The organism is Massilia oculi (genome assembly GCF_017582745.1).
In the GTDB taxonomy this organism is placed as follows: Bacteria; Pseudomonadota; Gammaproteobacteria; order Burkholderiales; family Burkholderiaceae_D; genus Telluria; species Telluria oculi_A.
Genome location: NZ_JAFVIM010000008.1, coordinates 114,268 through 170,240 on the forward strand (window position 1 = coordinate 114,268; position 55,973 = coordinate 170,240).

Sequence of the window (55,973 nt, forward strand, 5' to 3'; positions counted from 1 at the left end):
GACGACTCCTGTGTAGACCGATGCTTACCCGTCCTGGGTAGAACATCCTCTTATTGTTCTTTTTAGCAAATAAAATTGCGTCAGAGGATGCAAATCCTGCCAGTCTAGCAGGTCGTGACTACAGGCAATAGTCTCCAGTAAAGTTATTGAACAAAGTGCGACCAGATTGCAACGCCGCGCGCTGCTTGCTGGTCGAACGGATAACGCAGGTGGCGATGTTAACTTGCGTTAAACCCATCGCCCGCATCCGGCATCAGGCCGTCAATGCCGGATGCATGGCGGGCGCCGTGCGACGCGCGGTCGCTGGCGCGGCGGCGCCGTGTTCCAGCCGGAAGGTGCCGACCACGGCCGACAGCTGCGCCGCCTGGTCGCGCATCGCATCGGCAGCAGCCGCCGCTTCTTCGACCAGCGCCGCGTTCTGCTGGGTCACGCGGTCCATCTCGACGATGGCGGTATTGACTTGCTCGATGCCGGCGCTCTGTTCTTCGCTGGCGGCGGCGATCTCGCCCATGATCACGGTGACCTGCTCGATGCTGTGGACGATCTGTTCCATCGTGGCGCCGGCGCGGGCCACCTGCTGGGTGCCTTGCTGGACCTGGCCGACCGAGTCGTCGATCAGGCCCTTGATTTCCTTGGCCGCCGCGGCCGAGCGATGGGCCAGGGTGCGCACCTCGCCGGCGACGACCGCGAAGCCGCGCCCTTGCTCGCCGGCGCGGGCCGCCTCGACAGCCGCGTTCAGGGCCAGGATATTGGTCTGGAAGGCGATGCCGTCGATCACGCCGATGATGTCGACGATGCGTTGCGAGGCGGCGTCGATGCGGCCCATGGTGCCGACCACGTCGGCCATCATGCGCCCGCCTTCGCCGGCCACGCCGGCGGCGGTGGCGGCCAGGCCGTTGGCGCGGCGGGCGTGCTCGGTGTTCTGGCGCACGGTGGAAGTGAGTTCCTCCATCGAGGCCGCGGTTTCCTCCAGCGAACCGGCCTGCTGTTCGGTGCGGCTCGACAGGTCCTGGTTGCCGCTCGCAATCTCGCCCGAGGCGGTGGCGATGGTGGCGGTGCCGTCGCGCACTTGGCCGACGATGGCCGCCAGGCTGCCGTTCATGCGCGACAGCGCCGACATCAGCTGGCCGACCTCGTCGCCGCGTTCGAGCACTTGGCGGCTGAACCCGCTGGTCAGGTCGCCGCCCGCCACGCGTTCGGCCACCTCGACCGCCTGGCGCAGCGGCGCCGTGATCGAGCGGCTGATGAACCAGGCGCAGGCGGCGCCCAGCAGCAGCGCGGCGGCGCCCAGCGTGAACAGGATCACGCGGGTGCTGGCGTAGGACGCGAGTATCGACTGGGCGACGCCATCGGTGGCGGTGATCTGCATGGTCGCGAACTTGTCGACCGTGGCCAGGTAGGACACGGTGCGCGGGCCCAGCTGGTTGCGGTAGATCTCCTCGAGCCGGGCGCGGTTGCCTTCGCGCTTGGCCTGGAACAGGGCGTCGCGCGCGGCCATGTAGCCGATGCGTTCTTCCTTGACCAGCTTGAACTGTCCGCGCACGCCGGGGTTGCGCAGCGATTCCTCGATGTTCTTCTGCAGCACGTTGGAACGGCTGGTGATCGCCTGGCGCTTCGGACCTACCACGTCGAGGATGCCGGCATCGGGGGCGTAGTAGACGGTTTCGTTGATGGCGCTGTTGATTTCGATGTTGCGGCGCCATTCGGCGACGCTGCGCTGGTTCTTGATGCTGGTATTGACCAGGCGGTCGGTCAGGTCCGCCGCCGATTGCATGCGCGTCAGGGCGGTGGCGCTCATGGCGAGCAGGAGGACGAGAACAATGGCAAAGCCGAGGCCCAGGCGGGCGCCGATATTAAGTTTTTTCACGAGGGTGGTTTCCAGTCTGCTTGGTGACTGCAGGCTGGCCGCGGACGCGGCCGGACCAGCAGGCGCCACGCATTCGTCCCCGGCGGGAACGTCGCGCGCAGCGCCATATCGAAGGCCACCAGTATAACCCGCAAAACCGGCACTTCGGTTGCCTTGCGGCAAATTTGCAACATGCGTAAAACTACGATGTTGCAATGTCAGCGGCAGGCCGCCACTATGGGCCGATCCTTCAGGCCGGCAGAGCCGGGCGTACCTGGCGTTGCTGCGGCTTCGCCACGGCGGCTTCGCCGCTCCCGAGGCGGAAGGTACCGACCACGGCGGACAGCTGCCCGGCCTGCTCGCGCATCGCATCGGCGGCTGCCGCCGCCTGTTCGACCAGGGCGGCGTTCTGCTGGGTTACCCGGTCCATCTCGGCGATGGCGGTGTTGACCTGGTCGATGCCGGCGCTCTGTTCCTCGCTGGCGGCGGCGATCTCGCCCATGATGACGGTCACCTGGCGGATGCCGTCCACGATCTGGCCCATGGTGGCGCCGGCGCGCGCTACCTGCTGGGTGCCTTGCTGGACCTGGCTCACCGAATCGTCGATCAGGCCCTTGATCTCCTTGGCCGCCGCGGCCGAGCGGTGGGCCAGGGTGCGCACTTCCCCGGCGACGACCGCGAAGCCGCGCCCTTGCTCGCCGGCGCGGGCCGCTTCGACCGCCGCATTCAGGGCCAGGATATTGGTCTGGAAGGCGATGCCGTCGATGACGCCGATGATGTCGACGATCCGCTGCGACGAGGCGTCGATGCGGCCCATGGTGCCGACCACCTCGTCGACCATCCTGCCGCCTTCGCCGGCCACGCCGGCCGCGCTGGCCGCCAGGTCGTTGGCGCGGCGCGCGTGCTCGCTGTTCTGGCGCACGGTAGAGGTGAGTTCTTCCATCGAAGCCGCGGTTTCTTCCAGCGAGCCGGCCAGCTGCTCGGTGCGGCTCGACAGGTCCTGGTTGCCGCTGGCGATTTCGCCGGACGCCTGCGCGATCGCCGCGCTGCCGTCGCGCACCTGGCCGACGATCGCCGCCAGGCCAGCGTTCATGCGGCCCAGCGCCTCCATCAGCTGCGCCACCTCGTCGCGGCCTTGCGCGTCGACCCGGCTGCCCAGGTCACCGTCGGCCACGCGCTCGGCCACCTCGACCGCCTGGCGCAGCGGCGCGGTGATCGAACGGGTAATGAACCAGGCAAAGCCGGCGCCAAGGGCGATGGCGGCCACGGAGAGCACCAGCAGGATGATGCGCGTTTCGGCGTAAGAATCCAGGATCGTGGTGCCGACGCCGGCGGTGGCGGCGCTCTGGCGGTTGGCGAATTCTTCCAGCGCAGCCTCGAAGGCGCGGGCGCGCGGCACGAACTGGGCGTTATAGGCCTGTTCGAGGCGGACCGGGTCGCCCGCCAGCTTGGCTTCGAGCACGGCTTCGCGCGCGCCGTCATAGGCGCCGCGCAGTTCCTTGGCGCGGTCCAGGAACACGCGCACCTTCTGGTTGAGCAGGTTGGCGTCGACGTCGGCCTGCAGGGCCTCGGCCTGGCGGATCGTCGCGCGCAGGCGCGGCGTGAGCTGCGCCACCACGCCAGCGTCGCCAGCATGGTAGACGGTGTCGATCATGGCGTCGGTCAGTTCGATCGCCTTGCGCCATTCAGAGGTCGTGAACTGGTTCTTGGTGCTGGTATTGACGAGACGGTAGGTCAGGTCGCCGGCCGTTTGCATGCGGGTGAGGGCGGTAGCGGCCATGGTCAAGAGCAGGACGAGGACGACGGCAAAGGCAAGCCCCAGGCGGGCGCCTATTTTCAGATTCTTCACTGGATATTCTTTCCTGGTTGGCGGCGCGACCGCCAGGCCGCTCGCGAAGGGCGAGGCGGAGGCGGGGCCGATGCATAACAGGCATCAATCGAGATGCGCACACCGATAGTGTATCGCAATAATCAAAGGTTTGTTGCTGCGCAGCAAAAATGCGTGACGAATCGTCACCGTCAGCGCCAGGCGCGCCGAGTCCTACAAGATGCGAGGTCGCCCGCCTATTTGCCGCCGCGGGCTGGGCGGCTAGGATGGGAGGCATATTATTGAACATGAGGAGATCGCCATGTCGACGCAAAACGAAGGCAAGGACGTGAAGGGACGCAGCTGGGACCAGGTCACCGACGGCACCACCAGCGCGGCGACGATGGGCGCCGGATCCACGGGAGAGGTCGGCGCCAGCGCCGAGCGCAAGGATCCGGCCCAGCGCCAGCGCCAGCGCGATGGCGCATTGCAGCAAGGCGGCCAGGGAAGCCAGGCCGGCCGCACCGACGACCTGCTGGCCGGGGGCGCGAACGACGAGCAGTCGGACCGGGGTTTCCAGGGGGGCGGCAACCGCCAGTCGGGTCCCGCAGGGAATATGGACACTGCGCGCCAGAATGAGGCAGGCGCCGCCGATGCCGACGACGACGAGTACGACCAGGGAACCGCCCGACGTCAGCCTTGATCGGCTGGGCGCGCCAGGCGGTACAGCACGTGGCGCGCCAGCCGGTGACCGGGCGCCAGGGCGGGGTGGTCGAAATCTGCTTCGGGGGCGCGCCGCATTCCCAGCCGCTCCATCACCTGGCGCGAACGCAGGTTGTCCGGCACCGTGAACGAGACGATCTCGTCCACGCCCAGCGCCTCGAAGCCGTGGCGCAGGCAGGCCGCCGCGCCCTCGGTGGCATAGCCTTTGCCCCAATGCGCGGCGCCGAGGCGCCAGCCGATGTCGGTACAGGGAGCGAACGGTAGCGTGTCATGGTGCCGCTTGAGGCCGACGAAGCCGGCCAGTTCACCGCTATCCACCACCTCGATCGCCAGGTAGCACATACCGGTGTCGCGCTGCATCGCATTGTGCATCGCCATGAAGCGCTCGACCTGCGCCATGCTCATGGGCCCGGGCAGGAATGCCTGGACGCGCGGGTCCTGGTCCAGCGCGTGGAACGGGGCGACATCGTCGTCGCGCCAGGTGCGCAGCAGCAGTCTTTCGGTACGAATTACGTCCATGGATGGTTCAGGCTGGCCACTTCCACGATGAAGCTGGCAGTCAGCGCCGGACAGTCAAAAGCGCGATGATCTCACCTCGCGCGGCAGGCGGCAAGGACCGCCGCGGGCGCTCCGAACCCTGCACGCATACCGAGACTCGTCGCTTTTTGATAACTCACGGCAAGTTTGTGTCAAAATGTGGCGATGAACCATGAGCTATCCAATACGCCCGCGCTCACGCGCTCGTACCGAGGCCAGTCGCAGGAGCAGCGCCGCGCCGAGCGCCGCAGCCGCCTGATCGCGGGCGCCATCGCCGTCTACGGCGAGCGTGGCTACCACCAGGCGACCGTGAAAGCGGTCTGCGAAGCGGCCGGCCTGACCGAACGATATTTCTACGAGTCTTTCGCCAACAGCGAGGCGCTGCTGATCGATTCCTACAATGCCGTCACCTACGCCGTGCTGGGCGAGATCCTGCGCGCAGGCGAGGCGGCCGGGCGCGGCCGGGTGGCGCGGTCGCGCGCGATGCTGCACGCGTATTTCGCGGCACTGCAGCGCGAACCGCAGTCGGCGCGCGTGTTCCTGGTCGAGATTCGGGGCGTGAGCCGCGCCGTGGACCAGGCTTTCGACGCCTCGCTGCGCGCGATCGGCCGCGAAGTCGCGCGCGTGATGGGGGCCGAGGCGGCCGACGATGAATTGCTGCAGGCGGGGGTGATCGGAGGCGTGATCCACATCGCCCTGCGCTGGATCGAGGATGGCTACCAGCCGCCGATCGAACGCGCGGTCGAGACCGCGCTGCGCCTGGGCACGGCGCTGGCCGCGCCGCCGCGCACGCGCGCCCGACCGGCGTAGGTGAACACCGCCCCGCGCGGGGCGGCAGACATGCTCAGATGTGCAGGGCGTGGCCGAGTGCGCGCAGCGCGGCCTCCTGCACCGCCTCGCCCAGGGTCGGATGGGCGTGGATCGTGCGGGCGACATCTTCCAGTTGGGCGCCCAGCTCGATCGACTGGGTGAAGCCGGCCGCCAGTTCCGACACGCCGACACCGACCGCCTGCCAGCCGAGGATCAGGTGGTTGTCCTTGCGTGCGACCACGCGCACGAAGCCGTCCGTGCCCTCGATCGTCATCGCGCGGCCGTTGGCGCTGAACGGGAAGCTGGCCTGGATGGCGTCGATGCCGGCGGCCTGCGCCTCGGATGGCGACATGCCGGCCACGACGATCTCGGGATCCGTGTAGCACACCGCCGGAATCGCCGCCGGCTGGAACCAGCGGCGCTTGCCTGCGATGATCTCGGCCACCATCTCGCCCTGTGCCATGGCGCGGTGGGCCAGCATCGGCTCGCCGGTGAGGTCGCCGATCGCCCACACATTGCGCATCGAGGTGCGGCATTGCTCGTCGACCTTGATCGCGCGTCCCGCCATGTCGAGCATCAGGTTTTCCAGGCCCCAGCCGGTGGTTGCCGGCTTGCGGCCGACGGCCACCAGCACCTTGTCGGCTTCCAGGTAGGCCTCCACTCCGGAAGCGTCACGCACTTTCACGCGCTCGCCCTCAATTCCCAGTACCGACGTCGCCAGGCGCAACTCGACGCCGAGCCGCTCGAGCGATTTGGCCACCGGCTTGACCAGGTCGGCGTCATAGGCCGGCAGGATGCGCTCCGCCGCTTCGACCACCGTCACCTGGCTGCCCAGCTTGCGGTAGGCCGTGCCCAGCTCCAGCCCGATATAGCCGGCGCCGACCACCACCAGGCGCCGCGGCACGCTGTCCTGGGACAAGGCCTCGGTGGAAGAGATCACCGGACCGCCGAAGGGCATGAACGGCAGCTCGACCGCCTGCGAACCGCTGGCCAGCAGCAGGTGTTCGCAGCGGATGCGCACCGTTTCCTGGCCGTCGGCCTCGACTTCGACGGTCTTGCCGTCCAGGACCCTGGCCCAGCCGTGCACCACCCGCACGCCCTGTTTCTTGAGGAGTAGCCCGACGCCGCCGGTGAGGCGCTTGACGATGCCGTCCTTCCAGGCCACGGTGCGCTCCAGGTCGATCTTCGGCGACTCGACGCTGATGCCGAGCGGCGATTCCTGGGCCGCGTAGGTGGCGGCCTTGTGGTACTCGTCGGCCGCGTGGATCAGCGCCTTCGATGGGATGCAGCCGATGTTCAGGCAGGTGCCGCCGGGATTCGCGCTCTCGACCACGATGGCCGGGATGCCGAGCTGGCCGGCGCGGATGCCGGCCACGTAGCCGCCCGGGCCGCCGCCGACGATGAGCAGTGTCGTATTGATCGTCTCCATCGGCTCACTCCACGAACAGGGTTGCGGGGAATTCGAGGTAGCCGCGGATCGCCTGCACGAACTGGGCCGCCACCATGCCGTCGATCACGCGGTGGTCGAACGAGGACGACAGGTTCATCATCTTGCGCGCGACCATGGCGCCGTCCTTGATCACCGGTCGGTCGACGATGCGGTTGACGCCGACGATGGCGACTTCAGGACGATTGATCACCGGCGTGGTGACGATGCCGCCCAGGGCGCCGAGGCTGGTGATCGTGATGGTGGAGCCGGTGAGTTCCTCGCGCGTGGCCTTGCCGGTGCGTGCGGCGTCGGCCAGTCGGGAAATCTCGGCCGCGCTCGACCACGGGTCGCGCGACTCGGCGTGGCGCACCACCGGCACCATCAGGCCGTTGTCGGTCTGGGCCGCGATGCCGATGTGGGCCGCGTCATAGGTGGTGAGCAGATTGCGTTCGTCGTCGTAGCGCGCGCTCATCATCGGGTAGCTGCGCAGGGCCAGCACGACGGCGCGCATCAGCAGCGGCAGCAGGGTAAGCTTGCCTCTTTCCGCTCCATACCGGGCATTGAGCTGCAGGCGCAGCGCCTCGAGTTCGGTGACGTCGACTTCTTCGACATAGGTGAAGTGCGGGATGTTGCGCTTGGCTTCCTGCATCTTCTCGGCGATCTTGCGGCGCAGGCCGATCACTTGCGTCGCATGCTCGCCATGCTGCTCGGCGTAGCGTTCGTCAAGGCCGCCATTGGCCGCGCCGCCGCGGTGGCCGGCCACGTGGGCATCCAGGTCGGCATGGGTGATGCGGCCGGCCGGGCCGCTGCCGGCCACGAATTGCAGCTCGACGCCCAGGTCCCAGGCGCGCTGGCGCACGGCCGGCGGGGCCAGGGGTTTTTCGCCTTCGGCGCGCAACTGCGGTGCGCCCTTCGACACTGGCGCCGGACGCGCGGCCGGCGCCGGCCTGGAGGCAGCGGCGGGGGCAGAGGTCGGGGCAGAGGCGGGCGCCGATGCTTCATTGGCCGCCACGGCTGCGAGCTGCGGCTCGGCCACTTCCTCGGCCGGCGCGGTGGCGGCGGCCGTCTTGACCGGTTCCTGGCTGGCCCTGGCCGCGCCATTGTCCTTCAGGTTGCCGGCGCCCTCGACTTCGAGGCGGATCAGTTCCGCACCAACGGCCAGCGACTGGCCGATCGCGCCGCCCAGGCTCGTGATGGTGCCCGCGACCGGCGACGGGATCTCCACCGTCGCCTTGTCGGTCATGACGTCGGCCAGCACCTGGTCTTCCTTGACGACGTCGCCCGGCTGGACGTGCCAGGCCACCACTTCGACTTCGGCGATGCCTTCACCGAGGTCTGGCATCTTGATGACGTGAATACCCATTGAATCAACCCTCCATCACGCGTTTCAGGGCCGCGCCGACACGGTCGGGCCCCGGGAAATAAGCCCATTCCTGCGCATGCGGATACGGGGTGTCCCAGCCGGCGACGCGCCCGATCGGCGCTTCCAGCTGATAGAAGCAGTGCTCTTGCACCAGCGCCGCCAGTTCGGCGCCGAAGCCGCTGGTCTGCGTCGCTTCGTGCACGATCACGCAGCGGCCGGTCTTCTTGACCGACTCGACGATGGTGTCGAGGTCGAGCGGCCAGATGCTGCGCAGGTCGATCACCTCGGCGTCGACGCCGGATTCGCGCGCCGCCGCCTCGGCAACCCAGACCATGGTGCCGTAGGCCAGCACGGTGACGTCGTTGCCGGGGCGGACGATGGCCGCCTTGTCGAGGTCGACGGTGTAGTAGCCCGTCGGGACGTCGCCTTTCGGATGGCCGGACCAGGGCACGACCGGACGGTCGTGGTGGCCGTCAAAAGGACCATTGTAAAGACGTTTCGGTTCCAGGAAGATCACCGGATCGTCGTTCTCGATCGAGGCGATCAGGAGGCCCTTGGCGTCGTAGGGGTTGGAGGGCATCACGGTGCGCAGGCCGCACACGTGGGTGAAGAAGGCTTCGGGGCTCTGGCTATGGGTCTGGCCGCCGTAGATGCCGCCGCCGCAGGGCATGCGGATCACCATCGACGACGTAAACTCGCCGGCCGAGCGGTAGCGCAGGCGCGCCGCCTCGGACACGATCTGGTCGGTCGCAGGATAAAAATAGTCGGCGAACTGGATCTCGACCACGGGGCGCAGGCCATAGGCGGCCATGCCGACCGCGGTGCCGACGATGCCGCCTTCCGAGATCGGCGCGTCGAACACGCGCGACTTGCCGTACTTGGCCTGCAGCCCGTCGGTGACGCGGAACACGCCGCCAAAGTAGCCGACGTCCTGGCCATACACCACGACGTTGTTGTCGCGTTCCATCATTACGTCCATGGCCGAGCGCAGGGCCTGGATCATGGTCATCGGCATCGTTGCGATGTCCTTGGGTTGATCGTCTCGTGCCATCCTCATACTCCCAACTGCTGACGCTGACGGCGCAGGTGCTCCGGCATGTCTTTATAAACGTCCTCGAACATGGTCGCGGCGCTCGGCGCGCGCTCGTCGCCCAGGGTGCCGTAGCTTTCGGCTTCCTTCTGCGCGGCCAGCACTTCGGCTTCGAGTTCGGCCTGCACGGCCTCGTGTTCGGCATCCGACCACCAGCCCAGGTTCGTCAGGTACTGGCGCAGGCGCGCGATCGGGTCGCCCAGCGGGAAGCGGGCATAGTCGTCGGCCGGGCGGTAGCGCGAAGGATCGTCCGAGGTCGAGTGCGGGCCGGCGCGGTAGGTGACCCATTCGATCAGGGTCGGACCCAGGTTGCTGCGCGCCCTTTCGGCGGCCCAGCGCGAGGCCGACAGCACGGCCAGGAAGTCATTGCCGTCCACGCGCAGCGAGGCGATGCCGCTGCCGATGCCGCGGGTGGCGAAGGTGACGCTCTCGCCGCCGGCGATCGCCTGGAAGCTCGAGATCGCCCACTGGTTGTTGACCACGTTGAGGATGACCGGCGCACGGTACACATGGGCAAAGGTGAGGGCGGTCGAGAAATCGGATTCCGCGGTGGCGCCGTCGCCGATCCAGGCCGACGCGATCTTCGTGTCGCCCTTGATCGCGGAGGCCATGGCCCAGCCCACGGCTTGCGGGTACTGGGTGGCGAGGTTGCCGGAAATGGTGAAGAAGCCGGCCTCGCGCACCGAGTACATCACCGGCAGCTGGCGGCCCTTGAGCGGATCGCGCTCATTGGACAGCAGCTGGCAGATCATGTCGACCAGGGGCACCTGGCGCGCCATCAGCAGGCTTTGCTGGCGGTAAGTCGGGAAATTCATGTCGCCGTCCTGCAGCGCGAGGGCATGGGCGGTGCCGATTGCCTCCTCGCCGAGCGAGATCATGTAGAACGACATCTTCTTCTGGCGCTGGGCGATCACCATGCGCGCGTCGAAGATGCGGGTCTTCATCATCGTGCGCAGGCCGAAGCGCAGCAGCTCGCGGTCGGGCTCCTCGGCCCAGGGGCCGACGGCATTGCCGTGCTCGTCGAGCACGCGGATCAGTTGTTGGGCGATGTCGCTTGTCTCCAATGGAGCGACATCGATCGGTGGACGCCGGACCGAACCGGCAGCGCTCACCTGGAGGAACGAAAAATCGGTCTTGCAGCCCGGGCGGCCGGTAGGCTCCGGTACGTGCAGCGACAGAGGATTGCTCTGGCTCATATATATGCTTTCCCTTTTGAGGTGTTTTGCAGCAAGAGGCATCATAGACCTTTAGTTGACGTTTACGTCAACTGCGCGAAACTATTTTCATATTGCTGTGCAGCATAGACGGCCGGCGCGTCTCGCTCGCTTCCCGGCATTCGGGGCAGGACGGCTGGATTGGCGCACTCGCAGCATTTCATGCGCCATGGGTGCGCCGCACATCGCGGACCCAATGCGGACGATAGGGCATCGGGGCAGCACGGTCCTTGGGCCGGGCTAAGCGAACGCGCGGATGGGGACGTCCAGACGGTGTTTGCCTGCATTCGTCGCACGATAATGCGTTTTGTCGCAAACATCTGGCAGTCCATCTGACCGCGCGCTAGGATTGCTTCCAGTAATGATGAGTTATCTGGCAATGTTTCGGAGCGCTTCATGCATCGAGGTTCATGGTCTTTTCTTTCCCTGGCTCGCCCGGCGCTGGCGGCGCTCTCCCTCATTTGCGCGTCGGCGGCGGCTGCGGACGGCGTTCCGGGGCATATCACGGCGGCTGAATTCGGCGGAGATGTCGCCTTCGTTCGCGCCATGATTGCCCGCATGCATCCGGATCCCGCGTTTTCGACCGACACGTCCGCCGTGCACCTCGCCCTGGACCGGATGGCGCAAGGTTTGCCGCCCACGCTCACGCGCGACGAGGCATGGCGGCGCCTGGCATCGCTCAATCCGCTGCTGGCCGACGGTCACTTCTTTATCGGCTTCCCCGATTGGCGCAAGGAGACGCGTGCCTGGCTGGCGGACGGCGGCAGCCTGTTTCCGCTCGAGGTGAACGTCGCTCCGGATGGCGCCCTGTATCGGTTCGACGGGACCGACGCGGGGCCGGTCCGCCTCGTCTCCGTCAATGGCGTGGGCGCCGGGGAACTCGTGTCCACCCTGTCGTCCATGGTGCACGGCGATACGCCGCGCTTCCGGGCGAACCTGCTGGGACAGCGCTGGTGGTTGTACTACTGGAAGACGTTCGGCGCACCCGAGACCTACGAACTGGTGCTGGAAGAGGAGGGCGTGCGGCGCACCGTCACCATGCCAGGACGACGGACGCTGCCGCGCGTCCTGGAACAGGAAGCAGGGCAGCCATTCGATCTCGCCATCGGCCGCGACGGCCGCGCGGTGCTGACGGTCGACAGCTTCAGCCTGGCCGATCCCGCGCCATTCCTGGCGTTTACGCACGACGCCTTTGCCCGGCTGCGTGAGCAGGGCGCGACCAGCCTGGTAGTCGACGTCAGCAGGAACGGTGGCGGTGACGACGCGGTGTGGCTGGACGGCCTGATGCCGTATCTGGCCACGCAACCCTACCGGACCGGCTCGACCTTCCGCGGGCTGGCGCGCGCCCCGGCGGGCGCCCCCGCCAAGCCGATGCATGGCGAGATCGGAACCTGGCGCCAACCCCAGCTGGACAATCCCCTGCGTTTCCACGGCAAGGTCGAGGTCCGGATCGGGCCGGCGACCTACTCGTCGGCCATCCTGTTCGCCAATGTGATGCGCGATTTCGGCTTCGCCACGCTGGCAGGCGCCGGCGGGGCCGCCCGCCAGACCCAGTCCGGCGGCGTGCGCGACGCCAGGCTGCCGCATTCGGGCCTCGTGATCACCTTACCTCGCTTCATCCTGGATCCGCCGGCCGGGGGCAGGCCTGGCGCACTGCTCGAGACGACAGTCAACACGGAGCGTCATTCCCGGGTAAGCAGTCGATAGAAGGTCGATGCAATGATCGAAAGGATCGCGACAATCCCGATATATCCCGACCACATCATGAACTTGCCTTCCCAGTGCCCTCCTTGGCCAGCTGCGAATAGTAGGCCCAGGCATTACCGTGCGGATAGGCGTTCTTCTTCCTGTGCTTGTAATCGATGATCGCGTTGGGAATGGCGAGCACCAGGAAGATCACTGCATAGACGATCTTCACAATGTCCATTAGCGCCCGGCCTCATTCGTCGCGGCGTGAGATGCCCGCGCCGCCGCCCGCCGCTGACGCAGCCAGTAGCCACAGCCCAGCACGGCCACCCACACCGGGATCAGGAATACCGAGATGCGTAGCCCCGGAGTCAGCAGCATCACGATCAGGAGCAGCGCGACGAAACCCAGGCACAGGTAGTTCGACAGCGGGAACCACGGACTGCGAAAGCTCGCCCGTTCGCCCAGGCTGTCCTTGTGGCGGCGGAAGCGCAGGTGGCTCCACGAGATCATCGCCCAGTTGAGCACCAGGGCGGCCGTGGCGAGGGTCATGACCATGCCCAGCGCCTCGCGCGGCAGGAAGTAGTTGATCAGGATCGCCGAACCCGTAGCCACCGCCGACACGCCCAGCGCCACCAGCGGCACGCCGCGCCGGTTGGTGTACTTCAGCGAGGCCGGCGCATTGCCCTGTTCGGCCAGGCCGAACAGCATGCGGCTGTTGGCATAGACGCAGCCGTTGTACACCGACAGCGCGGCGGTCAGCACGACCAGGTTGAGGACGTTGGCGACCCAGCCGCTGTCCAGCGCCTGGAAGATCAGCACGAAGGGGCTACCGCCGGTGACGACCTTTTGCCACGGATACAGCATCAGGAGCACGGCCAGCGCGCCGATGTAGAAGATCAGGATCCGGTACAGGGCGTTGTTGGTGGCGCGCGGGATCGTGCGCGCCGGGTCGTCCGCCTCGGCGGCGGTGATGCCGATCAGTTCCAGGCCGCCGAACGAGAACATGATCACCGCCATCGCCATCGCGAGGCCGGACACGCCGTGCGGGAAGAAACCGCCGTGCTGCCACAGATTGGCCACGCCTGCCTCGGGGCCGGCGCCGCCGCCCACCAGCAGGTAGACGCCGAACACGATCATGCCGACCACCGCGACCACCTTGATCACGGCGAACCAGAATTCCATCTCGCCGAAGGCCTTCACGTTGAGCAGGCTGATACAGTTGACCAGCACGAAGAAGCCCAGGGCCGAGACCCAGGTCGGCAGGTCGGGGAACCAGTACTGCATGTAGATGCCGAGGGCGGTCAGCTCCGCCAGGCTGACCAGGATGTACATCACCCAGTAGTTCCAGCCCGAGACGAAGCCGGCCCAGCGTCCGCAGTACTTGTCGGCGAAGTGGCTGAAGGAGCCGGCCACCGGCTCGTCGACGATCATCTCGCCGAGCTGGCGCATGATCAGGAAGGCGACCGCGCCGGCGATCGCGTAGCCCAGCAGCACCGATGGTCCTGCCATCTGGATGGTGGAAGCGATGCCGAGGAACAGGCCGGTGCCGATGGCGCCCCCGAGGGCGATCAGCTGGATGTGGCGGTTCTTCAGCCCGCGCTTGAGTTCGTTGTGCCCGTCGGCCATGGTCCGTCTCTTGGTCTTGCCAGAAAGACAGGGATTTTACTTGATCCTTTGGGCCAGGCAAACCTGGGCGCTGTTCGCGTTATTTCTGCGAACCTTCCTGGCCCAGCCCGGTCTCAGTACTGTCGAGTCATCCGAAAGAGGCGGCCATGGCTATTTTGGATTTCGGTACATTGTTTGCCGCCTTGCGCGGCACCCCGCTGGACCATCGAGAACGCTCACAGCTGCGCACCTGGCTGGCCACGGTCGACGATGCAGCCGACGCTACGGCCAATTGCATCGCGCTCATTGAACAGGCGGTCGTCGGAAAATGCTGCCCCCGCTGCGGCGGTGCACGTTTTCACCGCTGTGGGCGTGCCAGCGGCCTGCAGCGCTGGCGCTGCCTGGCTTGCGGGCGCAGCTATAACGCCCTGAGTGGGACACCGCTGGCACACCTGCGCAAGAAAGAACATTGGCTCGATTACCTGCAGTGCCTGCTGGATTCGCGTACCGTGCGCGCCAGCGCCGGCGCCGTCCAGGTGCACCGCACCACCAGTTTTCGCTGGCGGCACCGGATGGTGGCCGGGTTCACGCACGAGCGAGCGGCGCGCCTGGCGGGCATGGTCGAAGCGGACGAAACCTATCTTCTGGAATCGCAAAAGGGGGCGCGCCAGCTGACACGGCCGGCGCGGCGGCGGGGTGGCGTGGCCAGCCACCGGGGAATCGGCCGCGACCACGACTGCCTGCTGGTGGCTTGCGAGCGCGGCGGCGCAGCGCTGGATTTCCACTGCGGGCGCGGGCCGGTCACGGGCGCCGAGCTCGATCGGTGCCTGGGGCCGGCGCTGGCGCCGGACTCGCTCCTGATCAGCGACGGCGCCATCGTTTATCGCGGGTTCGCCAGGCGCCATGGCATCGCCCACGAAGCCATCAACCTGCGCGCCGGCGAACGGGCGCGCGGCGCGGTCCACCTGAACCATGTAAATGGCTGGCACAGCCGCTTCAAGCGCTGGCTGGTGCATTTTCATGGAATCGCCAGCCGTTATCTGATCCGCTACTCGGGCTGGAGGCGGGTGCTTGACGCGGGCAGTTTAGTTACGCCGAGTCAACTGCTGGTGGCAGCAGTAAAAGCAGACTGATCCGAGCCGTGTGCCGAAATAACGCGAACAGCGCCCAAACCTGCGCCGCCAACTACGGCCTCGGGCTATGCTGGCGGCAACGGCATGTCGCCGACCACCATAGAGGAGAAATGATGCGCAAGATGATCATGATGGCCTTGGCGGGCCTGATCTGGAAACAGTTTCAAACGAAGGTCATGAAGCGCCCGCCGGCGCCCAAGCGCACCTGGCGCTACTGATGCATTACACGCTGTGCGGCAGGCCGAGATTGCGGTTTGCCGGCACGGCGACATCCATCATCCGTGGGCGCGGCAGGTCGAGCGCGGCCATCAGGGCGATGAAATCCTCGCGGCTGCGGTTGGCCAGGCGCGCATTGTGGCGCCGCTCCCAGCCGATGGTCGATACCGACTGGCCCTTGTAGTCGTGGCCGGGCCATACCCGCACATGGTCGTCCAGGACGAACAGCTTGCGGGTGACGCTGTCGTACAGGCTCTCCGAACTTCCGCTCTGGAAGTCGGTGCGGCCGCAGCCGTCGATCAGCAGGGTATCGCCGGTAAACAGGTTGCCGCGCCACAGATAACACATGCTGCCGGCCGTGTGGCCGGGCGTGTGGATCACCGCGATGTGCTCGTGCAGCCCGAAGCGGATCTGGTCGCCGTCCTGCAGCTGCACTTCGGCCGGCGGGATGTCGCAGCCGCTCGGCACGCAGGCCTTGGCCCCCGTATGCTCGCGCAGGCGGCCGGCCGAGGTCACGTGGTCGGCATGGGCGTGGGTTTCCAGCACGTGGGTCAGGCGCAGGCCGAGGCGCTCGATATGCGCCAGGTCGCGCGTGAAATGGCGGTCGACCGGGTCGATGATCACGGCGTCATAGCTGCCCGGCGCGGCCAGGATATAAGTAAACGTCGACGATTCGGCGTCGAACAGCTGGATCGGATTGACTTGCATAGACATCTCCTCGGTTGCCGCGATGTTTTACCACAAGTCGCTCGTGGCGGGTAGCCGGCTCATGGCCGCAGGCTCGCCAGCTTGTCCTTTAGCGTCGCTTCCGACAGCTCGCCGACGTGACGCAGCCGCAGCTTGCCTTCGGCGTCGTAGAACAGGGTGGTCGGATAGCCGGCGGCGCCGGTGCGCGCCGCGAGCTGGCCGGCCGGATCGATCACGACGTTCTGCAGGCGCAGCTGCTGGGTAGCCAGGAAGCGCCGCACCACCGTGCCCGATTCGCCCTGGTTCACGAACACGAAGCCGATGTCCGGGTTGGCCGCCTGCGCCGCCTGCATGGCGGGCATCTCGCGCCGGCAGGGCGGACACCAGGTGGCCCATAGATTGACCACCAGCGGCCTGCCGCCCAGGCTGCGGAGCAGCACCTCGCTGCCGTCGAGCTGGCGCACCACCAGGTCGGGCAGGGGCGGCCGCGGCGGCGCCAGCGCCTGTGCGGCCAGCAGGCCGCCGATCCAGACCGCGCCGCCGGCCAGCACGCTGGCCAGCAGCGGGCGGCGCAGCTCGGCGCGGCGCCGGGTCAGTTCGGCGCCGATCACGCAGGCGACGACCAGGCCGGCCACCGGTTCGAAGCCGCCGTCGCGGATGTCCAGCGCGCTCCATGGCGCCTTGACGTAGATATCGTGGTGCTTGAGCACGAACACGGCGCGCGCGGCGACGAAGCCCGCCACGATCATCCGCCACAGCACCGTGCCGGCGTCGAAGCCGCGCCGGCGGCGCAGCCAGTCGGCCGTGGTGGTCGCCGCCAGCAGGGCGAGCACGACCAGCACGGCCGACAGCGGAATGATGAGGGGGCCAAGCCTGACGACGTCCATGCCGATCCTTGTGCTATCCAAAAGCGCAAGTATACGTGCTCGCCGGGCGCGGCGCGCTAGGCGATGTTCAGGCCGCCGTCGACCGCGAACACCTGGCCGGTGATCCACCCGCCCATCGGGCCGGCCAGGGCCACGATCGCGGCAGCGACGTCGGCGGGCTCGCCGCGCCGGCCCAGCGGAATGCGCGCCGCTTCATCGGCCTTCACGGCCTGGATCTGCTCCGGCGTGAGTCCCATCCGCTCGGCCAGGAAGTCGGTCTCTGTCGGTCCGGCGGCGATCGCGTTGACGCGGATGCCGCGCGGCGCCAGTTCGAGGGCCCAGCAGCGCGTCAGGTGTTCCACCGCGGCCTTGCTGGCGCCGTAGTGGGACAGCAGCGCGCCGGCCTTGTGGCCGAAGGTGGACGACAGGTTGAGGATGACGCCCCGCGACGCCTCCAGGTGCGGCAGCGCGGCGCGCGCCAGCAGCGACGGGCCGATGACGTTGACCTCGAAGATGTCGCGGACCTGCGCGGCATCTGCGTCTGCCAGGGGCAGGATGGCGCCGGCCCCGGCATTGTTGACCAGGACGTCGAGGCGGCCATGGCGTTCGATGACGGCGGCGATCGTGCGCGGCGCGTCCTCGGCCTTGCCGGCGTCCGCGACCACATAGCCGATGCCTGGGTGTTCGGCGGCGAGGGCCTGGAGCGGCGCCTCGCGCCGGCCGGTGACGACGACGCGCGCGCCGCCCTGTGCAAATTGAAGCGCCGCGGCGCGGCCGATGCCGGCGGCGCCGCCCGTGATCAAGACGACGATATCCTTCTTGTGCTGCATGGTGCTCTCCTGCTGTGTTGGATGCGTGACCGCCCACGATCGTTCGTGGACCTCACATCCATCCAGACGAGCCAGGAGCCGCTGGCGTGACATCGCGGCGCCGGCCTCTCTCCTCGGAAAGAGGGAAGATCAGGCCTGCTCGGCGACCGGCTGCGGCGCGGGCAAGCGGTCCACCAGAATGCGGTCGATGCGGTTGCCGTCCATGTCGACCACCTCGATCCGGTAGCCGCCCCATTCGAAGAATTCGGAGGTCTTGGGAATGTAGCCGAACTGGTACAGCACGAAGCCGGCCAGCGTGTGGTACGCCCCGGTTCCTTCGTCCGGGAAGCGCACGTCGGTATTCATCAGGTCGCGGAAGCGGTCGAGGTCCACGCCGCCGTCGAGCAGCCAGCTGCCGTCCTGGCGCTGGACCGCGTCCGGATCGTTCTCCTCGCCGATCACGGTGACGTCGCCCACCAGGGCGCTCATCACGTCGGACAGGGTGACCATGCCCTGGATGTCGCCGTACTCGTCGACGATCAGGGCCAGCTCGGCGCGGTTCTTCTTGAACAGCTCGAGCAGCACCATGGCGCTCACGGTCTCGGGCACGAACAGGATATCGGAGACCGCATGCGCGATATTGACCGCCTCCAGCGAGCCATGGCGCACCGACTGCGCCAGCAGGTCGCGCACCTTCACATAGCCCAGGATCTGGGCCCGATCGCCGCGGTACACGGGGAAGCGGCTGTAGGTGTGGCAGCTGATGAGCTCCAGGATGTCGCGCCGCTCGGCGTCGAGGTCGATCATGACCAGGTCGACCCGCGGCGTCATGAGGGCCTTCAGGTGGCGGTCGTCCAGGCGCAGCGCGCGCGAGACGATGTCGTACTCGGTCTTCTCGAACAGGCCGGCGTCGGTGCCTTCCTTGAACATGCCGGCGATGTCTTCCTCGGTCGGCGCATCTTCCTTGGCGTCGTGGATGCCGAACAGCCGCACGATCGCCTCGGTGGTCAGCGACAGCACCTTGACGAACGGCGACATGATCACCGACAGCATGTTCAGCGGCGGGGCAATGAGGGTCGCCATCGTCTCCGGATGGCGCATCGCGATGCGCTTGGGCACCAGCTCGCCCAGGATGATCGAGGCAAAGGTGATGCTCAGCACCACGACGAACAGCGCGATTTCGTAGGCGTAGGGCGCCAGGAAGCCGACGGTCTCGATCTGCGGCGCCAGGCGCGACACCAGCGAGGCTTCGCCGAAGGCGCCGGTGAAGATACCGATCAGGGTGATGCCCACCTGGACCGTGGACAGGAAATGACTGGGATTGTCGGCCAGCGCGATGGCGGTGCGGGCGCCGCGGCTGCCTTCTTCGGCGCGCCGTTCCAGGCGCATGCGCTTGGCGGAGACGAGCGCGAGTTCGCTCATCGCGAACACCCCGTTCAAGAGGATCAGAACGAGGATGATCAATATGTCTGACATGCTGGGCTCTTGCCCCATGACCGGTCGTGCCGGGCCGTGGCCGGGCAGGCCACCATGGCCTGCCCGCGAATCATGGCATAAATGACAAAATCCGGGAATACCGCAGCGTGCGCTGCGTGCCGACTACCTTATTACGGCTCGAGCCGGAAGTGCTTGCGGATGCCGGCCCAGCACTGCTGGTAATCGCCCTGCAGCTGGGGCGAGGCCAGCGCCTGCGCGGTCGGCACGAGCGCGGCGCGGGTCTCGAACATGAAGGCCATGGTGTCGCCCACCTTGTGCGGGCGGCTGGTATCAAGGCTGCTCGCCTTGTCGAAGGTGGCGGCGTCCGGGCCGTGTCCGCTCATGCAGTTGTGGATGCTGGCGCCGCCCGGCACGAAGCCCTCGGCCTTGGCGTCGTAGGCGCCGTGGATCAGGCCCATGAATTCGCTGGCCACGTTGCGGTGGAACCAGGGCGGGCGGAAGGTGTCCTCGGCCGCCAGCCAGCGCGGCGGGAAGATCACGAAGTCGATCGTGTCCACGCCCGGCGTGTCCGACGGCGACTGCAGCACCAGGAAAATCGACGGATCCGGGTGGTCGTAGCTGATCGAGCCGATCGTATTGAAATGGCGCAGGTCGTATTTATAGGGCACGTAGTTGCCGTGCCAGGCCACGACGTCCAGCGGCGAGTGGCCGATCGGGGCGCGCCACAGGCGGCCGCCGAACTTGGTCACCAGCTCGAATTCGCCTTCCAGGTCTTCGTAGCGCGCCGTCGGCGTGAGGAAATCGCGCGGATTGGCCAGGCCGTTGGAACCGAGCGGACCCAGGTCGGGCAGTCGCAGCAAGGCGCCGAAGTTCTCGCAGATATAGCCGCGCGCCTCGCCGTCGGGCAGCATCACCTGGAAGCGCAGGCCGCGCGGGATTACGGCGATTTCCTGCGGTTCCACCTCGAGCAGGCCCAGTTCGGTCGCGATCGACAGGCGACCGAGCTGCGGCACGATCAGGAGTTCGCCGTCCGAATCATAGAAATAACGGCCATCCATCGGGCGGTTGGCCGCGTACATATGGATGGCGCAGCCGCTCATTGCCTCGGCAGAGCCGTTGCCGGCCATCGTCACCCAGCCGTCGATGAAGTCGGTCGGCGCATCCGGCATCGGCAGCGGGCTCCAGCGCAGCTGGTTCGGCGGGGCAGGGGTGTCGAAGCGGCCCACCAGGCGCGGGGCGTCCAGCGGCGCGAAGCTGCCGTGCACGGCTGCCGGACGGATGCGGTACAGCCACGAGCGCCGGTTATGGCCGCGCGGGGCGGTGAAGGCGGTGCCGGACAGCTGCTCGGCATACAGGCCATAGGCCACGCGTTGCGGCGAATTGCGGTGCTTCGGCAGGGCGCCGGGCAGGGCTTCGGTGGCGAACTCATTGCCGAAACCGCTCATATAGGCTGACGGATGGCCGGGCTCGTGGCTCATGGGGTCTCCTGGACGGTAGATAGTATCTTTGATGGCGCCACTCTAGAATAATCCGCCATGTTTTACGAGATGAATAGAAAAATGTAGACTATTCATATCATAAATATTGCTGTTCGGGCGACCGTCTGGGCGTGGACAATGCGTTTCTATTGCCGGCCAGGCCGGCAGCCCGGGAAATCCATGATCGAAGCACACGATATCGACCTCAACCTGCTGTCCGTCTTCCAGGAGGTATACAGGGAACGCCAGATCTCGTCGGCCGCACGGCGCCTGGGGCTGTCGCAGTCGGCCGTCAGCAATGCGCTCGCGCGGCTGCGGCGCAGTTTCGGCGACGAGCTGTTCGTGCGCACCGCCAGCGGCATGCAGCCGACCCCGCTGGCGAGCCAGATGGCCGAGCCGATCGGGGCCGCGATGGCGCAGGTGGCGCTGGCGCTGAACCAGCGCAGCCGCTTCGAGCAGGCCACCAGCAACCGGCGCTTCATGCTGGCCATGACCGACGTCGGCGAAGTGTATTTCATGCCCACCCTGATCGAGCGCTGCCGCCAGCTGGCGCCCAACGTCGAGATCAGCTCGGTGCGGGTGGGAATGGTGTCGCTCAAGGAGGAGATGGAAGGCGGCCGGGTCGACCTGGCGGTGGGGCCGTTCGAGGACGTCTCCGAGGCGCTGTACCAGCGCCACCTGTTTCGCCAGCCGTTCGTGGCGATGTTCCGCAAGGGGCACCCGCTGGCGCGCGGCGAGCTGACCCTGGCGCGCTTCGCGCAAGCCGAGCATCTGCTGGTCGATGCCGCCGACAGTCCCTACGACCGGGTGAACGCGGCGCTGGCCAGGGCCGGGATCGGGCAGGCGACGCGCTTTCGGGTGCCGCATTTCACCGCGGTGCCGTATATCGTGAGCACCAGCGACCTGGTCGTGACGGTGCCGCAAAAGCTGGCCGAGCGCGCGGCCGCGCCGTTCGGGCTCGAATGGGCGACGCCGCCGCTCGACCTGCCGCCGCTGCAAACGAATATTTTCTGGCACCGCCGCTTCAACCAGGATCCGGGCAACCAGTGGTTGCGGGGTCTCCTGGCCGACGTGTTCGCGGAAACGTGAGTCAACAACAATGCTTAACTAAAGGAAGAGACAATGGCAGACCTGTTCGAAAATCCGATGGGCCTGATGGGCTTCGAGTTCGTCGAGTTCGCATCGCCCACGCCGGGCGTGCTGGAGCCGGTATTCGAGGCGCTGGGCTTCACCAAGGTGGCGACCCACCGCTCGAAGGACGTGGCCCTGTTCCGCCAGGGCGGCATCAACTTCATCGTCAACAACGAGCCGAAAAGCTATGCCGAGTATTTCGCGGCCGAGCACGGCCCGTCGGCCTGCGGCATGGCCTTCCGCGTCAAGGACGCGCACAAGGCCTATGCGCGCGCCCTGGAGCTGGGCGCCCAGGCGGTCGAGATCCCGACCGGCCCGATGGAATTGCGCCTGCCGGCCATCAAGGGCATCGGTGGCGCCCCGCTGTATCTGATCGACCGCTTCGAAGAGGGCAAGTCGATCTATGACATCGATTTCGAATTCATCGAAGGCGTCGACCGCAACCCGGTGGGCCACGGCCTGGCCATCATCGACCACCTGACCCACAACGTCTACCGCGGCCGCATGGCCTACTGGGCCGGCTTCTACGAGAAGCTGTTCAACTTCCGCGAGATCCGCTACTTCGACATCAAGGGCGAGTACACCGGCCTGACCTCGAAGGCGATGACGGCGCCTGACGGCATGATCCGCATCCCGCTGAACGAAGAGGGCAAGGCGGGCGGCGGCCAGATCGAGGAATTCCTGATGCAGTTCAACGGCGAAGGCATCCAGCACATCGCCCTGCTGACCGACGACCTGATCGCCACCGTCGACAAGCTGCGCGCCGCCGGCGTGCCGCTGATGGCGCCACCGCCGGATACCTATTACGAGATGCTGGACGAGCGCATCCCGGGCCACGGCCAGGACGCCGACGCGCTGAAAGTGCGCGGCCTGCTGCTCGACGGCGCCGTCAAGGACGGCCATGCGCGCCTGCTGGTGCAGATCTTCGGCGTACCGCAACTGGGTCCCGTGTTCTTCGAGTTCATCCAGCGCAAGGGAGACGACGGCTTCGGCGAAGGCAACTTCAAGGCCTTGTTCGAGTCGATCGAGCGCGACCAGGTCAAGCGCGGCGCGATCGCCGGGGCGGGGGCCACGGCCGAGGCCTGACATTGCGAGCGGCGGCGCGCGCACGCGGCGGCGCCGGATTTGCTATCCTGTACACTTTCTGGCGGCCCGCGTGGCCGCCTTGTCGTGTCGGGAGTTGGTTATGCTGGCTGCGTTCGCGGTCCTGTTGTTGTTCCAGTGCCTGGGCGAAGGCATCGTGTTCGTCTTCCATCTTCCCTTGCCGGGGCCGGTCGCCGGGATGCTCCTGTTGATGGTGGCGCTGCTGGCCATGCCGAAGCTCCAGGCGCTGGTCGAGCAGGCCGCCAATATGCTGCTGTCGCACCTGTCGCTGCTGTTCGTGCCGGCCGGCGTCGGCATCCTGGTCGCGGCCGGCAGCGGCAGCGGCCACTGGATCGCGATCCTGGCCTCGGTGGTGGTCAGCACCGTGCTGGCCCTGGCCGTGACCGGCCTGATCCTGCGCGGGATGGGCGACGCCAGGAAGGACGGCGATGCCTGATTTCGCCGAGTTCAGCCATTTCTGGGTCTATCTTTCCGCCTCACCCCTGCTGGGCCTGACCATGACCCTGTGCGCCTACCTGGCGGCGCAACGCATTTTTGTCTTGTGCAAGGCGTCGCCGCTGGCCAATCCGGTGGCGATCGCGGTCGCGCTGATTGTCGCGGTGTTGTGGCTCACCGGCATGTCGTATGAGCGCTACTTTGCCGGCGCCCAGTTCGTCCACTTTTTACTGGGCCCGGCCACCGTGGCGCTGGCGGTGCCATTGGTGCGCCAGGTGCCGCGCCTGCGGCGCGCGGCCTTGCCGCTGGGCGCCGCGCTCTTGGCCGGCAGCGTGACGGCGATCGTGTCGGCGGTGGTCGTGGCGCTGCTGCTCGGCGCCACGCCGGAACTGGCGACCACACTGGGGCCGAAATCGGCCACTTCGCCGATCGCGATGGCGGTGTCCGAGCGGCTCGGCGGCATCCCGGCGCTGACCGCGGCGCTGGTGATCGGCACCGGCATCTTCGGCGCCGTGTTCGGGCGCTACGTCTTCATGCTGCTGCGTATCCGTTCGGATGCCGCCTGCGGTTTTGCGCTGGGCCTGGCCTCGCACGGCATCGGCACGGCGCGCGCCTTCCAGGTCAGCCCCGAGATGGGCGCCTTCGCCGGCCTGGCGATGGGCTTGAACGGCGCGCTGACGGCGCTGCTGGCTCCCTGGCTGGTGCCGCTCGTGATGGCCTGGATGTCCTGAGGCTACGCTGCGCCGCAACATCGGGCGCCGCGTTAATCTCGCTCCATCAATCACGATGGAGCGGATTTTGACGACCTACAAGACGATCAGCCTCGCCATCCAGGGCGGGGGAACCTACGGCGCCTTCGGTTGGGGCGTGCTCGACCGGCTTCTGCAGGAAGAAGACCTGGTCATCGACGCCCTGAGCGGCTCGAGCGCCGGCGCGATCAATGCGGTGGTGGTGGCCGACGGCTACGCCCGCGGCGGAGGACGCGAAGGCGCCCGCAAGGCGCTCGACAGGTTCTGGCGCACCCTCGGCGGCACCGCCACTCTGAGCCCCCTGCAGCGCACGCCGCTGGACCGCATGGCGCCCACCTTCACGATGGAGTTCTCGCCGGTCTACCATCTGCTGGAGCTGGCCGGCGCCATGGCCGGGCCGGTGCGCGAGGGGCCGGTGACGCTCAACCCGCTGCGCAACTTTCTGTCGGCGACGATCGACTTCGAGCGGGTGCGGGACTGCGAGGAACTGCAATTGTTCATTGCCGCCACCAATGTGCGCACCGGCGCTGGCAAGCTGTTCCGGCGCGAAGAGATGGATGCCCAGCGGCTGGTGGCCTCGGCCTGCCTGCCGACCGTGTTCGCTGCGGTCGAGGTGGACGGCGAGATGTACTGGGACGGCAGCTATGTCGCCAATCCGCCGCTGGCGCCGCTGATGAAGCACTCGGCGGCGAGCGACGTGATCATCATCCAGAACAACCCGATCGCGCGCAGCGACATGCCGCGCACCATGGCCGACATCGCCAACCGGGCCAACGAACTCGCCTTCAACATCAGTTTCGTGCGCGAAGTCAGCGCCCTGCAATACCTGAACGGCGTGCCGGACGAGGGGCGCGGCGCCGGTATGACGCCCAACACGATGCACTTGCACCTGATCAGCGGCAACGAATACCTGAACGACCACGGCATCTCGGCCAAGTTCAACGCCGAAATGCCTTTCCTGCAGATGCTGCACGACCAGGGCGTGCAGTCGGCCGAGCGTTGGCTGAAGGAGCAGGGCGCCCAGATCGGGGTGAGGTCGACGCTCGATCTGACGCCGGCATTCTTCCCCGACCAGATGTAAACGGCGACGCCGCCGGTCTCGCGAGCGGCGGCGTCGTGTGGGCAGGCGCCCCTGGCGTCAGGAATTCGCCGGCTGCGTCTTCCAGGTGTCCTTCTTCGGCTTGAGCGCGAATGCCGCCAGCAGGGCGCCGGCCACGCCGACCACCATCGCGGCGGTGCTGCCCGAGAAACCGACGATGTGTTCCTTGGCCAGCCTGCCGGCTTTCGGTCCCACCAGCTGCATGCGGCGGCGCGTCATCTCGGCGCCCATCTCCGACAGGCGCTGCTTGCCCAGGATCGCCTCGGCGTCCGGCAACAGCTTGGTCTCTTCTTCCGCCACGTGGTGCATCACGTCGCGCATCAATTCCATCACCAGGTCGTCGTGGCGCGGATCGGCGCCGGAGGTGGCGCGCAGTTCGGCGATCAGGCGGCGCATTTCATCATGCTCGGGCTCGGCTTCGTGGATGAAGGGTTCGCTGCCGTCGCGCCGGCGCATGACGGGATAGAAGATTTCTTCCTCGAGGGTGGCATGGATTTCCAGGCCATCGCAGATGGTGTCGGCCAACGCCTTCTTGACGGTCGGGCTCTTGTCCTTCGAGTACTGGTGGAAGGTGACCATCACGTGCGAGTGATCGAAGCGAATCATGTCGGTGATGGTAGGGCTCAGTTGCTTGAGATTCATGGTAATACCCCCGTTCGTGATTGTTTGAACAATATGGTAGTCCGGGCCGGCACGGCATGACTGTAGGCGCGCGCGCCGGACGCCTGTCAGTGACCGGCCCAAGCGCCCGCACGCTTGAGATGGCAAACCCGGCTTGACCGGAGGATTGTTTATCTGGAATAACAGATTGTCACAATTGTCCTACACGGACACGGGAGCGCTCCTGACTGCACTCCTACGGCCGACCTGAGAACATGGACGTCATCGAGCTACCGGTCCCGGCGGTAGCCGCTTCAGCGGCAGCGCACGCAGATCGCGTGGCTGTCGGAGTTTCACTTCAATCGGAGAACCCTGTCATGTTTGCACACAACAAGCGCTTGCAATATACAGTCCGCGTCAGCGAGCCGAATCCGGCCCTGGCCAACCTCATGCTCGAGCAGTTCGGCGGACCACAGGGCGAGCTGGCTGCGGCCATGCGTTACTTTACCCAGGCCGTCGCCGAAGACGATCCAGGCCGCAAGGACATGCTGTTCGATATCGCGACCGAGGAGCTGAGCCACCTCGAGGTGATCGGCCACATCGTGGCCATGCTGAACAAGGGCGCCAAGGGGCGCCTGGCCGAGGCCATCGACAGCGAGGCCGATATGTACCGCGCCATCACCGGGCCCGGCAACGACAGCCACATCACGCAAGTGCTGTACGGCGCCGGCGCCCCCCTGACCAACTCGGCCGGCGTGCCCTGGACCGCCGCCTATATCGACTCGATCACCGAGCCGACCGCCGACCTGCGCTCGAACATCGCGGCCGAGGCGCGCGCCAAGATAGTCTATGAGCGCCTGATCGCGCTGACCGACGACCCCGGTGTAAAAGAGGCGCTGGGCTTCCTGATGACGCGCGAAGTGGCGCACATGAAGTCATTCGAGAAGGCGCTGTACGCGATGGAGCCGAACTTCCCGCCGGGCAAGATGCCGGTGGTGCCGGCCTTCGCCAGCGTTTACTACAATATGTCGCAGGGCCCGGGCGAGGTGCGCGGCGCCTGGAACCAGGGCGCCGACTGGGACTTCATCAGCGACCGCGAGAAGCAGATGGCCGTCGACGGCGGCTCCGGCGAGGCCGAAGTGGCCCTGCCGACCGGCGACATCGACGTGCTCAAGCAGATGGCCATGCGCACCATGTCCGATCCCTCGGCCACGCCGCGTACCGGCTCCGAATTGGGCATGATGCAATCGGCAACTGGTGGTACGATGGGTGGATCGGGCGGTAATGCCATGGGCGACGCCAACGTCGGCTCCAAGGGCGGTCCGCTCGACGATACCGGTATGGGCAACCCGATGGGCAGTGGCAAGCCGCTGAAGTAACTGGCCGCTGAAGCAAGACCCGTCACGCTGTCTGTCGCGTCACGCGGCAGACAGCGCGGTCTTTTACAGGAAGATGCATGGATATCCAAACCGACAAGAGCAACCACCCTCGTGGCCTTCCGCGCTGGCTGACCCCACGCCGCGCCATCGGTTTCGGCATTTGCGCCATCGGCTTCCTCGTCCTGCTCGGCAGCATGATCGAGCAGATCATGAATGCCAATCCCAAGATGCTGGCGGCCCTGGCCGGCGGCAGCACGGCGGCGGCGGCGACCGCGCTGGGCACCTTGCCGGTGCTGTTCGCCCAGAATTTCACCAAGCGTACCTACGATTGCTTCCTCGGCTTCGGCGCCGGCGTCATGCTGGGCGCCACCGCCTTCTCCCTCGTGATCCCGGCCCTGAGCGCGGCCAAGACGGCCGGCGCCGGCAACTGGGAATCGAGCCTCATGGTCGGCGCCGGCATCATGTTCGGCGCCGGCGCCATCCTGCTGCTCGGCCGCGCGGTGCGCACCGAGGGCATCCTGTCCAACGAGCCCGACAAAGTGTCGCTGCGCCGCGCCTGGCTGTTCGTGTGGGCCGTGGCCCTGCACAACCTGCCCGAAGGGCTGGCCATCGGCGTGGCCTTCGCCGGCATCGACGTCGAGAAGGCCACCTCGCTCGCCACCGGCGTGTCGATCCAGGACGTGCCAGAGGGCTTGGTGGTGGCCCTGGCGCTGCACGCCGTCGGCTACAGCCGCCTGACCGCGGTCGGCATGGGCGTGGCCTCTGGCCTGGTCGAGCCGATCGCCGCCGTGTTCGGCGTGGCCCTCATCGGCATCTCGGGCGGCTTGCTGCCATATGCGCTGGCCGCCGCCGCCGGCGCCATGCTGCTGGTGATCGTCAACGACGTGATCCCCGAATCGCGCCAGTCGGGCAACGGCACCCAGGCCAGCATCGCGCTGATCTTCGGTTTCATCCTGATGACCGTGCTCGACACGGCGCTGTCCTGAGACGGTTGACCACCATGGTGGGATGGTCGTAGGATAAAGATCATCCCATCCCTGCAATCACGGCATGACCATCCCCTCCAAACGGGAACAAACCCACCAGCGCATCCTCGACGTCGCGGCGCGCGCGCTGCGCCGCAACGGTTTCGCGGGCGTCGGCGTGGCCGACGTCATGAAGGGCGCCGGCCTGACCCACGGCGGCTTCTATGCCCACTTCGACTCGCGCGAAGCCTTGCTGGTCGAGGCGCTCGAGCATGCCGATGCGGCATCCGCCGCCAATCTCGACCACCGCGCGGCGGCCTTGCGCGAGGAGGGCGCCGGTCCGCTGGCGGCGCTGGTCACGGTCTACCTGTCCGACGAACACCTGGCCGCCCATGAAGCGGGCCTGGGCTGCGTGGTCGGTGCGCTCGGCTCGGAAATGGCGCGCCAGGAAGCGGCGCTGCGCGAGGTCGCGCGCGGCCGCATCGAGCGGCTGGTGCGGCAAGTCGAGGCGGCGCTGGAAGCAGAAGGGCGCATCGGCGGGGATGCCGCTGGCCTGGCCCTCGCGTTGGCCGGCGCCATGGTCGGTGCCCTGCAGATCGCGCGCACCTTCGGCCCCGAGCAGCAGGGCAGCGCGATGCTGGCGGCCAGCCGGCAAGCCTTGCTGGCCCAATACCTACGCTAGTCTCCCAAGATCCGGCCCTGTCAGTACGCGGCCGATTCTTCTGGACTAGAATATGATGAGCATCATATTCCATGACGCCATCAACCAGAAAGGGAATGCCATGAAACTCGACAATGCCACCGTCCTCGTCACCGGCGCCAACCGCGGCCTGGGCCTCGAATTCGCCCGCCAGGCGCTCGCGCGCGGCGCTAGAAAGGTGTACGCGGCGGCGCGCGATCCCGCCAGCGTCACGCTGGCCGGCGTCACGCCGGTTCGGCTCGACGTCACGGATCCACACAGCGTGGCGGCGGCGGCCCGCGAGCTTGGCGACGTCGACCTGGTGATCAACAATGCCGGCATTGCCCACTTTCAGCAGGTGCTGGCGGATGGGGTCGAGGACTCGCTGCGGGCGATGCTGGAGACGAATGTGTTCGGCATCCTGGGCATGAGCCGGGCCTTCGCACCTGTGCTGGCCCGCAACGGCGGCGGCGCCTTCCTGAACGTGCTGTCGGTGGCCAGCTGGATCAGTTCTTCGGCGCTGGCCGCCTACGGGGTGTCGAAGTCGGCGGCCTGGGGGCTGACCAATGCGGTGCGCAACGAGCTGCGCGAGCAGGGCACCAAGGTGCTGGCCCTGCACGTCGGCTTCGTCGATACCGACCTGACGCGCGACATCACGCTGCCCAAGCTGGCCCCGTCCACGGTGGTCGAACGCGGCTACGCGGCGCTGGAGGCGGGCGCGGACGAAGTCATGATCGATGAACTCACCCAGGCGGCGAAGGCCGGGCTGTCGAGCGTGCCGGGCATCTATACCGAGGAAGTCAGGCGCAACAATGCGTGAGTAATTGCCGCCCGGCGCCGGCTATACTCGGGCCTCATGCACCCAACCCGAATACAGCGCCAACATCCGAACAGCCGCCTGGCGGGCCTGGTCGTCACCTGCTGATCCACGCGGCGCTGGTGGCCGCCTGGCAGCAGGCGCGCAAGCTGCGGCTGCCCGTGCACAACAACGTCGGGGTCAACGTCGGGGTCAGGTCTGACATTTAGACACGGCCTCTGCAATGGTTATCTGCGGCAAAGTTCAGGCCGTGTCTAAATGTCAGACCTGACCCCGGGGTCTGACCCCGGGGTCCACCTGCGCCGGCGCGAGACGCCATTGCGGTCGCTGATCCGGCCGAGGTCGTGACTGCGACGGCGCCGGCCGCGGAGCCGGCTGCCGGCGGGGCGCGCCAGATGATCGAGCAGGCCATGCGCGACGCCGGCGCCATGGACCGCGCCGTGCGCAAGGACAGCAAGCCGACCATCGTCGCCCGCCGGACAGCCCGCAGATCCGCATGGCGAACAAGTTCAGGGAAGCCGCCGCCCTGGCGCCGAACAAGTGGTACGAGGCGCCCAGGATCGTCGAACTGGTGAACGATGGCGGCGACGGCGCGCGCCGTTTCCGTGTCCTGACGGCGCTCGGCATCTACTGCATCACGGAGCGCTCGCCCGCCACCAGCATCGACATGATCGAAAAACACGGCAAGCAGCGGATCACGAACTGCGGCCACCAACACGAGCAGCCGGCCAATCCGCAGGAGTGGCGCACGGCGCGCGACCAGGCCGCCCGACAGGCAGGGGCCAAAAAAAGAGGCGGCCCCGCAGGGCCGCCGTCAAATCACGTCACGCGACAGCTATCAGTCGCGAATCTCCAGCTTGCGGTTCAGGCTCAGCGCCGCCAGCGACGCCACCGCGCCGGACAGCAGGTAGAGGCTGACGTAGCCCAGTCCGAAGTGGGCCGACAGGCCGAGGGCGACCAGCGGGGCGAAGGCCGCGCCGACCAGCCAGGCGAGGTCGGAGGTCAGGGCCGCGCCGGTGTAGCGGAAACCCTTCTGGAAGTTCGAGGTGGTGGCGCCCGCCGCCTGGCCGTAGGAGAAGCCGAGCAGGGTGAAGCCGATCAGGATGAAGGCGTTCTGGCCGGCCACGCCGCTATTGATCAGGAACGGGATCGAGGCCGAATACAGGGCGATCAGGGCCGCAGCCGTGCCGAGGGTGGTGCGGCGGCCGAGCTTGTCGGCGACCTTGCCCGAGACCAGCATCGCCAGGGCCGCGAGGCCGGCGCCCCACATCTGGATGTGCAGGAACTCGTCCATCGGGCGGGTATCGTAGAGCTGGATCCACGACAGCGGGAACACGGTCACCAGGTGGAACAGGGCGTAGCTGGCCAGGGCAGCCATGGCGCCAATGGCGATATTGCTGCCTTGCTTGCTCACCAGTTCACCGATCGGAGCCGGATCGAGGTGATGCGAATCGAGCAGGCGCGAATACTCGGGCGTGCTGGCCAGGCGCAGGCGGGCGAAGGTGCCGACCACGTTGATGGCGAAGGCCACGAAGAACGGGAAACGCCAGCCCCAGGTCAGGAAGTCTTCTTCCGCCGTATAGGTGATCAGGAAGGCGAAGATGCCGGCCGCGATCACGAAACCAAGCGGTGCGCTCAATTGTCCGAGCATCGCGTACCATCCGCGCTTGTTCTCGGGTGCGCTAAGGGCGAGCAGCGAAGGCAGTCCGTCCCACGAGCCACCCTGGGCGAAACCCTGGGCGATACGCAAGGCTGCCAGCAGGATGATGGCAGTGGCGCCGATCTCGCTATAACTTGGAAGCATGGCGATGACGACAGTGCTGGTGCCCATCATGAGCAGCGAGATGCCGAGCTTCATGTCGCGGCTCCAGCGCTTCTGGATCGCCATGAACACGACCGTGCCGATCGGTCGTGCCACGAAGGCGAGGGCGAAGATGGCGAATGAATATAGGGTGGCGTCGAGCCGGTCCGCCCAGGGGAAGAAAATCGCCGGGAAGACCAGGGCGGACGCGATCGCGTACGTGAAGAATTCAAAATATTCCGCCGAGCGGCCGATGACGACGCCGACGGCGATGTCACCGGGATCGACATGCGCGTCCCTGGCGTTGATATTGCGCGCACCGCTGTTCGGGTGCGTGATTGGAGCGGCCCCTGCGCCGCCGTACGTCGTCGTGCTTTGCATATTGTGTTCTCCAGAGATGATGTCCACGGCCGCCGGTTTTTTAAGGATGCGTTGTAAAAATTGCACCTCGGCAAAGGTGGGACAATGTGTCCAATGTTCTTTGGCGACCGTTGGCATTACAGTAGCATGTTCTCCCTCCATGTAACGTTAGATACCTAGCATGATTCCTAAAATTGTCCGCCGCGGACTACCATTACTTCCGCTTGCAGCGCTGGCCGGCTGCAACACGGTCGTGATGAATCCCACCGGCGATATCGCGAAGCAGCAGGCCGACCTGATCACCGTATCGGTCATCCTGATGTTGTTGATCATCGTTCCCGTGATGATCCTGACCGTCCTGTTCGCTTGGCGCTATCGCAAGAACGCCAACGCGAAGTACGAACCCGATTGGGACCACTCGACGAAACTCGAGCTCATCATCTGGGGCGCGCCGCTCCTGATCATCATCGTCCTGGGCCTGATCACCTGGGTCAGCACCCACAAGCTGGATCCCTACCGTCCGCTCGACCGCCTGGACGAACACCGTCCGATCCCGGCATCGACCAAGCCCCTCGAGGTGCAGGTCGTGGCGCTTGACTGGAAATGGCTGTTCATCTACCCGGAGCAGGGCATCGCCTCGGTCAACCAGCTGGTGACCCCGATCGACACCCCGATCCGCTTCAAGATGACCTCGTCGACCGTGATGAACACGTTCTACATCCCGACCCTGGCCGGCATGATCTACACGATGCCTGGCATGCAGACGGAGCTGAACGCGGTGCTGAACAAGACCGGTGACTACCACGGCCTGTCGGCCAACTTCAGCGGCGACGGCTTCTCGCACATGAAGTTCGCCTACAAGGGCGTCACCAACGAAGAGTTCAACACCTGGGTGCAGGAAATGAAGGGCAATACCGCCGTGCTGGACCGCGCCGACTACCTGGTGCTGGAAAAGCCGACCGCCAAGGAGGCCGTGCGCCACTATGGCCAGGTCGAGCCGGCGCTGTTCAACCGCATCCTGAACCGCTGCGTCGCGGAAGGTTCGATGTGCATGAACCAGCAGATGCACGAAGACGTGAAGCGTAACCAGATGGCCGCCGCCATCCGCCAGCAGTCGCAGGGCGGCAAGTCGCAGCTGGCGGAAGCGCTGGAAATGTGCGTGGCTCCTATTAATACCTTGATGAAGTAATCATGCAAGAATCATTCGACTTGACGAAGTTCATCTTCGGTCGGCTGGGCTGGGACGCGATCCCGTTCCATGAGCCGATTCTGATCGCTACCTTCGCAGGCGTGATCGTCGGCGGTCTGGCCCTCCTTGGCCTGATCACCTACTTCCGCGTGTGGGGCACCCTGTGGAGAGACTGGATCACCAGCATCGACCACAAGAAAATCGGGATCATGTACATGATCCTGGGCCTGATCATGTTCCTGCGCGGCTTCGCCGATGCGCTCATGATGCGCGCGCAGCAGGCGATCGCCTTCGGCGACAATGCCGGCTTCCTGCCTCCCCACCACTACGACCAGGTCTTCACCGCCCACGGCGTGATCATGATCTTCTTCGTGGCGATGCCGTTCGTGACGGGCCTGATGAACTACGTGGTGCCGCTGCAGATCGGCGCGCGCGACGTGGCTTTCCCGTTCCTGAACAACTTCTCGTTCTGGATGACCGCAATGGGCGCCGTGCTCGTGATGGCCTCGCTGTTCGTGGGTGAGTTCGGCCGTACCGGCTGGCTGGCGTATCCGCCGTTGTCGGGCATCCTGGCAAGTCCGGGCGTCGGCGTCGACTATTACATCTGGTCGTTGCAGGTGGCGGGTGTCGGTACGACCCTGTCCGGCGTCAACCTGATCGTCACCATCATCAAGATGCGCGCGCCGGGCATGGACCTGATGAAGATGCCAGTCTTCACCTGGACCTCGCTGTGCACCAACATCCTGATCGTGGTCACCTTCCCGATCCTGACCGCCGTGCTGGCCATGCTGGGCATGGATCGCCTGCTCGACACCGCGTTCTTCACGACGGATCGTGGCGGCAACCCGATGATGTACGTCAACCTGATCTGGATCTGGGGCCACCCCGAGGTCTACATCCTGATCCTGCCGGCCTTCGGCATCTTCTCGGAAGTCGTCTCGACCTTCTGCGGCAAGCGCCTGTTCGGCTACACCTCGATGGTGTACGCGACCTGCGTCATCATGGTGCTCTCGTACCTGGTCTGGCTGCACCACTTCTTCACCATGGGTTCGGGCGCCAGCGTCAACGCGTTCTTCGGCATCACGACGATGATCATCTCGATCCCGACCGGCGCCAAGATCTTCAACTGGCTGTTCACCATGTACCGCGGCCGCATCCGCTTCGAACTGCCGATGATGTGGACGGTGTCGTTCATGCTTACTTTTGTCATCGGCGGCATGACCGGCGTCATGCTGGCCATTCCCGCAGCCGACTTCGTGCTGCACAACTCTCTGTTCCTGATCGCCCACTTCCACAACGTGATCATCGGTGGCGTCGTGTTCGGCATCTTCGCCGGCCTGAACTACTGGTTCCCGAAAGCCTTCGGCTACAAGCTGGACCGTTTCTGGGGTCTGGTCTCGTTCTGGCTGTGGTCGATCGGCTTCTGGGTCGCCTTCACCCCACCGTACATCCTGGGCTTCATGGGCTACACCCGTCGCGTGAGCCACTTCGACGATCCTTCGGTGCAGTGGCTGTTCCAGATCTCGTTCCTGGGCACCCTGATGATTGCCGGCGGTATCGGCGCGCTGCTCATGCAGATCTATGTCAGCTATCGCGACCGTAACACCGCTCGCCTGCGCGACTTCACCGGCGATCCATGGGAAGGCCGTACGCTGGAATGGTCGACCTCGTCGCCACCGCCGGACTACAACTTCGCGTTCACGCCAGTGGTGTACGACAACGACACCTTCGCCGACATGAAGAAGAACGGCTACCGTCGTCCGCTGAAGGACTTCGTGGCGATCCACATGCCGAAGAATACCGGCGCCGGCATCATCATCTCCGCGCTCGCGTGCGCGGTCGGCTTCGGCATCATCTGGCACATGTGGGCGTTCACCATCGTGGCATTCGTCGCCATGATGGCCGCGATCATCATCCATACCTTCAACTACAAGCGTGACTACTACATCCCGGCCGAAGAAGTGGCCCGGACCGAAGAAGCGCGTACCCGTATGCTGGAAAGCCATGTCTGAACTTAACGCATCTGTAACCGGCGGCAGCGTCGCCGACGACGTGAGCGGACGTTACATCGTCCGCGAACACCACCCGGAGCAGGGCACGCTGCTGGGCTTCTGGCTCTACCTGATGAGCGACTGCCTCATCTTCGCGTCCCTGTTCGCCACCTATGCGGTGCAGGGCCGCGCCTATGCGGGCGGTCCGACCGGCGCCGAGCTGTTCGAACTGCCGCTGATCGCGCTCAACACCGCGTTCCTGCTGGTGTCGTCGCTGACCTTCGGCTTCGCCATGATCGCGGCGCAAGCCAAGAACCTGGCGAAGACGCGCATGTGGCTGGTCATCACCGGCATCCTGGGCCTGGCCTTCCTGTGCGTGGAGATCTATGAGTTCCAGCACCTGATCCACATGGGCGCCGGTCCGCAGCGTTCGGGCTTCCTGACCGCGTTCTTCGCGCTGGTTGGCACCCACGGCCTGCACGTGACCTTCGGCATCGTCTGGCTGGTGACCCTGTTCTTCCAACTGGGCAAACACGGCCTGACCCCGGAGAACTTCCGTCGCCTGTCGTGCCTGTCGCTGTTCTGGCACTTCCTGGACCTGATCTGGATCTTCGTCTTCACCTTTGTCTACCTGATGGGAGTCCTGCCATGAGCGACCACCACGACCACGGCCACCATGGCCATGACGTCCACGTGACGCACTACAGCGCCAAGGACTACATGATCGGCTTCGCGCTGTCGGCGATCCTGACGATCATCCCGTTCTGGCTGGTGATGGGCAATGTCCTGGCGCCTGAAACGACCAAGTGGGTCATCCTCGCCTTCGCCGGCGTGCAGCTGATAGTGCAGATGATGTATTTCCTGCACTTGAACTCGAAGGCGGAAGGCGGCTGGAACATGATGGCGCTGATCCTGACCATCGTCATCCTGGTCATCGTGATGGCCGGTTCGATCTGGGTCATGCATCATATGAACACCAATATGATGCCTGGCATGGGTCCGAACAGCACCCACGACATGACCTAAATGGCGGTAGTGCACGAACAGCCGGTGGTGCCGGCACATCCTCAGCGCTCCGCCTTCGTGCGGCGCGCCCTGGCGGTGGCGGCCCTGCTGCTGTTCGTGCTGTTTGCCGGTCTGGGAACCTGGCAGGTGTTCCGCCTGCAATGGAAACTGGACCTGATCGAACGCGTCGACGCACGCGTTCATGCGGAACCCGTTGCGCCGCCCCTGGCGTCGCAATGGCCGCAAGTTTCAAGAGAGTCCGACGAATACCGGCGCGTGCGCCTGTCGGGCCACTATCTCTACGAATTGACCACACCGGTGCAAGCGCTGTCCGATCTCGGCGCCGGTTTCTGGCTGCTCACGCCGTTATGCCTTGACGACGGCCACATCGTTCTCGTCAACCGCGGTTTCATTCCGTCGAGCGGCAATATCGCGCAGCAGTACCCGGCCAACAAGGCCGCTGGCGACCCGTGCGCGGCCGCCACCGGCGCGCCGGTCGCTCTGACCGGCTTGCTGCGCATCGCCGAACCAAAAAGCGGTTTCCTGCGCGATAACGACCCCGTCAACAACCGCTGGTACGCGCGCGAAGTCGGCGCCATCGCCGCCGCGCGCGGCCTCGATCCCGCAAAAGTCGCGCCATTCTTCGTCGACGCCGGCAAGGGCCAGGACCCGAAGGACGCGCCGGAAACCGCGGTCGGCGGCCTGACCGTCATTTCTTTCCCAAATAATCACCTCGTCTATGCGCTCACTTGGTATGCTCTGGCCCTGATGGTGGCCGCCGCCGCGTGGTGGGTCGCCCGCTACGAGGCCAGACGCGGCAATACCGACGATTGAGGCGCCGGCCGCGCCGCGCCGCAACAGACCGCAGTACAGATATAACGGGTTTTGATGCAATCTCCGCTGGATTTCTTTGCCAGGGCGGCGCGCTCGTCGCCGTCGGCCGCCGCCGCCAACGTCGAGTTCGCGGCCGGCCACAAGAACATGCTGCAGCTGATCGAGCTGCGCTGGATCGCCGTCATCGGCCAGATCACCACCATCGCCTCGGCCATCATGATCTTCCGGATCGAGCTGCCGCTGGTGCACATGCTGCAGGTGCTGGCCTGCCTGATCGCCTTCAACGTCGCCAGCCACCTGCGCTGGCACGAACGGCGCCCGGTCTCCAATGGCGAGATGTTCCTGGCGATCCTGGTCGACGTCTCCAGCCTCACCGTGCTGCTCTACCTGTCGGGCGGCACCACCAATCCCTTCGCCTTCCTGTACCTGCTGCAGGTGATCGTCTCGGCCGTGCTGCTCGACGTGCTGTGGACCTGGAGCATCGTGCTGGTCACGATCGCCTGCATGGCCGGTCTCGCCATCTACGCCCAGCCGCTCGCGCTGCCGTTCGACCATGCGCGCGGCATCGGCAGCCTGTACGTGCAAGGCCTGCTGGTCTGCTTCGCGCTCAACGCCGCGCTGCTGGTGATGTTCATCTCGCGCATTTCGGACAACGTCCGCGACAAGGCGACCCAGCTGGCCGCGCTGCGCCAGCGCGCGGCCGAGGAAGAGCACATCGTGCGCATGGGCCTGCTCGCCAGCGGCGCCGCCCACGAGCTGGGCACGCCGCTGTCGACGGTCTCGGTGATCCTGGGCGACTGGAAGCGCATGCCGGCCTTCCGCGACGATCCCGAGCTGCTGGGCGAACTCACCGAAATGCAGACCCAGCTCAAGCGCTGCAAGGCCATCGTCAGCGGCATCCTGCTGTCGGCCGGCGAGGCGCGCGGCGAGTCGGCCGAGCGCACCACGATCAGCCGCTTCCTCGACCAGCTCGCCGTAGGGTGGGAGGCCAGCCGGCCGGTGCGCACCTTCATCTACAATAACCGGATCGCCGAAGACCTGCCGGTCGCGAGCGATTCGGCGCTGCGCCAGACGGTCGACAACCTGCTCGACAACGCGCTCGAGGCCTCGCCCGACTGGGTCTATATGGACGCCCACATCGACGAGCGCACGCTGGTGCTGACGGTATTCGACCGCGGCCCCGGCTTCGCGCCCAGCATGCTGGCCCATTTCGGCAAGCCCTATCACTCGACCAAGGGCAAGCCCGGTGGCGGCCTGGGGCTGTTCCTGGCGGTGAACGTCGTGCGTAAACTCGGCGGCACCGTCACGGCGCGCAACCGGCGCCAGGACGAGGGCGGCGGGGCCGAGGTGTCCGTGCGCCTGCCGCTGGCGGCGATCGAACTCGAAGAGGAAATAGACGATGCAGAATCCTGAGCCGCTGCTGCTCATCATCGAAGACGACGAAGCCTTCGCCCGCACCCTGAGCCGCTCCTTCGAGCGGCGCGGCTACCGCGTGCTGGGCGCGACCGGCCACGACGAGGCGCAAGCCCTGCTGGCCCAGCACAACCCCGGCTACGCCGTGGTCGACCTCAAGCTGAAAGGGAATACCTCGGGCCTGGCCTGCGTGCAGCTGCTGCACGAGCACGACCCGGACATGCTGATCGTGGTGCTGACCGGCTTCGCCAGCATCGCCACCGCGGTCGAGGCGATCAAGCTGGGCGCCGTGCAATACCTGGCCAAGCCGTCGGACGCCGACGACATCGAAGCCGCCTTCGGCCACGTCGCCGGCAGCACCGACGTCGAGGTCACGAACCGCTCGACCTCGATCAAGACCCTGGAATGGGAGCGCATCCACGCCGTGCTGGCCGAGACCGATTTCAATATTTCGGAGGCGGCGCGGCGGCTGGGCATGCACCGGCGCACGCTGGCGCGCAAGCTCGAGAAACAGCGGGTGAAATAGATGCGGCTGGCGTCAATGCTGCAGGGCGTCCTGCTGTTGCTCGCCCTGGCCGGCTGCGGCCGCAGCGACACGGCGGTCGTGGCGCAAGCCTCCGGCGAAGCGTCGCCGACCCGGATCGAGGCGGGGCGCAAGCTGTTTGCGCGCTGCGCGGGTTGCCACGAAGTGGGGCCGAAGGCCGGCCATATCTTCGGGCCGCATCTCAACGGCGTGCTCGGACGCCAGGCGGGCAGCGTGACGGGCTATGCCTATTCTCCGGCGCTGAAGGCGTCGACGCTAGTGTGGGACGAAGCGAACCTGACGGCCTTCATCCGCGATTCGGAAAAGGTCATCCCCGGAAACAAGATGCGCTTCATGAGCTTCCTGAGCGACCGTGAGGCCGGGGATATCGTGGCCTATCTGGCCACGCAGGGCGGGACGGAGGCTCGGCAAGACGAGCCACGTCCCTGATGCTGCTTATTTGACGTTTTTACGGCGACGGGCGGCCAGCAGGCCCAGGCCGGCTGCCAGCAGCGCGGCGCTGGCTGGCTCGGGCACCTCGACCGGGTCCGGCAGCGCGTCGAGGTCGCTGATGGTCAGGACGTAGTTGCCGAAGCCCGCGAATTCGGTGAGCGAGAAGGTGCCAAGGGTGAATTCGTGGCGCGATTCCTTGCCGGTGTACAGCTGCGGGCCGTTGGTGGTCAGCACATAGCGGTCGGTGTAGAAATCGTACAGCTGCAGGCCGCCGCTGATCGCCGAATTGAAGAACGTGATGTCCAGGGCCTCATAGCCCGGGAAACTGCCCGCGACGTCGTTGAACGTCAGGCCGCCATTGTTGTCGGAGCTGTCCGGATCGCGCTCGGTGTCCAGCTGCCAGCTCGCGATGTAGTCGCCGCTGAGCTTGAATTCGTACAGGGCTGCGTTGGCAACGCCGGCCGACAGCAGGGCGGTCGCCAGGGCCGCTTTCATCAGGTTTTTTACCAATTTCACGTGTTGCTCCATCTCTCTGGTTGATTGTCGTAGACATCACAATGATGTCGCCTCTATAACATTAAGCAGGAAGTGTGCCTGACTATTATTTTGTTGTTAATCAATAACTTATGTATAAAAGTGTAAGTAAATACGCACAAGAATGTAAAATTTCCCGACAGCAGCCTTGTTAACTGCCGAGCTTGCTGAGCGCGAAGGCGGCCAGGAATCCGGCGGCCACGATCAATCCCGCGAAGTCGTGGGTTTCGTCGAATGCTTCCGGGATCATGGTGTCGACCACCATCGCCAGCACGCCGCCGGCGGCCACCGCGGTGGTCGCCGCCAGCATTTCGGGTGGAAACTGGTGGAATACCGTGTAGCCGAGCAGGGCGGCCACACCGGAGGACAGGGCGATCGCGGCCCATACGCCATAGATGTGGGCGGGCGAGCGCCCCGCCTGCCGCATGCCGGCCGCGCTGGACAGGCCCTCGGGCAGGTTGGACAGGAAGACTGCCGCCACCACCGCCACGCTGACGCCTTCGCCACCCAATAGCGACAGGCCGATCACGATCGACTCCGGAATCCCGTCGAGCAGGGCGCCGAAGGCGAGCGCGGCGCCGCTGCTGTCCTCGCGCGCCGCCGCCGGGCGCGGCCCGGCACGCTTGCGGTGGCGCGCCCCCTTGCGCGCCAGCCACCAGTTGGCGGCCGTGTAGAACAGCGCGCCGAGCAGGAAGCCGGTCGCGGTGGAGGCGAAGCCGCCGGTGTCGATCGCCTCGTCCATCAGTTCGAACGACAGCGCCGAGATCAGGACCCCGCTGCCGAAGGCCATGATGGCCGCCACCAGCCGTGGCGGCACCGCGAAACGCACGCCGATGAAGGCGCCCAGGAGCAGGGCGGCGCCCGCCAGCAATCCCCAGCCACCCGCCTGCAGCCACCCCGGTAACGTGTCCAATGCGCCTCCCTGTGTTTCATCCATGCTAATATTTTCAGGCACATTTGGTGCGCACTGCTGGCCAATCGATGGCCGGCGACACGGATTACCATCCTGACGGACGGGTAGGGCGACTTATCGCCTGTCTGTACATTCGCACAAATAGGGTTGCCACGATTATATTTTTCGTGCAGTATAGCTGGGTGGCAACCGGCAGCGTTCGGTTGCCCCGATCAGCGATGAGGCGGCTCACCCCGTTTCTTTTCGCCCCCCGCATCCGTCGGGGGGCATTTTTCGACACGCGGCGTAGCGTTCCCACATCTGCCGCGTCTGGCGCTCCCAGCGCCGAATCGGACCATCGTGCCTGCGCGGCTCCCTGCCGCCGATCGGCGCGTCCCACCGGAGAATTGGATGAGCGAGCTGCTTTCACTCACGCATGCGCTGGCCTGGCCGCTGGCGCTGACGCTGGCCTGGATGACCGGCGAACTGCTGTACCGCTGGGCCAATGTGCCGCGCATCTCCATCTATGGCTTGTGCGGCTTCGTGTTCGGCAACCTGTCGAGCGGCTATCTGCCGCCGGCCCAGGCCGACAACTTCATGATGCTGGCCAACCTCGGATTCGGCCTGATGCTGTTCGAGCTCGGCTACCGCATCAACCTGCGCTGGCTGCGCACCAATCCCTGGCTGCTGCTCACCTCGGTGCTGGAAGCCGGCCTGACCTGGGCCGCCGTGTATTACGTCTCGCGCATCTGCGGCCTCGCCGTGCTGCCGGCCTGCCTGCTGGCGGCCCTGGCCATGGCCAGCTCGCCGGCCGGCCTGCTGCGCATCGTCAACGAGCAGGGCGGCGGCGGCCAGGTGACCGAGCGCGCCATGCACCTGACGGCCCTGAACTGCGTGCTGGCCGTGTTCGTGTTCAACGTGACGGTGGGTTTCGGCGTGTTCCAGACCTCGGGCGACGTGGTCCACGCCAGCTGGACCGGCCTGGTGGTGCTGGCGGCGTCCAGCGGCCTGGGCGCGGCGCTGGGCTGGCTGCTGCCGCTGTGGCAGCGCGTGGCCGGCCATGTGCGCTCCAATTCCACGCTGACGTTCGCGGTGTTCGTGTTCCTGCTGGTGGCGATCACCCATGTCCTGAAACTGTCGCCGGTGCTGGCGGCGCTGACCTTTGGCCTGGTGGCGCGCCACCGTCGCGTCACCCTGAGCCCGGCCCAGCGCAACTTCGGCGCCCTGGGCGACCTGCTCACCGTGCTGCTGTTCTTTTTTGTCGCCACCACCATCGCCTGGCAGCCGACCGCCGAAGGCCTGATGCTGGGGCTGTTGCTGCTGCTGGTGCGCGCCCTGGTCAAGGTAGCGGTGTGCACCGCCACCGCGCGGGTGTCGGGCATCTCGGCGCGCAAGGGCGCCCTGACCGGGGTGGCGATCATGCCGCTGACGGTGTTCGCCATCATCCTGATCGAGCAGACCCGGCGCTCGGGCGTCGACCTGTTCGACACCCTCGCGCCACTGGCGCCATTGGCCGCGATGGCCATGATCCTGGAGGTGCTGGCGCCGATCCTGACCCAGATCGCGCTGACCGGCGCGCGCGAGTCGGGCTTTGCCAAACATAAGAATGTCGTGAAGGAGGACAAGGATGCCGCTGCCTGAGTTTTCGCGCTCGGAACCGCTGACCATGGGGGTCGAGCTGGAGTTGCAGCTCGTCGGCCTGTCGGATTTCGACCTGGCCCCGGCCTCGCCGGACATGCTCGACCTGCTGGCGCGCGCGCCGTTCCCCGGCGCCGTCACGCCCGAGATCACCGAGAGCATGATCGAGATTAACAGCAGCATCCATACCGGCTACGCGCCGCTGGTGGACGAGCTGCGCCTGATCCGCGACACCCTGCTGCGCGCCGGCGACCGCCTGAACGTGGGCGTGTGCGGCGGGGGCACCCATCCGTTCCAGCAGTGGACCGAGCGCCGCATCTACGAAAAGCCGCGGTTTCGCGAAGTGTCGGCGCTGTACGGCTACCTGGCCAAGCAGTTCACCGTGTTCGGCCAGCACGTGCACATCGGCTGCGGCAGCGGCGACAATGCCTTGTTCCTGCTGCACGCACTGAACCGCTACATCCCGCACTTCATCGCGCTGTCGGCCTCGTCGCCCTTCCTGCAGGGCAGCGACACCCAGTTCCATTCCTCGCGCCTGAACTCGGTGTTCGCCTTCCCGCTGTCGGGCCGCGCGCCGTTCCTGCTGAAATGGGAAGACTTCGAACGCGATTACTTCAAGCGCATGGAAGACACCGGCATCGTGCGCAGCATGAAGGATTTTTACTGGGACCTGAGGCCGAAACCCGAGTACGGCACCATCGAGCTGCGCGTCTGCGACACCCCGCTCACGGTCGAGCATGCGGCGGCCCTGGCCGCCTACCTGCAAGCCCTGTGCAGCTACCTGCTGGAAGGAAACGAACCACCGCCGCGCGAGGACGATTACCTGGTCTACAACTACAACCGCTTCCAGGCCTGCCGTTTCGGGCTCGACGGCAATATCGTGATGCCGCAGGAACACCAGCCGGTCACCTTGCGCGACGACATCCTCGCTACGCTGGCGCGCATCGCGCCGCACGCCGAGCGGCTCGGATCCAGCGCCGCGCTGGCCCACCTGTCCCGGGTGACGAAGGCGGTAGGCGACGCCGAACAGCTGCGCATGGTGCACGAGCACGAGGGCAGCGTCGAGGCGATGGTGAATCTGGCGCTGGGGAAATTCCGCGGCGAGGTGTAGACCTTACGACTGGCTGAGCGGTATCTTGCCAGCCGCCTCGTCCGCATCCAGGCGGGCGATCAGCATGGCCAGGTCCTGTTCCAGGCGCAGCAGGGTCGCTTCGTCCAGCGTCGCCAGCGCGCTCGGCAGCACGCCGGCCGCCGGGCCGGGTACCCGGCGCAGCACTTCCTGGCCCGCCGGCAAGATGCGCAGCGCGACGTTGCGCCGGTCCGCTCCTTCGCGCGCCGCCACCACGTAGCCGCGCTCGACCAGTCCACGCACCAGGTTGCTGGCGGTCGACTGGTGGATGTCCATGGCGCGCCCCAGGCTGGTGGCGCCGATGCCCGGCTGGTTCTCGATCACCGACAGCGCCCAGACCTGGGCTCCGCCCAGGCCCGAGTCGCGCTCGAGCTGGCGAAAATGCGTCTTGACGGCATTGAAGACGATACGGAACTGGCGCAGCACGCGCTGGGGCGGCGCATCGAGGGACGCGGGCAGGGATTCTGGATGGGGTTCGGGCGGCATGGGCGAGATGATAATGCAACAGCCCGCAAAGCGGGGCCGGCCAGCGCGCTTTTTCTTGGCATGCGAAAGTCCCCCGAACGCCCCGTTCTGCGCTAGCATCGATTCATGCGAAGCGCATCCGCCAGCCCTGGTGTCCCGGAGCGCGGCCTGTCACGGGCCGCGATGGGCACCTGCGTGCTCGGCCTCGTGCTCACCTCGCTGCTGTGCGGCGCGGTGCGCAAGATGGAATACGACCGCGCCCAGGCCGAGTTCGAGCAGCGCGCCGTGGTGCGGGTCGCGGGCGTGACGCGCGCCTTCGCCGAGGCTACCGACGCGGCGCGCGCCGTCAACCTGTTCTTCCGCGCCTCGGCCGACATCACGCGCGAAGAGTTCGATTCCTTCGCCCAGCCGCTGGTGGCGCGCCACGGCTACATGCAGGCAATGATATTCCAACGCTTCGTGGGCGACGCCGAACGCGCCGCCTTCGAGGCCAAGCGGCGCGCCTTCTGGCCCGGCTTCGAGATCCGCGAACGCATCAAGACCGGCGCGCCCGCCCTGACCCGGGCCGGCGTGCGCTGGCGCTACCTGGTCAACGACTACGTGGCGCCGATCGTCGGCAACGAGGTCGCGTTCGGCTACGACGCCTGGTCCAATCCGCCGCAGCGGGTCGATACCCAGCGTGCGATCGACACCGGCGAGCCGGCCGCCAGTCCCATCATCAACCTGCTGCAGGGCGGCGGCGCCCGCCACGGAATCCTGATCATCCTGCCGGTCTACCGGCCCGGCGCGCGGCCCCTGGCGACGCCGGAGCGGCGCGCGGCCGTGGTCGGCTCCACCGAGGTGGTGATCGACGTCGCCCAGCTAGTGGGCGGCACCCTGGAGGCGGTGCGCCTGCTCGACGACGACAATTTCGCCTTGTCGCTGCGCGGCCCCGACGCCCTCGGCAACGTGGTCACCGCCTACCAGCACGGCAGGCTGGCCACGCCCGAGGGTTGGTGGGAGCGCTTGCTGGACGGCATGAACCTGCGTCACGTGGAAGAGTTCGAGATCGCCGGCAGTCCGTGGCAGGTGGTGGTCGAGGAACAGCCGCCGGCCCTGGGCGCCCACATGGCCGAGCTGGTGGCCATGGTGCTGGGACTGATCCTGAGTTTCGCCGCCGCCGGCCTGGTGCAGCAGCGGGTGGCGCGCACGCGCCGCATCCAGGCCCTGGTCGAGCAGCGCACCGCGGCGCTCGAGCGCGCCACCGGCTCGCTGCGGCTGTACGAACGCGCGATGGAGGCCAGCGCCAATCCGATCCTGCTGGTCGACGCCCAGCAGCCGGGCTACCCGATCGAATACGCCAACCCGGCCTGCGAGCGCACCTTCGGCTATCCGGCGCGCGAGCTGGCCGGCCAGCCGCTCAAGCTGCTCGCCGGCCTGGATGCCGACCAGCCCTCGGTGGAAGAGCTGCGCCAGGCCTTGCGCCAGCAGCGCGAGGAGCACGCCCTGGTCACGGCCCATACCCGCGACGGCGTGGAGCTGATCAGCGACGTCTACGTGGCGCCGGTGCGCCGTCCCGACGGCCAGGCCGGACATTTCGTGGTCACGGTCTACGACGTCACCACTGCCAAGCGCTACGAGGCCGAGCTCGAGCGCCATGCCCACTACGACACGCTCACCGGGCTGGCCAACCGGTCCCTGCTGTCTGACCGCATCGAGCGCGCCATCGCCAATGCCGGCGGCATGCCGGTATGGACCGTGCTGCTCGACTTCGACCACTTCAAGCTGATCAACGACACCCTCGGCCGCCGTGCCGGCGACGAGGCGCTGCGCATGCTCGCCGCGCGCATCACGGGCGCGCTGCGGCCGGTCGATACCGCGGCCCGGGTCGGCGGCGACGACTTCGTGCTGGTGCTGGTCGGCGTGGCCGACGAACGCCAGGCCGCGGCCCGCATCCAGCAGGTGCGCGAGGCGGTGGGCGAACCGATCCAGCTGGCCGGCCAGCGCCTGGTGCTCAGCTGCAGCGCCGGCGTGGCCGCGTTCCCGGCCGACGGGCTGGACGCCGACACCCTGGTCAAGCACGCCGAGATCGCGATGTACCGCGCCAAGGCCATCGGCCGCAACGGCGTGCAGTTCTATGCGCCGCACATGAACGCCCAGGCCTTCGACAGGCTGGCCCTGGAGAGCGCGCTGCGCCATGCGCTGCAGGAGGACCAGTTCGAGCTGCATTTCCAGCCCCAGGTCGACCTGGCCAGCGGCCGCGTGGTCGGCAACGAGGCGCTGATCCGCTGGCGCCATCCGCTGCTGGGCACCGTGCGGCCCGACCGCTTCATCGCCCTGGCCGAAGAGACCGGCCTGATCGTGCCAATCGGCGCCTGGGTGCTGCGCACCGCCTGCCGCCAGAACCGGCGCTGGCAGCGCGCCGGCCTGGGGCCGCTGCGCATCGCGGTCAACCTGTCGGCGCGCCAGTTCGCCGAACCCGACCTGGTCGACACCGTGGCCCAGGTGCTGGTCGAGACCGGGCTGGCGCCGGCCTCGCTCGAGATCGAGCTTACCGAGAGCATGATGATGGCCGACGCCGACGCCGCCATCCACACGATGGAATGCCTGAAGCGCATGGGCGTCAAGCTGTCCATCGACGACTTCGGCACCGGCTACTCGAGCCTGCAATACCTGAAGCGCCTGCCGGTGGACGTGCTCAAGATCGACCGCTCCTTCGTGCAGGACATCGTGGGCAACCCGGATGGCGCGGCCCTGGTCGACGCCATCATCTCGCTGGCGCACGGCCTGCGCATGCAGGTGATCGCCGAAGGGGTGGAGACGATCGAGCAGCTCGACTACCTGCGCGGCTGCGGCTGCGACGAGGTCCAGGGCCACGTCTACAGCCGACCGCAGCCGGCCACGCGGGTCGAGGCGCTGCTGCGCGCCGGGCGGGTGGAGCCCGCTGCCAGCACCGCCTAAGGCCCAGTACTTCCCGTCCCGTGCCGTGGCGGCCGTCGCGGTCGGCTATACTTGCGCCACATTGTTACTTTGATCAGGGCAGGTAGAGCGAGTGGACCAACAACAGGACAACGAGAACACGGACACCGCGGATACCGCGCAAACCGTGCAGCAACGCATCAAGCAGCTCTCGCGGCGCATCGCCCGGCGCCTGCTGGCCGGCGCCTCGACCCGGGCCGGCGCCCTCAAGACCGGCGCCCGCGCGCGCCTGCACGGCCGGCCGCTGCCGGTCAAGCTGGCCCTGGTCGCGCTCTGGAGCATGGCCGCCGGCCTGATGGCGGTGCTGGCCTGGCTCCTGATCCTGATCCCGTTCACTCCCGGCATCGACGACCTGGAACAGGTCAGCCGCTCGCGCCCGTCCGTGATCCTGGACGCCGGCGGCCGGCCGCTCGGCACCTTCGAGAAGGGCCTGCAGGAGCGCGTCAAGCTGTCGCAGGTGTCGCCGCACGTGGTCGAGGCGCTGATCTCGACCGAGGACCACCGCTTCTACCAGCACCACGGCGTCGACTTCAAGCGCGTCGCTGGCGCGCTCTGGGCCAGCATCAAGGGCGACCCGCAGGGCGGCTCGACGATCACCCAGCAGCTGGCGCGCAATATGTTCCCGCAAGAGATCGGCCGCGCGCGCAGCGTGAACCGCAAGATGAAGGAACTGATCACGGCGATCAAGATCGAGAACACCTACAGCAAGACGCAGATCCTGGAAGCCTACCTGAACACGGTGCCTTTCCTGTACAACGCCTACGGCATCGAGATGGCGGCGCGGACCTATTTCGGCAAGCCGGCCCTCAAGCTCGACGTGCTGGAGTCGGCGACCCTGGTCGGCATGCTCAAGGGCACCCATTACTACAATCCGGTGGCCAACCCGGAACGCTCGCTGGCGCGCCGCAACGTGGTGCTGGGCCAGATGCGAAAGCACGGCGCCTTCGACGACAAGCGTTATGCGCAACTGGTCAAGCGGCCGCTGCGCCTGCGCTTCGCGCGCCTGCCCGACCGCAGCGGCAAGGACGACCATTTCACCCACCACGTGCGCAAGTGGCTGCTCGACTGGGCCGACGAGAACGACTACAACCTGCAGCTCGACGGCCTGGTGGTGCGCACCACGCTCGACCCTGAACTGCAGGCGGCGGCCGAGCGCGCGGTGCGGCGCCAGGCCGACATCCTGCAGGCGATCGCCGACGTCGAGTGGGCCAACCCCAACGTGCCCCGTTCGACCGCCACCGCCACCTATACGGCGATCCGCCCGAACATCGATCCGTTCTCCTACTACTGGATCACCAATGCGCGCGCGCTGGACGCCTTCGTGCGCGAGAGCGGCGCCTATCGCAGCGCGGTCGAAGAGGGCGAGGAGCCGGCGGCGGCTCTCAAGCGCCTGAAGGCCGACCGCGGCTTCATGAATGAACTGAAAAGCGCCAAGTCGCGCCTGGAGGCGGGCTTCGTCGCGGTCGACCCGGCCAGCGGCGAGGTCAAGGCCTGGGTCGGCAGCCGCGACTTCGAGCGCGACCAGTACGACCACGTGGCCCAGGCCGCGCGCCAGCCGGGATCGACCTTCAAGCCCTTCGTCTATGGCGCGGCGCTCGAGCGCGGCATCCCGCCCGACCAGGCCTACCGCGACGTTGTGCTGGAATTCAAGGGCGACCATGGCGAGGTGTGGAAGCCGACCGATATGGACGGCAACAGCGGCCGCTCGATGCCGATGCGCGACGGCCTGGTGTTCTCGAAGAACACGATCACCGCCCAGGTGAGCCATGAAGTCGGCATCCAGCCCATCGTGCGCCTGGCCCAGGGCCTGGGCATCCGCCAGAGCAGGCTCGAAGCCGTGCCCTCGCTGGCCCTGGGCACCAGCCCGGTCACCCTGCTCGAGATGGTGAGCAGCTATGCCACCATCGCGGCGCTGGGCGAGTACCACAAGCCGATCTTTGTCCGCACCATCGAGGACCGCGAGGGCAACGTGATCGCCGATTTCGGCACCGGCCAGCCCGAGCGCGCGATGTCGCGCGAGTCGGCCGAAGCCCTGATCGACATGCTGCGCGGCGTCGTCACCCGTGGCACCGGCAATGGCGTACGCAGCCGCTTCGGCATCCGCGGCGACCTGGCGGCCAAGACCGGCACCAGCCAGAACAACCAGGACGGCTGGTTCATCATGATGCACCCGAACCTGGTGGCCGGGGCCTGGGTCGGCTTCAACGACAACCGGGTCACCATCCGCAGCAGCTACTGGGGGCAGGGCGGACACAATGCGGCGCTGGTGGTGGGCGACTTCTTCCGCGGCGCTTTTGATGCCGGCAGCCTGGACGCCAAGGCCACCTTGCCCGGCTGGCGCCCGCCGGAGCCGCGGCGCTACGTGGTGGAAGAGGAGCCGGAAGAGATCTTCATGGACGAGGCCCAGGAAATCGTACCGGAAGGCGGCCCGGAGGAAATGCCGGTGGCGCCGCCGCCCGAGGCGGTAGAGCCTCCGATCGAACCGCTCGAGGCGGCGCCTCCGCCTAGCGCGCCGCCGACCGGGTTCCCGACGCCGTCGGAGCTGTAGCCGACGCCGATGCCGGCGCCGCCGCTGGGGTTCCGACCAGGGCCGGATCGGCCTTCAGCAGCGGATAGGGATTGATGGCGCCACCGGTGTCGTAGATCCCGTAGTGCAGGTGCGGCGGCGTGCCCTTGGCATTGCCCGTGTCGCCGACATGGCCCAGCACCCGGCCGGCCTCGATGCGCATGCCCGGCTGGACGTCCGAATAGCTGTCCAGGTGGGCGTAGTAGTGGCGCTGCCCGCCGGGTCCCAGCACCCACACGACCAGGCCGCCGAGGCGGTTGGTGCCCACCTGGGTGACGATGCCTTCGGTGCTCGACACCACCGGCGTGCCGCGCCTGGCGAAGATGTCGATTCCCTCGTGCTTGCGGCCCTCGCTGCGCGCGCCGCCCCAGGTGTCGCGCAGCGCGCGCTGGCGCACGCCCTCGACCGGCACCGGCAGCGCCTGCGGCTTGGGCATGGCGGCCAGCCGCATGGTGTACAGGGCCCGCTCGATGTAGGGCTCGAGCAGGCCATACGCCAGCACCAGGACGATGGCGGCGAAAAGGGTGCGCAGGAGGACAGCCATTTACAGGATCGGCGTGCCGCCCGTGACGGCGATACGCGCCCCCGAGATATAGCTCGCCTCATCGGACGCCAGCATCACGAACACCGGCGCCACTTCCTTCGGCTGGCCGGCGCGCTTCATCGGCACCTGGCTGCCGAAGTTCTCGACTTGTTCCGGCGGCATCGTCGACGGAATCAGCGGCGTCCAGATCGGGCCCGGCGCCACCGAGTTCACGCGGATGCCCTTGTCGGCCAGCAACTGGGCCAGGCCGGCGCTGAAGTTGGCGATCGCGCCCTTGGTGGTGGCATATGGCAGCAGGGTGGGCTTCGGATTGTCCGAGTTGATCGAGGTGGTATTGATGATCGAGGAGCCGGGCGCCATATGCTTCACCGCTGCCTTGCAAAGATGAAACATGGCGGTGATGTTCACCTTGAAGGTATAGTCCCATTCGTCGTCCGGGATCTCGTCGAGCGAGTCGTGCGACATCTGGAAGGCGGCGTTATTCACCAGCACGTCGATGCGGCCGAACTCGGCCACCGCCTTGTCGATGATGGCGCGGCAATGGGCGCGCTCGGCGATGTCGCCCGGCACCAGGATGGCGCGGCGCCCGGCTTCCTCGACCAGGCGCGCGGTCTCTTTCGCATCGTCGTGCTCATCGAGGTAAGAGATCAGGACGTCGGCGCCTTCGCGCGCGAAGGCCAGCGCGACCGCGCGGCCGATGCCGCTGTCCCCGCCGGTGATCACGGTGGCCTTGCCCTGCAGGCGGCTCGATCCGCGATAGCTGGTTTCGCCATGGTCGGCTTGCGGGTTCAACGCGGCTTCGTGGCCGGGCGGTTGCTGCTGTTGCTTCGGAATTTCCATTGTGTGCTCCATGTCTGGGTGAAAAGAGAGCGCGGACCGGCCGGCGGCCGGTCCGCCCGATCGAACGGGATGCCGGTCAGCGGCCGAGGTGTTCGCGCACTGCTGCCGCGCTTACGCCGACCTGGTCGACGGCACGCTGCAACTCCTCGCGGGTCACGCCCAGCGCTTCGGTCCAGTAACGCACCTCGTGCTCTTCGTGCATATTGATGCGCGTACGGTCCTGCTGGCCGCGCTTGTTCAAGTCATCCGACATGATGTGCTCCTGATAAGACGATGAGTCACAGGGTGACAGCCTCGGGAGCCAGGTTCCGTTAGGTGCCACACGCTAGGTGGAGATCCGGCTCGCCAAGCGCGCCGGCATGCCAGCCGCCGCGTTTTGAGGTAGGCTTGCGGTATTCGAATAGCAATAAATACCGATCATCAGGAGACTCCATGGCCGCCCCCTACGCTACTTCCCAACCCGAACGCAGCTCCATCGACGCCACCCAGGGCCTGGTCGCCCTCGACTTCGGCGCCAACTGGTGCGGCTATTGCCGCGCCGCCGAGCCGCTGATCGACCAGGCGCTGGGCGACTATCCGGCCGCCCGCCACATCAAGGTCGAGGACGGCCCGGGCCGCCCGCTGGGCCGCTCGTTCCGCATCAAGCTGTGGCCGACGGTCGTGGTGCTGAAGGATGGCCAGGAAGTGGCGCGCGTGGTGCGTCCGGTCGACGCCGACGCGGTGCGCCAGGCCCTGGCCCAGGCGGGTGCATGAGCGAGGCGGCGGCGCAAGCCGCGGGCAACAAGCCCCGCACCGTCCTGTTTGCAAGCCTGATCGGCACCACGATCGAGTTCTACGACTTCTACATCTATGCCACCGCCGCGGTGCTGGTATTTCCGCGCCTGTTCTTTCCGGCCGCCGACCCGGGCGCGGCCGTGCTGCAATCGCTGGCGACCTTCGCCATCGCCTTCTTCGCGCGCCCGGTCGGCTCGGCCGTGTTCGGCCACTTCGGCGACCGTATCGGCCGCAAGGCGACCCTGGTGGCGGCCCTGCTCACGATGGGCATCTCGACCATCCTGATCGGCATGCTGCCCACCTATGCCCAGATCGGCGTGGCGGCGCCGCTGCTGCTGGCGCTGTGCCGCTTCGGCCAAGGACTGGGCCTGGGCGGCGAATGGGGCGGGGCGGTGCTGCTCGCGACCGAGAACGCGCCGCCGGGCAAGCGCGCCTGGTACGGCATGTTCCCCCAGCTGGGCGCGCCGATCGGTTTCTTCCTGTCGGGCGGCGTGTTCCTGTTGCTGGGCGAGCTGATGAGCGACGACGCCTTCTTCGCCTGGGGCTGGCGGATTCCCTTCCTGGCCAGCGCCTTGCTGGTGGCGGTAGGCCTGTACATCCGCCTGAAGATCACCGAGACCCCCGACTTCCAGAAGGTGCTGGACCAAAAGGCGCGGGTCAAGGTGCCGATGGTGGCGGTGCTGCGCGACCACCGCCGCGCGCTGGTGCTCGGAACCCTCACCGCCTTGTCGACCTTCGTCATCTTCTACCTGATGACGGTGTTCGCCCTGAGCTGGGGCACGGCGCAGCTGGGCTATACGCGCCAGGAATTCCTGGTGCTGCAGCTGTTCGCGGTGGTGTTCTTCGCGCTGACGATTCCGCCGTCGGCGCTGCTGGCCGACAGCCGCGGGCGGCGCACCGCCATGATGCTGGTGAGCGCCGCGATCGCCGCGTTCGGCCTGCTGTACGGGCCGCTGTTCGGCGCCGGCGGCTGGGTCGCGGTCACCCTGTTCATGGTGCTCGGCATGTGCCTGGTCGGCTTCACCTACGGCCCGCTCGGCACCTTGCTGGCAGAAATGTTCCCGGCCGAGGTGCGCTACACCGGCGCCTCGCTCACCTTCAACTTCGCCGGCATCCTCGGCGCGTCGGTGGCGCCGTATATCGCGCTGTGGCTGGCCACCAACCACGGGCTGGAATTCGTCGGCTATTACCTGAGCGGCGCGGCCCTCGTCAGCCTGGCAGCCCTGGCGCTGGCCAGGGGCCTGGTGCCGGCCGCCGCGAGGTGAGCGGGCGTCGCTTCGGGCATCTCGGGGCGCGGACTCCCACCTCCGCCGATGAAGCCTTCCTCGACGCGCTCTACCTCGACTCCCGTCCGGACCTCGGCGCGCTGCCGGTGCCGCGCGGCGTCATCGAAGGCATCGCGCGCCATCAGCGCGCGATGCAGGTCGAGGATTATGCGCGTCGCTTCGCCGCACTCGAGACCTGGCTGGTGACCGAAGGGGAGGTCCCGCTAGCGCGCGTCGTGCTGGCGGAGTCGGATGGCGTGCTGCGGGTGGTGGACCTGTCGGTGGCGCTGGCCGCGCGCCGCAAGGGCATCGCCGGCAGCGTCCTGCGCGCGCTGCAGGATGAATGCGAGCGCATTACATTGCGTGTCCGCACCGGGAACCTGGCCGCACGCCGGCTTTACGACAGGCTGGGTTTCACGCCCGTGCGAGTCGACGAGGCCACCCTTGAACTCGAATGGAGCCAAAAGGCAGAGCATCCGGAATGATGTGCGCGGCGTATGTGCGAGATCTACAGGAGATCTCCCATGGCCGCAACCGCCCCCGCCACCAAACCCGGCACCGTCCTCTTCGCCAGCCTGATCGGCACCACGATCGAGTTCTACGACTTCTACATCTACGCCACCGCCGCGGTGCTGGTGTTCCCCCAGCTGTTCTTTCCGGCCCTTGACCCCGCCGCCGCGACCCTGCAATCGCTGGCGACCTTCGCCATCGCCTTCCTGGCCCGTCCGGTCGGTTCGGCCCTGTTCGGCCACTTCGGCGACCGCATCGGCCGCAAGTCGACCCTGGTCGCGGCCCTGCTCACGATGGGCATCTCGACCATTGTCATCGGCCTGCTGCCCACCTACGCCCAGATCGGCGTGGCGGCCCCGCTGCTGCTGGCGCTGTGCCGCTTCGGCCAGGGGCTCGGCCTCGGTGGAGAGTGGGGCGGGGCGGTGCTGCTCGCCACCGAGAACGCGCCGCCGGGCAAGCGCGCCTGGTTCGGCATGTTTCCACAACTGGGAGCGCCGATCGGCTTCTTCCTGTCCGGCGCCACCTTCCTGCTGCTGGGAGAGGCGATGAGCGACGAAGCCTTCTTCAGCTGGGGCTGGCGCGTTCCCTTCCTGGCCAGCGCCTTGCTGGTCGCGGTCGGCCTGTACATCCGCCTGAAAATCACCGAGACGCCCGACTTCCAGCGGGTGCAGGCGCGCGGCGCCCAGGTGAAACTGCCGATGGTGACGGTGGTGCGCGAGCATGGCCGCACCATGCTGCTGGGCGCGCTGGCGGCGATGGGCGGCTTCGCCTTCTTCTACCTGATGACGGTGTTCGCGCTCACCTGGGGCACGACCCGGTTGGGTTTCACGCGCCAGCAATTCCTGCTGCTGCAGTTGTTCGCGATCGTGTTCTTTGCCCTGACCGTCCCCTTGTCGGCGCTGCTGGCCGACCGCGTCGGACGGCGCGTGGCGCTGATCCTGGTGAGCGTGGCGATCGGCAGCTTCGGCCTGCTGTATGGTCCCCTGTTCGGCGCCGGCGCCTGGCTGCCAGTGGGGATCTTCATGGTGCTGGGGATGTCGCTGGTGGGCTTCGTCTATGGCCCGCTCGGCACATTCCTGGCCGAGCTGTTCCCGGCCGAGGTGCGCTATACCGGCGCTTCATTGACCTTCAATCTCGCCAGCATCCTGGGGGCATCGGTGGCGCCCTATATCGCGCTGTGGCTGGGCACCAGGTATGGCCTGGCGCAGGTCGGCTACTATCTCAGTGCGGCATCGCTGGTCAGCCTGGCGGCGCTGGCGCTGCTCGGCCGCCGGCGGCGTCAGAACGAATAGACCATCGTCAGCGAGGTCTGGGTATCGGTATTCTTCTTGTCGTCCGGCACATCGCTGTCGTTGCGGACGCTGAAGCCGGCCTTCATCTGCATGCTGCCGTTGATCTTGGTGCTCAGCGAGGTCTCGGCCACCGAATGGGTATTGCCGGTGCCTTTCTCGACGCTGACGGTCTGGGCGAAGAAGGCCGAGGGGCTGACCTGCCAGCGGAACTGGGCCGCGCTGCGCACAGTCATGCCGCGCTCTTCCTCCTCGTTGTCGCGCTTGCCGACCGAATAGCCAGGACCGATCTCGACGTCGAGCGTCTTGTCGGGCGCCGTGTACCAGCGCGAGCCGTAACCGATGCCGACCGTCGAGTACTTGCGATAGGCGCCGAACCGGTCGTCGGTGTGGGTGGCCAGCACGAAGGCGCGGCGGCCGTCGCCCAGCAGCTTGAGCGAGGCCTTGGCCGAGGTGGCCCAGCGCTGGGCCGAGCGGCTCTTCACGGGCTCGCCGAACTCGTCCTCGTATTCGTCTTCCTTGAAGTAGCCGCTGGCAATGAACTCATGGCTCCAGCGCGCCGTCTCGTGGCGGGCGTCGATCTTGCCCGTGACGGAGGTGCCGTTGGTATTGCCCGAAGTCGTGATCGCGCCCAGTTCGGCGGAGGTGAACCAGCCGCCATCAGGAATCGCCGGCATCGCGACGGCGAGCGGCGCGTGGACGTCGCCGATTTGGGGAAGATCGGGAGCGGCAAGCGCCGCACCCGGGATGCCAGCCAAGGCCAGCGCCAGGATCGAGAGTGGTTTCATCAGCATCTAGCGGCCGCATGGGCCGCGCCGTACCGCGTGGCGCGCCCAGGGCGACCGGCCCATCGTTCGTGGATCGTGCGCGACCGTGGTGGTAGCCGCGAGTAGACAGACATTGTAACGCAAAGACAGCGCGAAGCGATGCAATCAGGCACGAACCGGGCGCTGTTTAGTAAAGCCCGGCGCGAACGACCGGTCGATTTTTTTGGGCGCTGTTCGCGTTATTTCTGCGAACCTTCCCGGTCCAGTCCGGTCTCAGTACTGTCGAGTCATCCTGAAGAGGCTGCCGTGGACGGTCTGGATTTCAGTACATTGTTTGCCGCCCTGCGTGGCGTCACGCTGGGCCATCAAGAACGTTCACAGCTACGCGCCTGGCTGGCCACGGTCGACGATGCGGCCGACGCCGTGGCCAATTGCGCTGCGCTCATCGAACAGGCGGCCATCGGAAAATGCTGTCCCCGCTGCGGCGGCGCACGTTCTCACCGCTGTGGGCGTGCCAGCGGCCTGCAGCGCTGGCG

The 55,973-nt window shown here is 66.8% G+C and carries 53 protein-coding genes (1 of these 53 running past the window's edge); 30 read left to right on the top strand and 23 right to left on the bottom strand.

Annotation, left to right across the window (positions count from 1 at the left end; genetic code table 11):
* Positions 1–253 precede the first annotated feature (253 nt).
* Both J3U95_RS11700 and J3U95_RS11705 read right to left on the bottom strand, forming a co-directional pair.
* The gene (locus tag J3U95_RS11700) at positions 254–1,867 is read right to left on the bottom strand and encodes a methyl-accepting chemotaxis protein (RefSeq protein WP_208278769.1); all 1,614 of its coding nucleotides are present in this window, start codon (positions 1,865–1,867) and stop codon (positions 254–256) included.
* A gap of 229 nt (positions 1,868–2,096) precedes the next feature.
* Positions 2,097–3,695 (bottom strand): methyl-accepting chemotaxis protein, encoded by a 1,599-nt coding sequence (locus J3U95_RS11705; protein WP_208278770.1) that lies wholly within the window; start codon positions 3,693–3,695, stop codon positions 2,097–2,099.
* 280 nt (positions 3,696–3,975) lie between these two features.
* On the opposite strand from J3U95_RS11705, the gene J3U95_RS11710 reads away from it, so the two are divergent.
* The gene (locus tag J3U95_RS11710; protein WP_208278771.1) at positions 3,976–4,356 is read left to right on the top strand and encodes a hypothetical protein; all 381 of its coding nucleotides are present in this window, start codon (positions 3,976–3,978) and stop codon (positions 4,354–4,356) included.
* On the opposite strand, the gene J3U95_RS11715 is transcribed toward J3U95_RS11710, so the two are convergent.
* Positions 4,347–4,895 (bottom strand): GNAT family N-acetyltransferase, encoded by a 549-nt coding sequence (locus tag J3U95_RS11715; protein WP_208278772.1) that lies wholly within the window; start codon positions 4,893–4,895, stop codon positions 4,347–4,349. The two genes, J3U95_RS11710 and J3U95_RS11715, sit on opposite strands and share 10 nt — an antisense overlap.
* Positions 4,896–5,078: 183 nt before the next feature.
* Between J3U95_RS11715 and J3U95_RS11720 the strand changes: the two genes are divergently transcribed.
* On the top strand, positions 5,079–5,723 hold the full coding sequence (locus J3U95_RS11720) for a TetR/AcrR family transcriptional regulator (RefSeq protein WP_208278773.1): 645 nt from the start codon (positions 5,079–5,081) through the stop codon (positions 5,721–5,723).
* Between the two features lie 34 nt (positions 5,724–5,757).
* On the opposite strand, the gene lpdA is transcribed toward J3U95_RS11720, so the two are convergent.
* Genes lpdA through J3U95_RS11740 form a run of 4 tightly spaced genes read right to left on the bottom strand, consistent with a single transcriptional unit; the run spans position 5,758 to position 10,801 of the window.
* Complete coding sequence (gene lpdA, locus J3U95_RS11725) at positions 5,758–7,152, bottom strand: dihydrolipoyl dehydrogenase (protein ID WP_208278774.1); 1,395 nt, start codon at positions 7,150–7,152, stop codon at positions 5,758–5,760.
* Positions 7,153–7,156: 4 nt separating this feature from the next.
* Complete coding sequence (locus J3U95_RS11730) at positions 7,157–8,515, bottom strand: dihydrolipoamide acetyltransferase family protein (protein WP_208278775.1); 1,359 nt, start codon at positions 8,513–8,515, stop codon at positions 7,157–7,159.
* 4 nt (positions 8,516–8,519) lie between these two features.
* Positions 8,520–9,530 (bottom strand): alpha-ketoacid dehydrogenase subunit beta, encoded by a 1,011-nt coding sequence (locus J3U95_RS11735; protein ID WP_208278857.1) that lies wholly within the window; start codon positions 9,528–9,530, stop codon positions 8,520–8,522.
* 38 nt (positions 9,531–9,568) lie between these two features.
* Positions 9,569–10,801 carry a 3-methyl-2-oxobutanoate dehydrogenase (2-methylpropanoyl-transferring) subunit alpha gene (locus J3U95_RS11740; protein ID WP_208278776.1) on the bottom strand — a complete coding sequence of 411 codons (1,233 nt, stop codon included), beginning with the start codon at positions 10,799–10,801 and terminating at the stop codon, positions 9,569–9,571.
* A 414-nt stretch (positions 10,802–11,215) separates the two neighbouring features.
* Here J3U95_RS11740 and J3U95_RS11745 point away from each other — a divergent pair, with 414 nt between their 5' ends.
* The gene (locus J3U95_RS11745; protein ID WP_208278777.1) at positions 11,216–12,526 is read left to right on the top strand and encodes a S41 family peptidase; all 1,311 of its coding nucleotides are present in this window, start codon (positions 11,216–11,218) and stop codon (positions 12,524–12,526) included.
* Positions 12,527–12,581: 55 nt separating this feature from the next.
* Here the strand turns inward: J3U95_RS11745 and J3U95_RS11750 are convergent, their stop codons facing one another.
* Both J3U95_RS11750 and J3U95_RS11755 read right to left on the bottom strand, forming a co-directional pair.
* Complete coding sequence (locus tag J3U95_RS11750; RefSeq protein WP_208278778.1) at positions 12,582–12,746, bottom strand: hypothetical protein; 165 nt, start codon at positions 12,744–12,746, stop codon at positions 12,582–12,584.
* The gene (locus J3U95_RS11755) at positions 12,746–14,134 is read right to left on the bottom strand and encodes an amino acid permease (protein ID WP_208278779.1); all 1,389 of its coding nucleotides are present in this window, start codon (positions 14,132–14,134) and stop codon (positions 12,746–12,748) included. Before J3U95_RS11755 ends, J3U95_RS11750 begins: the two co-directional genes overlap by 1 nt.
* A gap of 155 nt (positions 14,135–14,289) precedes the next feature.
* Between J3U95_RS11755 and J3U95_RS11760 the strand changes: the two genes are divergently transcribed.
* Complete coding sequence (locus J3U95_RS11760) at positions 14,290–15,246, top strand: IS1595 family transposase (RefSeq protein WP_370662065.1); 957 nt, start codon at positions 14,290–14,292, stop codon at positions 15,244–15,246.
* A 222-nt stretch (positions 15,247–15,468) separates the two neighbouring features.
* On the opposite strand, the gene J3U95_RS11765 is transcribed toward J3U95_RS11760, so the two are convergent.
* The 5 genes from J3U95_RS11765 to hmgA all read right to left on the bottom strand — a co-directional run bounded on the left by J3U95_RS11765 (position 15,469) and on the right by hmgA (position 20,739).
* Complete coding sequence (locus J3U95_RS11765; protein WP_208278781.1) at positions 15,469–16,170, bottom strand: MBL fold metallo-hydrolase; 702 nt, start codon at positions 16,168–16,170, stop codon at positions 15,469–15,471.
* A gap of 59 nt (positions 16,171–16,229) precedes the next feature.
* Positions 16,230–17,036: a TlpA disulfide reductase family protein gene (locus tag J3U95_RS11770; protein ID WP_208278782.1), complete on the bottom strand. Its 807-nt coding sequence runs from the start codon at positions 17,034–17,036 to the stop codon at positions 16,230–16,232.
* A gap of 56 nt (positions 17,037–17,092) precedes the next feature.
* Positions 17,093–17,845, bottom strand: coding sequence for an SDR family NAD(P)-dependent oxidoreductase (locus J3U95_RS11775; RefSeq protein ID WP_208278783.1), 753 nt, complete (start codon positions 17,843–17,845; stop codon positions 17,093–17,095).
* 129 nt (positions 17,846–17,974) lie between these two features.
* On the bottom strand, positions 17,975–19,300 hold the full coding sequence (locus tag J3U95_RS11780; RefSeq protein WP_208278784.1) for a hemolysin family protein: 1,326 nt from the start codon (positions 19,298–19,300) through the stop codon (positions 17,975–17,977).
* A gap of 131 nt (positions 19,301–19,431) precedes the next feature.
* Entirely contained in the window at positions 19,432–20,739 is a 1,308-nt protein-coding gene (hmgA, locus tag J3U95_RS11785) for a homogentisate 1,2-dioxygenase (protein WP_208278785.1), read from the bottom strand.
* A 180-nt stretch (positions 20,740–20,919) separates the two neighbouring features.
* Between hmgA and J3U95_RS11790 the strand changes: the two genes are divergently transcribed.
* The 5 genes from J3U95_RS11790 to J3U95_RS11810 all read left to right on the top strand — a co-directional run bounded on the left by J3U95_RS11790 (position 20,920) and on the right by J3U95_RS11810 (position 25,239).
* Positions 20,920–21,828 (top strand): LysR family transcriptional regulator, encoded by a 909-nt coding sequence (locus tag J3U95_RS11790; protein ID WP_208278786.1) that lies wholly within the window; start codon positions 20,920–20,922, stop codon positions 21,826–21,828.
* 33 nt (positions 21,829–21,861) lie between these two features.
* Positions 21,862–22,956 carry a 4-hydroxyphenylpyruvate dioxygenase gene (gene hppD / locus J3U95_RS11795; protein ID WP_208278787.1) on the top strand — a complete coding sequence of 365 codons (1,095 nt, stop codon included), beginning with the start codon at positions 21,862–21,864 and terminating at the stop codon, positions 22,954–22,956.
* A gap of 100 nt (positions 22,957–23,056) precedes the next feature.
* Positions 23,057–23,410, top strand: coding sequence for a CidA/LrgA family protein (locus J3U95_RS11800; protein WP_208278788.1), 354 nt, complete (start codon positions 23,057–23,059; stop codon positions 23,408–23,410).
* Complete coding sequence (locus tag J3U95_RS11805; protein WP_208278789.1) at positions 23,403–24,140, top strand: LrgB family protein; 738 nt, start codon at positions 23,403–23,405, stop codon at positions 24,138–24,140. The genes J3U95_RS11800 and J3U95_RS11805 overlap by 8 nt, the downstream gene beginning before the upstream one ends.
* A 67-nt stretch (positions 24,141–24,207) precedes the next feature.
* On the top strand, positions 24,208–25,239 hold the full coding sequence (locus J3U95_RS11810; protein WP_229519784.1) for a patatin-like phospholipase family protein: 1,032 nt from the start codon (positions 24,208–24,210) through the stop codon (positions 25,237–25,239).
* 57 nt (positions 25,240–25,296) lie between these two features.
* On the opposite strand, the gene J3U95_RS11815 is transcribed toward J3U95_RS11810, so the two are convergent.
* A complete protein-coding gene (locus J3U95_RS11815; protein ID WP_208278791.1) occupies positions 25,297–25,899 on the bottom strand; it encodes a hemerythrin domain-containing protein in 603 nt (200 codons plus the stop codon).
* 335 nt (positions 25,900–26,234) lie between these two features.
* Here J3U95_RS11815 and J3U95_RS11820 point away from each other — a divergent pair, with 335 nt between their 5' ends.
* From J3U95_RS11820 to J3U95_RS11835, 4 genes are all read left to right on the top strand, one after another.
* Positions 26,235–27,236, top strand: a complete 1,002-nt coding sequence (locus tag J3U95_RS11820; RefSeq protein WP_208278792.1) for a manganese catalase family protein — start codon at positions 26,235–26,237, stop codon at positions 27,234–27,236.
* Positions 27,237–27,313: 77 nt separating this feature from the next.
* A complete protein-coding gene (locus J3U95_RS11825; RefSeq protein WP_208278793.1) occupies positions 27,314–28,222 on the top strand; it encodes a ZIP family metal transporter in 909 nt (302 codons plus the stop codon).
* Positions 28,223–28,286: 64 nt separating this feature from the next.
* Complete coding sequence (locus J3U95_RS11830; RefSeq protein WP_208278794.1) at positions 28,287–28,883, top strand: TetR/AcrR family transcriptional regulator; 597 nt, start codon at positions 28,287–28,289, stop codon at positions 28,881–28,883.
* Positions 28,884–28,983: 100 nt separating this feature from the next.
* A complete protein-coding gene (locus J3U95_RS11835) occupies positions 28,984–29,700 on the top strand; it encodes an SDR family oxidoreductase (protein WP_208278858.1) in 717 nt (238 codons plus the stop codon).
* 835 nt (positions 29,701–30,535) lie between these two features.
* Here the strand turns inward: J3U95_RS11835 and J3U95_RS11840 are convergent.
* Positions 30,536–31,879, bottom strand: coding sequence for an MFS transporter (locus J3U95_RS11840; RefSeq protein ID WP_109347773.1), 1,344 nt, complete (start codon positions 31,877–31,879; stop codon positions 30,536–30,538).
* A 160-nt stretch (positions 31,880–32,039) separates the two neighbouring features.
* Between J3U95_RS11840 and cyoA the strand changes: the two genes are divergently transcribed.
* From cyoA to J3U95_RS11880, 8 genes are read left to right on the top strand one after another with little or no spacing between them, the layout of a single operon-like run.
* The gene (gene cyoA / locus J3U95_RS11845; protein WP_208278795.1) at positions 32,040–33,047 is read left to right on the top strand and encodes a ubiquinol oxidase subunit II; all 1,008 of its coding nucleotides are present in this window, start codon (positions 32,040–32,042) and stop codon (positions 33,045–33,047) included.
* A 2-nt stretch (positions 33,048–33,049) separates the two neighbouring features.
* A complete protein-coding gene (cyoB, locus tag J3U95_RS11850; RefSeq protein ID WP_208278796.1) occupies positions 33,050–35,059 on the top strand; it encodes a cytochrome o ubiquinol oxidase subunit I in 2,010 nt (669 codons plus the stop codon).
* A complete protein-coding gene (gene cyoC, locus J3U95_RS11855) occupies positions 35,052–35,690 on the top strand; it encodes a cytochrome o ubiquinol oxidase subunit III (protein WP_208278797.1) in 639 nt (212 codons plus the stop codon). Before cyoB ends, cyoC begins: the two co-directional genes overlap by 8 nt.
* Positions 35,687–36,064, top strand: a complete 378-nt coding sequence (cyoD, locus tag J3U95_RS11860) for a cytochrome o ubiquinol oxidase subunit IV (RefSeq protein ID WP_208278798.1) — start codon at positions 35,687–35,689, stop codon at positions 36,062–36,064. Before cyoC ends, cyoD begins: the two co-directional genes overlap by 4 nt.
* Positions 36,065–36,877: an SURF1 family protein gene (locus J3U95_RS11865; RefSeq protein ID WP_208278799.1), complete on the top strand. Its 813-nt coding sequence runs from the start codon at positions 36,065–36,067 to the stop codon at positions 36,875–36,877.
* Positions 36,878–36,931: 54 nt separating this feature from the next.
* Positions 36,932–38,290, top strand: a complete 1,359-nt coding sequence (locus J3U95_RS11870; RefSeq protein ID WP_208278800.1) for an ATP-binding protein — start codon at positions 36,932–36,934, stop codon at positions 38,288–38,290.
* The gene (locus tag J3U95_RS11875; RefSeq protein WP_208278801.1) at positions 38,277–38,816 is read left to right on the top strand and encodes a response regulator transcription factor; all 540 of its coding nucleotides are present in this window, start codon (positions 38,277–38,279) and stop codon (positions 38,814–38,816) included. The genes J3U95_RS11870 and J3U95_RS11875 overlap by 14 nt, the downstream gene beginning before the upstream one ends.
* Positions 38,817–39,263: a c-type cytochrome gene (locus J3U95_RS11880; RefSeq protein WP_208278802.1), complete on the top strand. Its 447-nt coding sequence runs from the start codon at positions 38,817–38,819 to the stop codon at positions 39,261–39,263. It begins immediately after the preceding gene.
* A gap of 6 nt (positions 39,264–39,269) precedes the next feature.
* On the opposite strand, the gene J3U95_RS11885 is transcribed toward J3U95_RS11880, so the two are convergent.
* Positions 39,270–39,782, bottom strand: coding sequence for a PEP-CTERM sorting domain-containing protein (locus tag J3U95_RS11885; protein ID WP_208278803.1), 513 nt, complete (start codon positions 39,780–39,782; stop codon positions 39,270–39,272).
* Between the two features lie 169 nt (positions 39,783–39,951).
* Complete coding sequence (locus J3U95_RS11890; protein WP_208278804.1) at positions 39,952–40,713, bottom strand: ZIP family metal transporter; 762 nt, start codon at positions 40,711–40,713, stop codon at positions 39,952–39,954.
* Positions 40,714–41,103: 390 nt separating this feature from the next.
* Between J3U95_RS11890 and J3U95_RS11895 the strand changes: the two genes are divergently transcribed.
* Together J3U95_RS11895 and J3U95_RS11900 are read left to right on the top strand one after the other, a co-directional pair.
* The gene (locus J3U95_RS11895) at positions 41,104–42,333 is read left to right on the top strand and encodes a cation:proton antiporter (protein WP_208278805.1); all 1,230 of its coding nucleotides are present in this window, start codon (positions 41,104–41,106) and stop codon (positions 42,331–42,333) included.
* Positions 42,320–43,441 (top strand): YbdK family carboxylate-amine ligase, encoded by a 1,122-nt coding sequence (locus J3U95_RS11900; RefSeq protein ID WP_208278806.1) that lies wholly within the window; start codon positions 42,320–42,322, stop codon positions 43,439–43,441. Before J3U95_RS11895 ends, J3U95_RS11900 begins: the two co-directional genes overlap by 14 nt.
* Before the next feature lie 3 nt (positions 43,442–43,444).
* On the opposite strand, the gene J3U95_RS11905 is transcribed toward J3U95_RS11900, so the two are convergent.
* Positions 43,445–43,945 carry a MarR family winged helix-turn-helix transcriptional regulator gene (locus J3U95_RS11905; protein WP_208278807.1) on the bottom strand — a complete coding sequence of 167 codons (501 nt, stop codon included), beginning with the start codon at positions 43,943–43,945 and terminating at the stop codon, positions 43,445–43,447.
* A gap of 105 nt (positions 43,946–44,050) precedes the next feature.
* Here J3U95_RS11905 and J3U95_RS11910 point away from each other — a divergent pair, with 105 nt between their 5' ends.
* Positions 44,051–46,864 (top strand): bifunctional diguanylate cyclase/phosphodiesterase, encoded by a 2,814-nt coding sequence (locus J3U95_RS11910; RefSeq protein ID WP_208278808.1) that lies wholly within the window; start codon positions 44,051–44,053, stop codon positions 46,862–46,864.
* A gap of 91 nt (positions 46,865–46,955) precedes the next feature.
* A complete protein-coding gene (locus J3U95_RS11915) occupies positions 46,956–49,430 on the top strand; it encodes a penicillin-binding protein 1A (protein ID WP_208278809.1) in 2,475 nt (824 codons plus the stop codon).
* On the opposite strand, the gene J3U95_RS11920 is transcribed toward J3U95_RS11915, so the two are convergent.
* The 3 genes from J3U95_RS11920 to J3U95_RS11930 all read right to left on the bottom strand — a co-directional run bounded on the left by J3U95_RS11920 (position 49,387) and on the right by J3U95_RS11930 (position 51,085).
* Positions 49,387–49,992: a M23 family metallopeptidase gene (locus J3U95_RS11920; RefSeq protein WP_208278810.1), complete on the bottom strand. Its 606-nt coding sequence runs from the start codon at positions 49,990–49,992 to the stop codon at positions 49,387–49,389. The two genes, J3U95_RS11915 and J3U95_RS11920, sit on opposite strands and share 44 nt — an antisense overlap.
* A complete protein-coding gene (locus J3U95_RS11925) occupies positions 49,993–50,832 on the bottom strand; it encodes a glucose 1-dehydrogenase (RefSeq protein ID WP_208278811.1) in 840 nt (279 codons plus the stop codon).
* Positions 50,833–50,908: 76 nt separating this feature from the next.
* The gene (locus J3U95_RS11930; RefSeq protein ID WP_208278812.1) at positions 50,909–51,085 is read right to left on the bottom strand and encodes a DUF3606 domain-containing protein; all 177 of its coding nucleotides are present in this window, start codon (positions 51,083–51,085) and stop codon (positions 50,909–50,911) included.
* Between the two features lie 179 nt (positions 51,086–51,264).
* Here J3U95_RS11930 and J3U95_RS11935 point away from each other — a divergent pair, with 179 nt between their 5' ends.
* From J3U95_RS11935 to J3U95_RS11950, 4 genes are read left to right on the top strand one after another with little or no spacing between them, the layout of a single operon-like run.
* The gene (locus tag J3U95_RS11935) at positions 51,265–51,585 is read left to right on the top strand and encodes a thioredoxin family protein (RefSeq protein WP_208278813.1); all 321 of its coding nucleotides are present in this window, start codon (positions 51,265–51,267) and stop codon (positions 51,583–51,585) included.
* The gene (locus J3U95_RS11940) at positions 51,582–52,871 is read left to right on the top strand and encodes an MFS transporter (protein WP_208278814.1); all 1,290 of its coding nucleotides are present in this window, start codon (positions 51,582–51,584) and stop codon (positions 52,869–52,871) included. Before J3U95_RS11935 ends, J3U95_RS11940 begins: the two co-directional genes overlap by 4 nt.
* Positions 52,868–53,356 (top strand): GNAT family N-acetyltransferase, encoded by a 489-nt coding sequence (locus tag J3U95_RS11945; protein ID WP_208278815.1) that lies wholly within the window; start codon positions 52,868–52,870, stop codon positions 53,354–53,356. Before J3U95_RS11940 ends, J3U95_RS11945 begins: the two co-directional genes overlap by 4 nt.
* A gap of 39 nt (positions 53,357–53,395) precedes the next feature.
* Positions 53,396–54,673, top strand: a complete 1,278-nt coding sequence (locus J3U95_RS11950) for an MFS transporter (RefSeq protein WP_208278816.1) — start codon at positions 53,396–53,398, stop codon at positions 54,671–54,673.
* Here the strand turns inward: J3U95_RS11950 and J3U95_RS11955 are convergent.
* Positions 54,661–55,464, bottom strand: a complete 804-nt coding sequence (locus J3U95_RS11955) for a DUF481 domain-containing protein (protein ID WP_109347794.1) — start codon at positions 55,462–55,464, stop codon at positions 54,661–54,663. The two genes, J3U95_RS11950 and J3U95_RS11955, sit on opposite strands and share 13 nt — an antisense overlap.
* A 288-nt stretch (positions 55,465–55,752) precedes the next feature.
* Here J3U95_RS11955 and J3U95_RS11960 point away from each other — a divergent pair, with 288 nt between their 5' ends.
* Positions 55,753–55,973: the beginning of an IS1595 family transposase gene (locus J3U95_RS11960; RefSeq protein ID WP_229519802.1), read on the top strand. Its footprint extends 736 nt past the window's final position; the window shows 221 of its 957 coding nt (coding positions 1–221); its start codon is at positions 55,753–55,755; its stop codon lies off the right edge, out of view.

Bases quoted from the DNA above. Each gene is read 5' to 3' on its own strand.
- cyoD (WP_208278798.1), top strand. From the start codon at position 35,687: ATGAGCGACCACCACGACCACGGCCACCATGGCCATGACGTCCACGTG.
- J3U95_RS11715 (WP_208278772.1), bottom strand. From the start codon at position 4,895: ATGGACGTAATTCGTACCGAAAGACTGCTGCTGCGCACCTGGCGCGAC.
- J3U95_RS11835 (WP_208278858.1), top strand. From the start codon at position 28,984: ATGAAACTCGACAATGCCACCGTCCTCGTCACCGGCGCCAACCGCGGC.
- J3U95_RS11920 (WP_208278810.1), bottom strand. From the start codon at position 49,992: ATGGCTGTCCTCCTGCGCACCCTTTTCGCCGCCATCGTCCTGGTGCTG.
- J3U95_RS11750 (WP_208278778.1), bottom strand. From the start codon at position 12,746: ATGGACATTGTGAAGATCGTCTATGCAGTGATCTTCCTGGTGCTCGCC.
- J3U95_RS11765 (WP_208278781.1), bottom strand. From the start codon at position 16,170: ATGCAAGTCAATCCGATCCAGCTGTTCGACGCCGAATCGTCGACGTTT.
- J3U95_RS11805 (WP_208278789.1), top strand. From the start codon at position 23,403: ATGCCTGATTTCGCCGAGTTCAGCCATTTCTGGGTCTATCTTTCCGCC.
- J3U95_RS11830 (WP_208278794.1), top strand. From the start codon at position 28,287: ATGACCATCCCCTCCAAACGGGAACAAACCCACCAGCGCATCCTCGAC.
- J3U95_RS11730 (WP_208278775.1), bottom strand. From the start codon at position 8,515: ATGGGTATTCACGTCATCAAGATGCCAGACCTCGGTGAAGGCATCGCC.
- J3U95_RS11825 (WP_208278793.1), top strand. From the start codon at position 27,314: ATGGATATCCAAACCGACAAGAGCAACCACCCTCGTGGCCTTCCGCGC.
- J3U95_RS11930 (WP_208278812.1), bottom strand. From the start codon at position 51,085: ATGTCGGATGACTTGAACAAGCGCGGCCAGCAGGACCGTACGCGCATC.
- lpdA (WP_208278774.1), bottom strand. From the start codon at position 7,152: ATGGAGACGATCAATACGACACTGCTCATCGTCGGCGGCGGCCCGGGC.
- hppD (WP_208278787.1), top strand. From the start codon at position 21,862: ATGGCAGACCTGTTCGAAAATCCGATGGGCCTGATGGGCTTCGAGTTC.
- J3U95_RS11740 (WP_208278776.1), bottom strand. From the start codon at position 10,801: ATGAGCCAGAGCAATCCTCTGTCGCTGCACGTACCGGAGCCTACCGGC.
- J3U95_RS11780 (WP_208278784.1), bottom strand. From the start codon at position 19,300: ATGTCAGACATATTGATCATCCTCGTTCTGATCCTCTTGAACGGGGTG.
- cyoA (WP_208278795.1), top strand. From the start codon at position 32,040: ATGATTCCTAAAATTGTCCGCCGCGGACTACCATTACTTCCGCTTGCA.
- J3U95_RS11790 (WP_208278786.1), top strand. From the start codon at position 20,920: ATGATCGAAGCACACGATATCGACCTCAACCTGCTGTCCGTCTTCCAG.
- J3U95_RS11840 (WP_109347773.1), bottom strand. From the start codon at position 31,879: ATGCAAAGCACGACGACGTACGGCGGCGCAGGGGCCGCTCCAATCACG.
- J3U95_RS11895 (WP_208278805.1), top strand. From the start codon at position 41,104: ATGAGCGAGCTGCTTTCACTCACGCATGCGCTGGCCTGGCCGCTGGCG.
- J3U95_RS11800 (WP_208278788.1), top strand. From the start codon at position 23,057: ATGCTGGCTGCGTTCGCGGTCCTGTTGTTGTTCCAGTGCCTGGGCGAA.
- cyoB (WP_208278796.1), top strand. From the start codon at position 33,050: ATGCAAGAATCATTCGACTTGACGAAGTTCATCTTCGGTCGGCTGGGC.
- J3U95_RS11815 (WP_208278791.1), bottom strand. From the start codon at position 25,899: ATGAATCTCAAGCAACTGAGCCCTACCATCACCGACATGATTCGCTTC.
- J3U95_RS11940 (WP_208278814.1), top strand. From the start codon at position 51,582: ATGAGCGAGGCGGCGGCGCAAGCCGCGGGCAACAAGCCCCGCACCGTC.
- J3U95_RS11910 (WP_208278808.1), top strand. From the start codon at position 44,051: ATGCGAAGCGCATCCGCCAGCCCTGGTGTCCCGGAGCGCGGCCTGTCA.
- J3U95_RS11935 (WP_208278813.1), top strand. From the start codon at position 51,265: ATGGCCGCCCCCTACGCTACTTCCCAACCCGAACGCAGCTCCATCGAC.
- J3U95_RS11870 (WP_208278800.1), top strand. From the start codon at position 36,932: ATGCAATCTCCGCTGGATTTCTTTGCCAGGGCGGCGCGCTCGTCGCCG.
- J3U95_RS11875 (WP_208278801.1), top strand. From the start codon at position 38,277: ATGCAGAATCCTGAGCCGCTGCTGCTCATCATCGAAGACGACGAAGCC.
- J3U95_RS11710 (WP_208278771.1), top strand. From the start codon at position 3,976: ATGTCGACGCAAAACGAAGGCAAGGACGTGAAGGGACGCAGCTGGGAC.
- hmgA (WP_208278785.1), bottom strand. From the start codon at position 20,739: ATGAGCCACGAGCCCGGCCATCCGTCAGCCTATATGAGCGGTTTCGGC.
- J3U95_RS11880 (WP_208278802.1), top strand. From the start codon at position 38,817: ATGCGGCTGGCGTCAATGCTGCAGGGCGTCCTGCTGTTGCTCGCCCTG.
- J3U95_RS11755 (WP_208278779.1), bottom strand. From the start codon at position 14,134: ATGGCCGACGGGCACAACGAACTCAAGCGCGGGCTGAAGAACCGCCAC.
- J3U95_RS11745 (WP_208278777.1), top strand. From the start codon at position 11,216: ATGCATCGAGGTTCATGGTCTTTTCTTTCCCTGGCTCGCCCGGCGCTG.
- cyoC (WP_208278797.1), top strand. From the start codon at position 35,052: ATGTCTGAACTTAACGCATCTGTAACCGGCGGCAGCGTCGCCGACGAC.
- J3U95_RS11925 (WP_208278811.1), bottom strand. From the start codon at position 50,832: ATGGAAATTCCGAAGCAACAGCAGCAACCGCCCGGCCACGAAGCCGCG.
- J3U95_RS11950 (WP_208278816.1), top strand. From the start codon at position 53,396: ATGGCCGCAACCGCCCCCGCCACCAAACCCGGCACCGTCCTCTTCGCC.
- J3U95_RS11955 (WP_109347794.1), bottom strand. From the start codon at position 55,464: ATGCTGATGAAACCACTCTCGATCCTGGCGCTGGCCTTGGCTGGCATC.
- J3U95_RS11775 (WP_208278783.1), bottom strand. From the start codon at position 17,845: ATGCAGCACAAGAAGGATATCGTCGTCTTGATCACGGGCGGCGCCGCC.
- J3U95_RS11905 (WP_208278807.1), bottom strand. From the start codon at position 43,945: ATGCCGCCCGAACCCCATCCAGAATCCCTGCCCGCGTCCCTCGATGCG.
- J3U95_RS11735 (WP_208278857.1), bottom strand. From the start codon at position 9,530: ATGCCGATGACCATGATCCAGGCCCTGCGCTCGGCCATGGACGTAATG.
- J3U95_RS11900 (WP_208278806.1), top strand. From the start codon at position 42,320: ATGCCGCTGCCTGAGTTTTCGCGCTCGGAACCGCTGACCATGGGGGTC.
- J3U95_RS11770 (WP_208278782.1), bottom strand. From the start codon at position 17,036: ATGGACGTCGTCAGGCTTGGCCCCCTCATCATTCCGCTGTCGGCCGTG.
- J3U95_RS11865 (WP_208278799.1), top strand. From the start codon at position 36,065: ATGGCGGTAGTGCACGAACAGCCGGTGGTGCCGGCACATCCTCAGCGC.
- J3U95_RS11720 (WP_208278773.1), top strand. From the start codon at position 5,079: ATGAACCATGAGCTATCCAATACGCCCGCGCTCACGCGCTCGTACCGA.
- J3U95_RS11820 (WP_208278792.1), top strand. From the start codon at position 26,235: ATGTTTGCACACAACAAGCGCTTGCAATATACAGTCCGCGTCAGCGAG.